This is a genomic window from Phycicoccus ginsengisoli, assembly GCF_054779295.1.
In genome coordinates this window covers 281,597-336,652 of the sequence record NZ_BAAGYN010000002.1, presented here as the reverse complement: position 1 = coordinate 336,652, position 55,056 = coordinate 281,597, and the positions used below count along the sequence as shown (strand labels likewise).

Below are 55,056 nucleotides of genomic sequence, written 5' to 3'. Positions count from 1 at the left end.
GTCATCGTCTTCATCCAGGCGCAGGCCGCCGTCGCGTTCTTGGCGCCCTTCGGGATCGCCCAGGTGGACCCGCCCAGCGTGCTGACCTGGTTGCCCGAGCGGTCGGTCACCGGGGTCGCGGCGAGCTTCAGCCCGGCTGGGATCGAGTCGCGCAGGACGTTGACGTACCAGTTCTCCATCGGGAACGCGGTGATGGTGCCCTTGGTGAGCGGGTTGGTGTCACCGAAGATGTCGAAGGAGTCGCGGAACGCCTTGAAGCTGGTCCAGCCGCCCTGCTCCTTGACCAGCTTGACGGCATAGTCGAGCGCCTCGACCGCCTTGGGGTCGTCGAGGTTCGGCGACCCGTCGTCCTTGACGAGCTGCGCGCCGTTGATGAGCGCCCACAGCGGGAACGAGTCCGGCAGCTTGGGGTCGTAGCCGACCCGCTGGATCTTGTTGCCGGAGTGCTGGTACAGCTTCGTGGCTGTCTTCTCCAGCGCACCCCAGTCCTTGGTCTGGATGGCCGAGGGGTCCACGCCGGCCTGCTGCAGCGACTTGGCGTCGATGAGGTTCACCGTGACGACGTAGAACTCCGGGATCCCGTACACCGTGTTCTTGAACGTGACCGAGCGCATGGCCGCAGGGCGGTACTGGCTGGTGTCGATCGACTGCTGCTTGACGCAGTCGGTGAGGGGCTGGACGACGCCCTTGGCGGCATACGTCCCGATGAGGTTGCGGTCCATGTAGACGAGGTCCGGGGGGTTGCCGCTCGACAGCGCGGTGAGGAACTGCTGGGCGTCGAAGTCGCCCTTGTTGTGCGTCACCGTCACGTCCGGGTAGGCCTGCTTGAAGGCCGCGATGCGCGCCTTGGCCACCTCGTCCTCACCGCCGAAACCCATGATGTTCAGGCTCCCGGACGGCTTGCCGCCGGCCGAGCCGCCCGAGCTGCCACCGGAGTCCGAGCCCTTCGAGCCCACCCCGGCGCACGCACCCGTGGCCAGGACCGATGCCAGCACCAGCGCGGTCGTCGTCCGTCGAACCGTCATGCGTCCACCTCCTCGGGCCACCCCGACGGCGGCACCCGAGAAGCGCTTACCCCGCTTCCCCGAGGAGAAACGCTTCTCCGGAGAAGCGTTCCCCCCGGTGCCCTCCGGGAGGTCGCTCACCCAGCCCAGGGCCCCCACATCCGCTCGAGCGCCGCGCCCGGCCGCCGTCCCTGCTGCCGCGCACGGCTGCCGCGCACGGATGGCGCCGGGACCGGGAGTCGTGTCGAATGGACGGTCGGGTCGCACCCACGGCTCCCCGCCGCCGCCCCGATGGAAGAAGCCCCATGTCCCTGTCCTTCCACCCGGAGACCACCCGGGCCCTTCGCGCCGTCGCCGAGCGGGTGTACCGCGGCGACGGGCCGCAGGACGTGCTCGGCGACATCGTGGAGCTGGTCGCCCGCGTCGTCCCCGGTGCCGACCACGTCAGCCTGTCGAGCCTGCAGCCCGACGACACCCTCCTGACCCGGGCCGCGAACGACGACGTCGCCCGGCACCTGGACCTGCTCGAGAGCCGCGCGAAGGAGGGCCCCTGCCTCGACAGCATCGAGGAGGACTCCGTCCAGCGGGCTCCGGACATCGCGCACGACTCACCGTGGCCACGCCTGACGGAGCTGGTCCTGGCCGAGACGCCGGTGCGGGGCATGCTCGGCTACCAGCTGCTGACGCCGGGCCGCAGCGCCCTGAACCTGTTCAGCGACACGGCCGGCGTCCTCACCGAGGACGTGGCCGACGAGGCAGCCCTGCTCGCGGGTTTCGCGGCGGTGGCCCTCACGGCGCTCGAGCGACGCGAGGACGCGCAGGCCCTGCGGCACCGGCTCGGGGAGGACCGCGAGCGGGGCAAGGCAGTCGGTCTCATCATGGCGACCCACCGCGTCGCAGAGCACGAGGCCGTCCGCCGGCTGGAGTCCGCGTCTCATCTGGCGAACGAGCGTCTCGGTCGGGACTGACCGCCGCCGGCCGCCGCACCTGCCACCAGCGACGACATGGTCCCAGCACCGGCCGAGCGGTGGGGACGAGCGCCGGACGGACGACTCCCCCGCGGCCGCCGACAGCCCGGAAAGGACTAGATTGGGCGGTGTTCCGCGGCCGCCGAGAACCAGCGGCGGACCCTTCGTGAGTGCGACCAGTGGACGGGTGGCGACATGACGAAGAGACATCTCGCGGCGACCGGGGACCTCGCCGCACAGCTCGTGGGGATCGGCGCCGCGCTGAGCTCGGCGCACGACCAGCGGGTCGATGCCGACCGGGTGGTCCGGTTCGCCGCGAGGGTGCTGCCGAGCAGTCGCCACTGCGGCGTCACCCTCATCCGCGGTGGCCACCGGCCGCGCACCATGGCCTCGAGTGACGCGCTGCCCGAGCAGGTCGACGTCCTGCAGTACGACATCGGCGAGGGGCCCTGCTTCGAAGCGGCCACCGACGGGGTGGAGCTGTCGGGCTGCCTCGCGACCGACCAGCGCTGGCCGGCGTTCGGGCCGCAGTGCGTCGAGCACACCGGTGTGCAGAGCATGCTGTCCGTACGTCTGTGCGTCACCGGCCGCGACTTCGCGGCGCTCAACTTCTACAGCCAGGAGCGGGGCGCCTTCGGCGAGGAGGACGTCGACGTCGCGACCCTGCTGGCGCCCTACGCCTCCCTGGCGGTCGAGCACGCCCTGCGCGTGCAGGACACGAGCAACTTCGAGGCGGCCCTGTCCAGCAGCCGCCAGATCGGCACGGCGATCGGCATCATCATGGCGCGGCGGCTGGTGACCTCGGAGGAGGCGTTCGAGCTGTTGCGCGGCGTCAGCCAGGACCTCAACCGCAAGCTGCGTGAGGTGGCCGCGCAGGTCGAGGAGACCGGCGAGCTGCCGGCCTCCGGCCGCGCGACACCCCTTTCCGTGGGCCACGCCCGGCTGTCGCGCGAGGGGTCCCAGCCGGTCGTGCGGTAGCCGCCGCAGCGATCACCGCGCCGGCGGACGCCGCGACAACACGTCAGGCAACCGCTTCCTCGCGCAGCATGGTGTCGCGGAGGCGACCCAGGATGGCGGCGAGCACGCGCGACACCTGCATCTGGCTGACCCCGATCCGGCGGCCGATCTCCGCCTGGGTGAGCTCGTCGACGAACCGCAGCCGCAGCACGTGCAGCTCGTCCTCCCCGAGACCGCTCAGCGCCCAGCGCAGGGCGAGCCGCTCCTCGAGCGACGCGTACGCGTCGGCCGGGTCCGGCACCTCCAGGCGGATGTCCTCCCCGGCGGCGTGGCCGTCGAGCGATGTGGTGCTGTACCCCCCGGTGGCGGCCATGACCTCGCGGACGGCGTCGAGGGTCACCCCGACACCGCTGGCCAGCTCGGCCGTGGTGGGCTCGCGCAGCAGCTCCTGGCGCAGGTGCTCCTCCTGCCGGGCCAGGGCCACGCGGCGCTCCTGGAGCTGACGGGGAGGCCGCACCGCCCAGCCACAGTCGCGGAAGTGCCGCTTGAGCTCCCCGGTGACGGTCGGCACGGCGTACGCGGGGAAGCAGACCGCCCGGCCGGGCCGGTAACGTCGGACTGCCTTGAGCAGAGCCAGGCGCGAGACCTGCTGCAGGTCGTCGTCGTCCACACCACGGCCGCGGTAGCGCCGGGCTGCCTGGTCGGCGAGGTCGCACGTGAGCTCGAAGATGTCCGCCTCGAGCCGGCGGCGGGTGGCGGCGCACCGTGTGCCCGCGTAGACCCGCAGGAGATCTTCGGCACGGTCGTGCGGCGGTCGCGGGTCGGCGGCCGGATCGAGGGTGACAGTGCGGGGATGCGGCGACGTGGGTTCCACGGCGCTCTCCTTCGGGCAGGGAATCCGGCGCCGTGGTTGGACCGATCTGCCACTTCCGACCCAAACACGAAGTTCGTCCTGCCACAACTCGAAGCAGGGCTCCGGGACGGGTCGGGGAGGGGTCGAAATGCCGTTTCACCTGCGGTCTTGACCGATTCCATACCGATTCCTGACCCTCCGCGGGGTTTGCCCGCCCCACGGAGCGGGCAATCATCCGAGGAAGACGGCGGCTCGGTGGGAGGCCGTCGCACCAGGGCGGGCAGGAGCACCAGATGACCACGCAGACGTACCCGAGCACGACGCGACCGACGGACCACGACGACCTCGCCGCAGCCCTGTCCCGGACCCTGGGGGTGGACTTCCTGCCGGCCCGCGGTGACCAGCTGCTCGCGGCCCTCGTGCGCCAGCACGCGCCGAACCAGGTCCTGTGGCTGCTGGCCGACCTGCCGACGAACCGCGAGTACGCCTCCTTCGCCGAGGTGGCCTCCGTCTGCGGCACGGGTGCCATGCCGGGCGAGTGCCCACGCTGGTACGCCTGACCGCGAGGACTCCCGTCGCCGCCTGAGGGTGCCGGGGTGTGGCCGGCGATCGGCCCCACCACACGTGACCACACCCGTGACCACACGGGTCCACCCCCCCGCGGCGACCCTGGTGGAGGCCACCGACGTGGATCGTGGTTGCGGTCCGCCCGAACGGGTATCGCCCTCACATGGAGTGTGCGCGCAGACCTGTCCGCCGGCGGTCCCTGCCTGCCGGGCCGGCCTGGTCCCACCGGAGGTGGGCCCCCTCGTGACCCCCGAGCGTGTGGCCTCACTGCTCGCAACGATGGTGCGGGAGGTGTCCGACCGGCAGGTGTCGATCGACCGCCCGCGGTGCCTGTGCCTGGCCGCCGCCGCCCTCGTGGAGGCCGACGGGGTCGCCATGACCATGGCGTACGCCTCCCCCGACCGGGTCACCCTGTGTGCCACCGACGACATCGCTGCCCGCCTGGAGGACCTCCAGGACGTGTTGTCGCAGGGCCGGGCCTGCTCGCCTCCGTCGACGGCGTGCACGTCCGGGCCCTGCTGGACCACGCCGAGGACCCCGGGTGGCCCGAGCTCGCCGGGGCCGTGCGCGACGAGCTCGGGCCGGTGCTGGTGGAGGCGTTCCCCATGCGCGCGGGAGGTGAGGTCGTCGGAGTGATCACGTACCACCTCGCCCCGGGCAGCGATCTGGCCCTGGACCCGACGGACGCCCAGCTCGTCGCCGACCTCGTGGGCACCGCGACGCTCGAGCACGACCCGGCCGACGCCCTCCAGATGATCGAGGGCGTCGGGCCGTGGTCACAGCGCTCGCGGGTCCACCAGGCCACGGGCATGGTGATGGAGCAGCTGCAGATCGGTGCCGACGACGCCGTGACGATGCTCAAGGCGCACGCGTTCGCCAGCGAGGAGCCGCTCGGGGTGACGGCCGGCCGAGTCATCGACCGCACGCTCGACCTGCGGACCCTCGACACCGGTCCGGAGTCCACTCCGGGGTCCACCGGGATCCGGTAGGGGCGGGGAAGCCGGGACCAGCCGGCTTAGGCTGCGCTGACACGGGGTACGCCAGTCCCATGGAGACAACGGCACGCGGCACGAGGGCCGCCGAGATCGGGGACCGCCTGACGGCCCAGCACCAGCACCTGCGCCACCTCGTCGAGGAGGTGCGGACCAGCGGCGGCGAGGAGCGGGCGGGCGCCTTCGTCGAGCTGCGCCGGTACCTGGCGGCCCACGAGGTGGTCGAGCAGAACAGCCTGCACCCCGTGCTCGGGCACGGCAGCACGGACAGCGGGGACATTGGAGCCCGCGTCGCCGAGGAACGCCGGGCGACCGACGACCTCGAGCGCCTGGAGCGGCTCGACCTCGACGGTCGCGAGTTCGCCGACGCGTTCGACGCGTGGTCCGAGGCCCTGATGGCGCACGCCGACGCGGAGGAACGCGACGAGGTGGGTGCGCGGCTGGACGAAGTCGGCGAGCACGAGTCCACGATGGTGCTGCGGATCCTCGAGCAGGTCGACGCGATCGCCGCCTCCGAGGCCATGCAGGAGGCGGCTGCCGCCGACGGCGGCTTCGCCGCCATGGTCGACGCGGCCCGTCTGGAGGTCAGCCGGCGCCTGGACTGACGTCGGCAGGGGGAGTTCGACGGCCCGGGCCGCCGGAACCGCCTGATCCTCTCGCGCGGGTTTGCTCGCACGGGTTTGACCGGCCACCGCAGGGGTACTCGACAGCCCTGGGCGCGCACCGTTGGCGCCGAGCACCACCACGACACCCACCCACAGAGAGGATCCGGCGATGAGTGAACCGCAGTCCCAGTCGTCGACGACCCAGGCCGCCCGCGACATCGGGGGCCAGGGCAAGGAGGCCGCGCAGGACGTCGCCTCCACCGCCACCGACCAGGCCACGCAGGTCGCCCGTGAGGCGCGCGACCAGGCACGCCAGCTGTGGTCGCAGTCCCGCGACGAGCTCAGCAACCAGGCCGGCCAGCAGCAGTCCCGGATCTCCCAGTCCCTCAGGGGAATCAGCGACGAGCTCCACTCCATGGCGGACGGCTCGCAGCAGGGCGGCATGGCCACCGGGCTGGTCCGTGAGGCCGCCGGCCACGCACGCACCGCCTCCCAGTGGCTCGAGGCGCGTGACCCGGCGAGCCTGGTCGAGGAGGTGCGTGGCTTCGCCCGCCGGCGCCCCGGCACGTTCCTGGCCGCAGCGGCCATCCTCGGCGTGGTCGGCGGCCGGCTCACCCGGGCCACCGTCGACGAGAAGCGTGACGACTCCTCCCCCGGCAGCGCCTCCGGCGCCACCCACTCCACGGGCCGCGCCACTGCCGGCGCGACCGGCGACGGCAACGGGTATGCCGGTGCCACCGGTTCGGGCGGCCTCGGCACCGCGGACGGCTTCCCCACCTCCGGGGTCGGTGCGCCGGCTGCAGGCGGAGCCGGTGCGGCCGCCGTCCCGAGCGGAGCCGGTGCGGCTTCGGTCGCAGGCGCCGGCAGCGCGTCGGCCACGGACGACATCACGGCCGACGACATCACTGCGGGCGACCCGCTCGGCGAACCCGTCTCCGAGGTGCAGCGCGTCGGGAGCCCGGCGCGGGTCACCGGCCCGGTGGGCGCGCCCCGCGACGACGAGGTGCTGCCGTGACGGAGCAGCAGCAGTCGACGCGCGAGGAGTCACTGCGCTCGCTCGGCGCGCTCGTGTCCGACATCAGCCAGGACCTGTCCACGCTGGTGCGGCAGGAGGTCGCGCTGGCCAAGGCGGAGGCCAAGGAGAGCGCGAGCCGCGCAGGCAAGGGCGCCGGCATGCTCGCCGGTGCAGGAGTCGCCGCGCAGCTGGCGCTCGTGTTCCTGTCCGTCGCCCTCTGGTGGGGCCTCGGCAACGCCATCGGCCGCGGCTGGTCCGGGCTCGTCGTCGCCGCCATCTGGGCGGTCATCGCCGGGGTGCTGGCTCTCGTCGGCCGTGGCCAGCTCAAGGCGGCGCCCGGCCTGCCGCGCACGACGGACACCGTCAAGGACATCCCCGACGCACTGAAAGGACGCCAGACGCGATGACACAGCCCTACGACACCACCCAGACCTACGAGTCCGAGGCGTACGGGTCCGTGGCCCCCGTCACGACCGGCACGCCCGCCACGACCACCGGCCCCGCCGGGACCGTGCCGCCCACCACGTCCAGCCAGGACCCGGACGCCATCCGCCGGGAGATCGACCGCACCCGCGGCCGCCTCGCGGCCGACGTCGACACCTTGGGCAACACCGTGAGCCCGTCACACGTGGCGCAGCGCACCGTCGGGCGCGCCAAGAGCCGCGTCGCCTCGCTGAAGGACAGCGTCATGGGGACCGCCCACGACGTCGCCGGCAGCGCGCAGGACCTGGGTGGCAACGGCGCCGACACGGCGCAGCACGCCGTGCAGGCGACGGCCGAGGTGCCCCACCGGGCCGCCCAGCGCACCCGCGGGAACCCGCTGGCCGCCGGCGCCGTCGCGCTCGGCATCGGCTGGATCGTCGGTTCCCTGCTGCCCGCCAGCCAGCGTGAGCAGGAGCTGGCCCACACGGCCCGCGAGCAGGCACAACCCCTCGTCGAGGAGGCGAAGTCGGTGGCGCAGGACGCCGGCCAGAACCTCAAGGAGCCCGCCACCCAGGCCGCCGACGCGGTGAAGCAGCAAGCTGCCGCGGGCGTCCAGGAGGTCCGGCAGGAAGGAGCCGACAAGGCCCACGAGGTCAAGGACTCCACCCACGACACCGTCAGGGGCGTGAGCTCCACGAGCCACACGGGCCCCTCGGACGGAGACCTCGGCTCCTGACCCTGAGGGACGCGATCGGCACGACGGGGCGCGGACCGAGAGGTCCGCGCCCCGTCGTGCGCGCGGCGTCACTGGCAGGCAGGGTTGCCGGCATGGAGGTGTACTCGCGGCTCGTCCAGACCCGCGCGCCCGCACGGCCGGAGGCGGTCACGCTGGTGCTCCACGGCGGTGCGAGCCGCCGGCAGGCGATGCGGGTGCGCCCGACCCAGCTGTCGGTGCTGCGCATGGTCCCGATCGCCGCACGGCTCGCCCACGCCGGACAGGACCGGCTCGCCGTCTTCCGGCTGCTCAACTCGGCGCGGGGGTGGGACGCCCACACCACGCCGCTGGACGACGTGCGGTGGGCCCTGGGCCAGGTGCGGGAACGGTACGGCGCCGACCTGCCGGTGGGCCTCGTCGGGCACAGCCTCGGAGGACGGGCTGCCCTCCTGGCGGCCGGCGCTGCGCAGGTCCGCTCGGTCGTCGCCCTCGCGACGTGGCTGCACCCCGACGAGCCGCTGCCGGTGGCTGCCGGCCGGGACGTGCTGTTCGTGCACGGGGACCACGACCGTGTGGCGAGGCCGGCGTACGCACGGGCCGCCGCCCGGCGCCTGTCGGCGAGCGCGCGCGTGGGCTTCGTCACCGTCCGGGACGGCAAGCACGCGATGCTGCGGCGACACCGCGTGTTCGACGGCCTGGCCGCTGACTGGGTCCGGGCGACGCTGCTCGGCGAGGCCGTGGGCGGGACCGTGGCACGAGTGCGCGCCGGGGAGCCGGCGGTCGACGTCTGAGTCGCCGTGCTGCTCGCGCGGTGACAGGGACGTGTCAGCCGGGCTATGGTCGGAAGCGGTCGAACCAAGGCCTTGCGAAGTCCGTCCGGAGGCACGCCCGTGAGCGTCGTCGACCCCGCGCCCGCCGCCTATCCCTACCGCTACGACCCCCGGCTCGACAGCTGGGAGGTCGGCGCTCCGTGGCTGTCGCTGCACGGCCTCCCCCCACGCCGTCCCTTCACCACCGAGGACCTGCTCCTGCGGGTGCACCCCGACGACCTGCGCGCCACGAGGGACTGGCTGCAGGAGCAGGTCGCGCGGCCGGGCACGTCCTCTCACACCTACCGGATGCGGACCGGACAGCGGTCGGGGCGACGGGTCCGCCTGGTGGCGCACGCGGTTCGTGACCGGGCGCAGCGGACGTCCCGGCTGGACGGCTTCCTCCTCGACATCACGGGGGACATCTCCCGCTGGCAGACCGAGGCGGTGACGGCCTCGGCGACGTACCGCGCCACGATCGAGCAGGCGAAGGGCGCCCTCATGCTCGCCTTCTGCGTCGACGAGGAGACCGCCTTCCGGATGCTCGTCGCGTACTCCCAGGGCCGCAACGCCAAACTGCGTGACGTCGCCGCCTTCATCACCGAGGCCATCAAGGACCCGCGGCTCGCGCACCCCGACCACCCGGTCGAGAGCCTTGTCGACGTCATCACCCTCCTCGCCGACGAGCACACCCGCCTCCAACCCGCGGCCGCGGGCGCGCCCGGTGCCAGCCCCTGGGTCACGGTCGACGGTCGCTCGCCGGCACGCCGGGGGTGAGGGCGGCACCCGGCAGTGCGCAAGGGCCCGTGCTCTCCGCGCGTTCTGCACCGACGCCGTCTGCCCGTCGGGCAGGATGCCCGGTATGACCCGCATGGTGCCCCTCTTCCGGCTCGGCCCGGTCTGCCTCCTCACCGGCCTCGCCCTCGTCGGATGCACCCAAGAAGGGCCCGCGATCCCGGACGCCCCCGCAGGCACCAGGAGCACCACGACGACCGCTCCCCCGAAGGCTGACTACCCCCTGAGCATCCAGCGCGTCGGCACGACAGCCGGCGACCGCGGTCAGCGGTTGAGCATCCAGGAGGACCGGACGGTCCTGTCCACCGGCGGGTCGCAGGGTCAGCAGGCCACCTGCTCGCTCGATGCACCCGCCTTCCGCACGTTGTCACAGGCTGCGCTGGACATCGCGCGCACCAGCGAGGGCCCGCCGACACCGGCCACGGAGAACCTGCTGTTCCAGGGGATCGACGCGAGCGACGACCGAGTGGCACCGGTACGGGCCCTGGTGGTCGACCTGCTGACGGACGTGGCCAGACCCGCCGGGAAGCGGACCCTCTGCCGCTGACCCTCCCCACGCCGCGACCCTCCCCGCACCGCCGACCCTCGGCGCGGCGGATGCCTCGCGCTCTCCGGGCTGCCGCCGGCCCCTCGACCGGCGGCAGCCGTCAGGGGCGACCCGACCCGTCGGCGGTGAGCCCGCGCCGGGTCACCTCGTCCTTGGCCGCTCCGAGCGTGGCGGCGAAACCACGGCTGCCGGCGAACCCTCCACCGCGCAGGGCCTCGGCAACCTCGCCCACGGCGTGCAGACCGGCCACCATGCGCCCGGCCGCCTCCTCGTCGACGCGCGGGAGCAGCATCGTGAGCTCCTGGTGCTCCTCGGCCTCGGCGTGCTGCGACACGGCCTGCGCCAGCTCGGCGAACGTCTCCTCGAACTGGGGGGTGTCGACCTCGAACTGCTCGAGCTGCTGGACGAGCGAGGTGGCCTGCCGCTCCTCGTCCACCCGGTCCTTGGCGACCGACGTGCCGTCGGCGACCGCCATCAGGGCGGGGTGCACCACGAGCTCCTCCATCGCCTCGTGGGCAGCGAGGTAGTCCTGGAAGGAGCGGTAGGCCTCGGCCCTCTCCTCCCCCCTGGTCTCCTGCACCGAGCGGACGAGGGTCCGCACCCGCCCGTGCTGCTCGCTGACGAGCGAGGTGACGGCGTCGTGGGGACCTGGCATGCGAGAACCTCCCGTTCTGGCGGCAGCCGTGGCGGCGTGCCTGGGTGTATGCCCGGGGCTACCCGGTCCCGGGCGCGGTGAAACGGGGCCCGCCTGCGCCCCACGGTGCTGGGCCTGCGCCTCACGGTGCTGGGCCTGCGCGAGGACCTCGGCGAGGTGGTGGGCGCGCCGACCGCCGGCCAGCTCAGCGACCTGGGTGCGGCAGCTGAACCCGTCCGCGAGGACGACCGCGTCCCGCGGCAGGCGGTCCAGGGCCGGGAGCAGTCCGTTCTCGGCGACTTTGCGGCTCGTCTCGAAGTGACCGCGCTCGAAGCCGAAGTTCCCGGCCAGGCCGCAGCAGCCCGAGTCCAGGGCGGGCACCTCGAGCCCCATGTCCGACAGGACCTGCGCGTCCGCGTCCCACCCGAGGACGGCGTGCTGGTGGCAGTGCACCTGGGCGGCACCGTCGACCGGTCTGTCGCCGGAGCCGGCCGGCGCGTCGCGGGTGCCGTCCTGCGGGTCCTGCGCAGCGTCGGTCCCGGGTCGCCACTGGGGCGCCCGCCAGCCGGGCGTGTGCTCCTCGAGCAGCTCGGCCAGGGTGACGGTGGCGTCCCGGAGCCGGGCCACCTCGCGGTCGTCCGGCATCAGCTCCGGGCCGTCGCTTCGGAAGACGCTGGTGCAGCTCGGCTCGAGCCCGACGACGAGGGCGCCGTCCCGGAGGTGCGGCCACAGGGCCGAGGCCGTCCTGCGCAGGGCGCGGCGGGCCGGGCCGAGCTGGCCGGTCGAGATCCAGGTCAGGCCACAGCACAGCGGCTCGGTGGGCACGACGACCTCCCAGCCCGCCGACTCGATCACCTCCACCGCCGCCCGCGCGATCCACGGGTGGAAGTGGTTGGTGAACGTGTCGGGCCAGAGGACGACCCGTCCACGACTGGCGCTCCCGTCGTTCCCTGCGCCCCGGGTCCGGCCGGCCCAGTCCGCCTGGAACGTCTGCTCGGCGAACCGGGGCACCTGACGCGGGTCGAGCCCGGCCAGCCGCTCCAGCAGTGGCGCCACCCGGGACCCGCCCACGGCGTTGCCGACGCGCGCGAGCCCGGCCCGGTGGACGCCATACGCCGCGAGCGGGAGCCAGCCCAGGGTGTAGTGGGACCGCGGGCGCAGGCGGTGCCGGTAGTGGTGCGAGAGGAACTCGGCCTTGTAGGTCGCCATGTCGACGTTGGCGGGGCAGTCGCTCTTGCACCCCTTGCACGACAGGCAGAGGTCGAGCGCGTCGCGCACCGCGGTCGAGCGCCACCCGTCGCGGATCGTGCCGTCACGGTGCCCGTCGAGCATCTCGAACAGCAGGCGCGCACGCCCCCGCGTGGAGTGCTCCTCCTCGCCGGTCGCCTGGTACGACGGGCACATGACGGAGCCGGCCTCGTGGCCGTGCTGCCGACACCTGCCGACGCCGACGCAGCGGTTCGCGGCGTCGACGAACGACCCGCCGTCGCTCGGGTACGCGAACTCCGGCCGGCCCATCGGACGGGGCACCCACTCGCCACCGAGCCGCAGGTCCTGGTCGAGCCGGCGCGCGCGGACCACCTTGCCGGGGTTCATCCGGTTCCGCGGGTCGAAGACGTCCTTGAGCTGCTCGAACAGGCGCACCACGTCGGAGCCGAACATGACCGGCAGCAGCTCGCCGCGGCTCTGCCCGTCCCCGTGCTCGCCCGACAGCGAGCCGCCGTAGTCGCTGACGAGCCGGGCCGCCCGCTCCATGAAGCGGCGGTAGTGCGCCACACCCTCGTCCGTGTAGAGCCCGAACGGGATCCGCGTGTGCAGGCACCCCTGGCCGAAGTGGCCGTAGAGGCTGGGCGCGGTCTCCCCCTCGTAGCCGAACTCCTCGAAGAGCTCCTTCAGGTCGTGGAGGTAGTCACCGAGCCGCTCGGGTGCGACCGCGGAGTCCTCCCAGCCCTCGAAGGTGTCCGGGTGGTGCGGGACGTGCGCGGTCGCGGCGAGACCGGACTCCCGCACGAGCCAGAGCTCGTGCTCCGCGTCGGGGTCGTCGAGGAACTTCACCTGCGGGTCGTGCTCGGTGTCGCCCAGGGCGTCGAGCATGGCCCGGGCCCGGTCGTCCGCCTCCTGCGTCGTGGCCCCGCCGAACTGCACCATCAGGTAGCCCGTGCCCTCGGGCAGCTCACGCATCGCTGTGGCGTTGAGGTGCTTGATCTCGTTGTCCACCAACAACTTGTGGTCCAGGCCCTCGAGGGCGATCGGTTCGTGCTCCACGATCGCGGGGACGGCCCGGGCCGCGGCGACGATGTCGCGGAACCCCAGCACCACGAGGGTCCTGTGCTCCACGACGGGCACGAGCCGCAGCTTGGCGCGCAGGACGGTGACGAGCGTCGACTCGCTGCCGACGAGTGCCTTGGCGAGGTCGAGGTGGTTCTCCGGCAGCAGGCTGTCGAGGTTGTAGCCCGACACGCGGCGGGGGATGTCGGGGAACCGCTCGCGGATGAGGTCGGCGTGATCGGCGGCGATGGCGCGGGCGCGCCGGTAGACGGAGGCCCGCAGGTCCCCGTGGCGCTCGATCTCGGCGTACTCCTCCTCGCTGGTCTCCCCGCACCAGAAACGCGTGCCGTCGTACAGCAGGACCTCCAGTGCCACGACGTTGTCGACGACCTTGCCGGTGCGCTGCGCGGTCGCACCGCACGAGTTGTTGCCGATCATCCCGCCGAGCGTGCAGTTCGGGTGGGTCGCGGGCTCCGGCCCGAACCGCATGTGGTGCTCGGCCAGGGCGGCGTTGAGGCTGTCGAGGACGATGCCGGGCTCGACCACACAGGTCCGTGCCTCCGGGTCGACTTCGAGGAGCCCTGTGCAGTACTTCGACCAGTCGATGACGACGGCCGTGTTGGTGCACTGGCCGGCCAGGCTGGTCCCGCCGCCGCGGGACAGCAGGGGCGCGTCGTGCCGCCGGCAGACCGCGACGGCCGCCGCCCCCGCCTCGACGCTCCGCGGCACGACGACGCCGATCGGCACCTGCCGGAAGTTCGAGGCGTCGGTGGAGTATGCCGCGCGGCTGCCCGCGTCGAACCGCACCTCCGCGTCCACCTCCCGCCGCAGGTCCCGTTCCAGCGCCTCGTGCGTGCTGTCGGTGCGCGCCCTCGTGGTTGCCGTGGCCATGGGAGCTCCTCTCCTGCAGCGCCATCGCTTCTCGGGGAGTACCCCGTCCGGCGCGCCGCAACCCTCAGGTGGCGCCCGCGTCCGCTGCTCACCCCGCTGGGCGCGCGGCGCACGGCACCATCATGGGCAACTAGTTGCGCACTCGCAATCATTGCTTTCAACTTGCGATCTGCGGGCCAGCGTCGTTGCATGGAAGACATGTCCTCACCGCAGACAGTCGTCGTCACCGGAGCAACGGCGGGCATCGGCCGCGCCACAGCCATCGCCTTCGCAGCGGAAGGCGCCCGGGTCGCCCTGCTCGCGCGCGGGGAGGAAGGACTCGACGGGGTGGCCAGGGAGGTTGCGGCCGCCGGAGGCCAACCGATGCCGATCCCGGTGGACGTGGCTGACGCGCGCGCCGTGGACGACGCGGCCGAGGCGGTCGAGGCGGCGCTGGGCCCGATCGACGTGTGGGTGAACGACGCCTTCACCTCGGTCTTCGCGCCCTTCCACGAGATAGAGGCCGACGAGTTCCGACGGGTGACCGAGGTGTCCTACCTCGGCTACGTCCACGGGACCATGTCCGCCCTGAAGCGCATGCGGCCCCGCGACGCGGGCACGATCGTCCAGGTGGGCTCGGCACTGGCGTACCGCGGCATCCCCCTCCAGAGCGCCTACTGCGGCGCCAAGCACGCGATCCAGGGATTCAACGAGTCGCTGCGGTGCGAGCTGCTGCACGAGCACAGCAACGTGCACGTGACGATGGTGCAGATGCCGGCGGTGAACACGCCACAGTTCAGCTGGGTGCTGTCCCGCTTGCCCCGGCACGCCCAGCCCGTGCCCCCGATCTACCAGCCGGAGGTGGCGGCCAAGGCCGTGGTCCACGCGGCGCACCACCCCCGGCGACGCGAGTACTGGGTCGGGGGCAGCACGGCGGCCACGCTGGCCGCGAACGCCATCGCCCCGGGCCTGCTCGACCGCTACCTCGGCCGCACCGGGTACGCCTCGCAGCAGACCGACGAGCCGCGTGACCCCGACCAGCCGGTCAACCTCTGGAAGGCGGCGGACGGCCGGGCCGGCAAGGACTTCGGCACGCACGGCGTCTTCGACAGCAGGTCCACGGACCGGTCGGCCCAGCTGTGGGCCTCCCAGCACCACGGGCTGCTCGGAGCGGTCGGCGCCGCCGTGGCCGCCGCCGGCATCGGCGCCTGGTGGCGCCGGAACGCCTGATGCCGACGCCCGCCGGCGTGCAGGTGGCGCTCAGGGACTCCTCGCCCGGGCTCGGGAACGCGCAGCGGCCGCCGGGCACCACTCTCCGGGTGCTGGGCGGGCTGGAGGTCGCGCAGGGCCTGGCCTACCTGGTGGTCCCGCACCGCCTGCTCGGACTCGTCACGGGCCGCCGGCCCGGCGCCCGGGAGGTGACCGTCACCCGGGTCCTCGGGGGCCGGCTCGTGCTCCAGGGGCTCGTGCTCGCCCTCGCGCCGACCGCCTCGCTCCCCCTCGTCGGCAGGAGTACCGCTGCCGTCGACGGGGTACATGGACTCTCGATGGTGGCCCTCGCCGCCACCGCACCGCGGCATCGCCGAGCCGCCCTGGCCAGCGCCGGCAGTGCACTGCTGTCCGCCCTGGCCACCTACACCCTCGTCCCCCGTCCCGACCCCAGGAGGCAGCCATGAGCCAGACCACCGCCGACTACGTCCTCGCCCGCCTGCGCGAGTGGGGCGTCGAGCACGTCTTCGGGTACGCCGGTGACGGCATCAACGGGCTGCTCGCCGCGTGGGGCAGGGCCGACGACGCGCCGGCCTTCATCCAGGCCAGGCACGAGGAGATGGCGGCCTTCGAGGCCGTCGGCTACGCCAAGTTCTCCGGCCGTCTCGGCGTGTGCGCCGCCACCTCGGGCCCCGGGGCCATCCACCTGCTCAACGGCCTCTACGACGCCAAGCTCGACCACGTGCCGGTCGTCGCCATCGTCGGCCAGACCGCCCGTTCCGCGATGGGCGGCTCGTACCAGCAGGAGGTCGACCTCGCCACGCTGTACAAGGACGTGGCCTCGGACTTCGTCGAGACCGTGAACGTCCCCGAGCAGCTGCCGAACGTGCTCGACCGGGCAATCCGCACGGCCCTGTCCGCCCACGCCCCCACCGCGGTCATCATCCCCTCGGACGTCCAGGAGCTCGAGTACACGCCCCCGGGTCACGAGTTCAAGATGGTGCCGTCGTCGCTGGGCGTGCGGTGGCCGACAGTGGCACCCGACGACGCGGCGCTGCACGAGGCGGCCGACATCCTCAACTCCGGCGAGAAGGTGGCGATGCTCGTCGGCCAGGGGGCGCGGGGCGCCCGGGCGGAGGTCACCCAGGTGGCCGAGCTGCTCCAGGCCGGCGTCGCCAAACCGTTGCTGGGCAAGGACGTCCTGTCGGACGAGCTGCCGTTCGTCACCGGCTCGATCGGCCTGCTCGGCACGCGGCCGAGCTATGACCTGATGCAGGACTGCGACACGCTGCTCATCGTGGGGTCGAGCTTCCCCTACACCCAGTTCCTGCCCGAGCTCGGCAAGGCACGGGCGGTGCAGATCGACGTCGACGCCGGCCGGATCGGCATGCGCTACCCCACCGAGCTCAACCTCGTGGGCGACGCAGCCACCACGCTGCGCGCCCTCGTCCCGCTGCTCAAGCCCCGCGAACGCGGGTCCTGGCGCGAGGACATCGAGCAGGGGGTCGCATCCTGGTGGGAGACCATGGCGCAGGAGGCCGAGGTCCCGGCCGACCCGGTGAACCCCATGAAGCTGTTCGCCGAGCTCTCCCCGCGCCTGCCCTCCAACGCCATCGTCACGGCCGACTCCGGCTCGTCCGCCAACTGGTACGCGCGCCAGCTGCGCTTCCGCGACGACATGCGTGGCTCGCTGTCCGGGAACCTGGCGACGATGGGGCCCGGCGTCCCCTACGGGATCGGGGCGAAGTTCGCCTGCCCCGACCGGCCGGTCGTCGTGTTCGCCGGCGACGGCGCCATGCAGATGAACGGCCTTGCCGAGCTCATCACCGTCAAGCGGTACTGGGAGCACTGGGCCGACCCGCGCCTGGTCGTCGCCGTCCTGCACAACAACGACCTCAACCAGGTCACCTGGGAGATGCGCGCCATGGGCGGCTCCCCCAAGTTCCCCGAGTCGCAGACCCTGCCCGACGTCGACTACGCCGCCTTCGCCGCGAGCCTGGGCCTCGCCGCCCGGACCATCACGTCCCCCGACGAGCTGGGCAGCGCGTGGGACGAGGCCCTGTCCGCGGACCGGCCCACGGTGCTGGACGTGCACACCGACCCGGACGTGCCCCCCATCCCGCCACACGCCACCTTCGAGCAGATGCGGAACTCCGCGTCCGCGCTGCTGCACGGCGACGAGGACAGGTGGGGGGTCCTGCGCGAGGGCATCCGCACCAAGGCCAAGGAGGTCCTTCCGGGGGGTCACTCGTGACCGCGAGCTCCCCCGACGCCCCGCACTTCCCGGACGGCGGCCCGCCCGTCGAGCAGCTGGAGGCAAGGGCATACCGGCTGCCCGTCGACGCGGACGAGGAGTCGGACGGGACCGCGACCTGGACCGCCACCACGATGGTGGTGGTCCGGGCCCGGGCCGCGGGGGTGACCGGCACCGGCTGGACGTACGGCCCCGCGGCCTGTGTCGGCCTCGTCGACGAGCTGCTGGCCCCCGTGGTCCGCGGCCGGCCCGCCTTCGGCGTGCCCGGGACGTGGCTCGCCATGGTGCGCGCGGCCCGCAACTCCACGAGGGCCGGTGCCGTCGGGTACGCCGTGTCGGCCGTCGACGTCGCCCTGTGGGACCTGCACGCCCGCCTGCTCGGGCTGCCGGCCCCTGACCTGCTCGGCCGGGTCCACGACGAGGTGGCGGTCTACGGCAGCGGCGGGTTCACCAGCTATGACGGCGAGCGGCTTGCCGCCCAACTGGACCACTGGGTGCACGGCCAGGGCATCCCGCGGGTCAAGATCAAGATCGGCCGTCCCGGCGGCACGGACCACGACCGGGATGTCGCCCGCATGCGGCTCGCCCGAAGGACCGTGGGCACCGACGCCGAGCTCTTCGTCGACGCCAACGGCGCGTACTCGGCGAAGCAGGCCGTGCGCACCCTGCACGCCGCCCAGGAGGCCGGCGCCGACGTCACGTGGTTCGAGGAGCCGGTGACCTCCGACGACCTGCCCGGTCTCGCCCTCGTCCGGGAACTGGTCGACGCGGACGTGACCGCCGGCGAGTACGGCACCGACATCGGCTACTTCGAGGCGATGTGCGCCGCCGGCGCGGTGGACTGCCTCCAGGTCGACGCCACCCGCTGCGGCGGCTGGACCGAGTGGCTGCGGGCGTCGGCCGTCGCCGCCGCCCACCACCTCGAGGTCTCGGCGCACTGCGCGCCCCACCTGCACGCGCCGGTAGCCGCGGCGACCCCGAACGTCCGCCACCTCGAGTGGTTCCACGACCACGTCCGGTTCGAGGACATGCTCTTCGAGGGGACGCTCGACCCCGCCGGCGGGACGGTGCGTCCGGCGCCCGACCGCCCGGGGCACGGGCTCACCCTCGACGAGGACGCCGCGGCGCGGCTGCGGGTCGCCTCATGAGCACACCCGAGGGGCCCCCGATCTGGGCGGAGTTCCCGCCGTACGCGCTGCGCGACTACGCGCTGCTCGCCGACGGGCACCGGGGCGCCCTGGTGGGCCCGCGGGGCGACGTCGTCTGGCTGTGCGCGCCACGCTGGGACAGCGACGCCGTCCTGTCCTCCCTCATCGGCGGCGAGGGAGGGTATGCCGTGACGCCGGTGGAGCCCTGCGTCTGGGGTGGCTACCACGAGCCCGGGACGCTGATCTGGCGCAGTCGCTGGGTCACCCCGAGCACCGAGATCGAGTGCCGCGAGGCGCTGGCCTACCCGGGCGACCCGGACACCGTGGTGCTCCTGCGGCGGGTGGACGCGGTCGCCGACCGGGCCGACGTCCGGGTGGTCCTGGACCTGCGGGCGGAGTTCGGCCAGGAGCCGTGGCGGGACCTGCACCGTGAGGACGACGGGACCTGGACGGCGACGGTGGGCAAGCACCGGGTGCGCTGGAGCGGTGCGCCCGACGCGGTCGTCGACGTCGACGGCCGGTTGCGGGCCCACCTGTCCGTCGCCCCGGGCGAGCACCACGACCTCGTGCTCGAGGTCGGCCGGCTCGACGCGGCGCACGCCACGCCGCCGGACCCGCAGCAGCTCTGGGACCGCACCGAGCGGACGTGGCACGACCGCGTGCCGGACGCCTTCGGACACACGGCGGCCCCCCGCGACGCACGGCACTCCTACGCGGTGCTGTGCGGCATGACCCACCCGGCGGGCGGGATGGTGGCCGCCGCGACGCTGGGGCTGCCCGAGAAGGCGGACGAGGGAAACTCCTACGACTACCGGTTCGTGTGGCTGCGCGACCAGGCGTACGTCGCCATGGGGGCGAGCGCCGTCGGGCAGACCGACCTGCTCGACAGCGCCGTGCGCTTCGCCACCGAGCGGGTGCTGGAGGGCGGGCCGCTGCGGCCGGCCTACCGCGTCGACGGCACCGGCCTGCCCCACGAGCACCGCCTCGACCTGTCCGGCTACCCCGGCGGCCGAGACGTCGTCGGCAACTGGGTGCGCGGGCAGACCCAGCTCGACGTGTTCGGCGAGCTGATGCTCATGTACGAAAGGGCGGCGGCCCTCGACCACCTCGACCGCGACGGCTGGCGGGCGGTCGAGGCCCTCGTCCGGCACGTCGAGAGCGCCTGGAACGAGCCCGACGCCGGGATCTGGGAGCTCGACAACCGCTGGTGGACCCACTCGCGCCTCGCGTGCGTGGCGGGGCTGCGGGCGGTCGCGCCGCATGCACCCCGCTCGCAGGCCGCGCGCTGGGAGGAGCTGGCGTCCCTGATCCTGCACCACACGACCCAGCGGTGCCTGGCCCCGGACGGGTCGTGGCAGCGAGCCGCGGACGTGGGGGGCCCCGACGCCTCGCTCCTGCTGCCCCCGGTGCGCGGCGCCCTGCCCGCCGACGACCCGCGCACGAGGTCGACCCTCGAGGTCGTCCGGCGCGACCTGGTCGAGGACGGCTACCTCTACCGGTTCGCCGACGGCGACGACCTGCAGCTGGGCGTGACCCAGGGTGCCTTCACCATGTGCGGCTTCATGATGGCGCTCGCCCTGCACCACCAGGGGGACGACGTCGAGGCCGTGCGCTGGTTCGAGCGCAACCGCGCGACCTGCGGGCCGCCCGGGCTCTACGCGGAGGAGTACGACGTCCAGCAGCGCCAGCTGCGCGGCAACCTGCCGCAGGCGTTCGTCCACGCCATGCTGCTGGAGACGGCGGGCGTCCTCAGCCACTGACGGGCCCTGCCGGAACCGTTTCGCGGTGGGGAGCCGCTCGCCCGTCGCGGAACGGGCCCCGCCGGAACCGTTTCGCGGCGGGGCGCCGCTCGCCGGTCGCGGAACGGGCCCCGCCGGAACCGTTTCGCGGCAGGGAGCCGGCGTCAGGCCTGCGTCGGTGCTCGCTGCTGCAGCAGGGGGTTCGCGACCTCGAGCTGGTCGTGCTCGACCTGCCACCGCACCGCCTCGAGCACCGCGTCCTCCGGCTCGTACCGGGGGTGGTACCCCAGCAGCCCCCGGGCCTTGTCGATGGCGAGGTACTGGCTGCGGTCCAGGTGGGCCCAGCTCACGTCCGCGTGCTCGGCCGGGGTCGAGGCGCGGAAGTCCTCCCACGTCTGCGGACGCAGGGTGACCTCCTGCCCGAACCATCCCGCGGCGATCTCGGCATAGCCGCGCACGGTGAGCGCGCTCGGGGCGACGACGCTGAAGGACTCCCCCGCCGCCGCGTCACGATGGGCGACGGCGAGCTCGAAGGCCTGCGCCACGTCGTCGGCGTGGACGTGGTGGAGCAGCTCGGCGCCGCTGCCCGGGACGGCCAGCGGCTCGCCGGCCGACAGGGTCCACCAGACGCGGGGGTCGAGGTTCCCGAGGGGCCCGATGGGCGACCAGCCCGGTCCGGTGATGTGGCCGGGGTGCAGGGACGTCGTCGTGAGGCCTCCCGTCCTGCTCTCCTCCTCGAGCATCCGGGCGATGGCGTCCTTGGCCCGGCCGTAGTCGTCGGTCGGCGGCCCGGCCGCGAACCCGTCCTCGCGGATCGGCAGCTTGCGGCTGGGGCCGTGGCGCCACACCGAACCGCAGTGCACGAGGTGCCCGGTCTCGCCGCGCAGCCGGTCCACGAGGGCGGACGCCGACTCCGGCGTGAAGCAGACGAGGTCGACGACGGCCTCGGCACCCAGGGCGGCGACGCGGTCGGGGAAGGTCCCGTCCCGGTCCTCCTGCTCGCGGTCGACCGCGACCCGCTGGACGTGCCCCCACTCCGGGGCGTCGGCGTACGGCTCCCGCGTCCCGCGGCTGAGGACGACCACCTCGTGACCGGCTCGGACGAGCCGCGGAACGAGGAACGTTCCGATGTGGCCCGTGCCACCGATGACGACGACCTTCATGCCGCGACCCTATGGCCGCGGGGGCGCCTCCGCTCGGCGTCGCGGTCGAGGTGGGTCACGACCGCAGCAGCAGGTCACCCCTTGCCCGACGGCCACCGGTGGCCCATGGTGGTGCCATGGGGATGGGGAGGAAGTGGGACGAGCTCAGCCCGGGGACCAGGCGGGTCGTCCTCGTGGTCGGGTCGGTCGAGGCGGCCCTCAAGGTCGCAGCGCTCGTGGACCTCGCGCGCCGGCCTGCCGAGGAGGTGCGGGGCCCGAAGTGGCGCTGGGCGCTGGCCATCACGGTCGTGAACTCGGTCGGCCTGATGCCGTTGGCGTACTTCAGGTTCGGCCGCCGCAGGGGGCGCTGACGGGCGTGCGCGCGAGAGTGCCGGGTGCAGTGGGCAGGCAGCCGGTGTGCCGTCGCGCCGGGGCGGGGCGCCAGCTGCCAGGTCAGGGCAGGTAGCGGCGCGCACCGGAGAACTGCGCGGCGTACGCGGGCGCCGAGACGGGGATCGTCTGGACGCTCTGCCCGGTGGCCGGCGACTGGACCATCCGGCCGGACCCGGCATACATCGACACGTGGTGGACGTAGCCGCTCGCGGTGGCGTAGAAGAGCAGGTCCCCGGGGGCGAGCGAGCCCGGCGACACCCGTCGGCCGGCGAGCGCCTGGGCGTCGGCGTCGCGCGGGACCCGCACACCGTGCACCCGGTAGACGAGCGAGGTCAGCCCCGAGCAGTCGAAGCCGAACCCGGACCGGCCGGCCCAGAGGTACGGCAGGCCGGTGAACGACTGTGCCGACCGCACGAGGGCGGCGCCGGTGGCCGGGAGGGCCGGACCCGAGGCACTCGCACGGACCACGGCTGCCGGGTCGACCCGACGCACCACGCCCCCGGGGAGGCCGACACGGACCAGGCCGCCGGCGCTCCCGAGGACCGGCAGGCGTGTCCCGAAGCTGACCTCGAGGACGCGGCTGGCCGCGGAGGAGTCGCTGCGCAGCCAGACGGTCCGCGCCACGACGGTGGCCGCCTGGTCCGTCGAGCGCGGCGCCTCAGCGCTCAGCTGGCGCACCGGCACCCAGCCGGGGTAGCCGCGCGCGTCCTTGGGCGTCGGCTGGTCGGGCGCGACGACCTTGGCCCAGGTGCCGCGCAGCGCCGTGACGAGCACCCGGTCGCCGAGCAGCGCCTGCGTCTCGGCGCGCCCCTGCAGCCCGCGGCGGTCCGTCAGCGTCATGGCCGCGAGCCACCCGCGGACGTCGGCCGGCGAGCGCAGGGCGGGGGCGTCGACCGCGCGCGGCGACGAGGGTACGAGCCACAGGGTCGCCACGGAGACCGCCACCCACGCCGGGTGCCCGGCACGGACGGGGTATGCCGTGGAGGGCCGCGGCGTGGTCGGCCGCGTGGTCGTCGCGCCCGGCCCGGACGAGGTGGGGGTGGACGTGCGGCCCGTGGCCGTCGACGTGGGCGGGACGGTCGTGACGGGGCCGGGTGTGCGGACGGGCCCCCCGGTCGCGGTGGCGGAGGCGCTGGACAGCGAGGTCGGACCGGTCGCGACCGGCGGCGTCGTGGCGCACCCGGACGCGGCCAGCAGCACGGTGCTCGCCGCCGCGACGACGAGCCTGCCGAGGATGCCCGTGCGAGGGCCCGGAGCCGGCTCCACCACCTCACCCTGCCGCCCGGCCCGCCGCGGTGGCAGTGCCGGAGGTCCCCGGTCCCGGCGCGGCGGCGGCACGAGCCGCGCCGGGGTGACAGGGCGGGCTGGAGGTGCCGCGGCGGGCTGGAGGTGCCGCGGCGCCTCGCGGGCCTCGACGGCGCCGCGGCGTCAGCCGGTGCCGTCCTCCTGGTAGGCGGGGAGGAGCTCCTGCCAGCGGGAGTGCCAGCCGGATGCCGCCTGCTCGGCCGACCAGCCGTCGGGATGGACGGGACCACCGCCCGCCAGGGAGCGCCCGAGGTCCTCGAGGTGCACCTGCCAGCCGGCGCCGTAGAAGTGCAGGGCGTCCACGGGCAGGCCCCGCTCCTCCACCACGAGCCTGGTCCGCGACCCCTCGCTGGTCAGCCACGCCTCGACCTGGGCCTCCTCGTCGGTCCCCGGCGCGGTGGTGAGCAGGAGGTGCTGCGGAGCCTCGCAGGCCTCGATGGTGGCCGGCCCGCTCCACGTGCTCGTGAAGACCAGGTGGACCGTGCCGCCCGGCCGCAGGTCCCCGGTCACCTCGGCGATCCAGCGGGCGAGCCGCTCGGGCTCGGTGCAGGCGGCCCAGAGGTCCTCGATGCCGGTGTCGTAGACGTCCTCGACCCGGACCGCCCCACGGGTCCGGTCGAGCGCCCTCATCGTGCCCAGGTTCGTCATCGGCGTGCCTTCTTTCCTCGTGCGATCTCGGTGTGCAGTGCGTCGAGCCGCTGCTGCCACAGGACGCGATAGCCCTCGAGCCACTCGTCCACCGGGGCGAGCGACTCGGGGCGCAGGCTGTAGATCCGCCGCTGGGCGTCCTGGCGCACCTCGACCAGGCCGGCCTCGCGCAGGACCCGCAGGTGCCGCGACACCCCGGGCCGCGCGATCGGCAGGGCGTCGGCGAGCTCGCCGGCAGTCGCCGGGTGGTCCCGGAGGATCTCCAGCACCGTGCGCCGGCTCGGGTCGGCCAGCGCCTGCAGAACTGCGTCCATGACGGCGACCGTACCGTGTCGGTTACGTAACCGCAAGGGTACTTAGGCGCGGGCGCCACCGGCACGAGGGCTCAGCGCACGACGAGCACGACCACGTCGACCAGGGCGATCCCGACGGCCGCGACGAACGGCCACCTCCCCCGGCCGCCGACCGTCGCCGCGGCGAGCACCACGCAGCAGGCCAGGCCGGCGACCGCCCAGCCCGGCACCGGCCCGGCCGGCCCGACCGTCGCCACGACCGACCCGGCCAGCAGCACGACCGCCGACAGCACGCGCACGCGCCGGGCGCCGAGCCGCTGCGGCAGGCCGTGCACCCCAGTCGCGGCGTCGTCGGCGAGGTCGGGCAGCGCGTTGAGCAGGTGCGCCCCCACCCCGAGCAGGGCGCCCGTGAGGACCATCCAGCCCGGGGGCCAATGCCCGGCCGGCCCCGCCAGCGAGACGACGGCGGGCAGCGCGCCGAAGGCCACGGCATACGGCGCGGCGGACCAGGGCGTGCGCTTGAGGCCGAGGTTGTACGCCCACCCCGAGGACACGCCCAAGCCCAGGTGGACCAGTGCCGACCGCCAGCCGCACGCGAACGAGAGCACGACGCAGGCGGCGGCCGCGACGCCGATCGCTGCCCGGACCACCGGCTCGGTCACCTCGCCGCGGGCCACCGGTTTGTCGGTGCGTCCGACCGACCGGTCACGCCCCGCGTCGATGACGTCGTTCGACCACCCGATGGTCAGTTGGCCGGCCAGGACCGCGCCGACGACGAGCACGGCGCTGGGACCGGGACGGCCGAGGGCGTCGGCGAGCAGCGCCGTGAGCACGGTGACGGCGGCGGTGGGCCCCGGGTGGCAGGCGCGCACCAGCCCGAGGACCGGTGCGGACGAGGCAGGGGCGGGCCGACCGGACACGCGTCCACCCTAGGTGTGACGAGTGCCGCCGCCCCTCATGAGGCGGTCGGGTGGCGGCTGTGCCTAGGCTCGTCCGGTGACCAGCATCGCCTCAGTCGCCGGGACCCTCCCCGACCACCGGTACGCCCAGCCGGAGGTCACCGCCGCCCTCGCCGAGATGCTCGGCGCCCGCGGCGTCGACCGGGCGCTCCTGGAGCGCCTCCACGCCAACGCCGGGGTGAGCCACCGCCACCTCGCCCTGCCCCTGGAGCGCTACGCGCGGCTGCGCGACTTCGGCGAGACGAACGACGCGTTCATCGAGGCCGCGGTCGACCTCGGCGCCCAGGCCGTCGTCGACGCGCTCAAGGACGCCGACCTCACGCCGGCCGACGTCGACCTCGTCCTGTCGACGACCGTCACCGGGCTGGCCGTGCCGTCGCTGGACGCGCGCATCGCCGCCCGGATCGGGCTGCGCCCGGACGTCAAGCGCGTGCCCGTGGTCGGGCTCGGCTGCGTCGCTGGCGCGGCGGGCGTGGCCCGGGTCCACGACCACCTCGTGGGACACCCCGACGACGTGGCCGTCCTGCTGTCGGTCGAGCTGTGCAGCCTCACCGTGCAGCGCGACGACACCTCCACCGCCAACCTCGTCGCCAGCGGGCTGTTCGGCGACGGCGCCGCAGCCGTGGTGCTGCTCGGCGCGCGGCGGGCCGAGGCCCGGGCGGAGACGCGGGCCGGCGACGGGATCGGGCCGACCGACCGGCCCGACGTGCGCGTGCTGGCGACGCGCAGCCGCCTCTACCCGGACAGCGAGCGCGCGATGGGCTGGGACGTGGGCGCGACCGGCCTGCGGATCGTCCTCGGCGTGGAGGTCCCGGAGCTCGTGCGGACCCACCTGCGGGCCGACGTCGACGGCTTCTTCGCCGACCACGGCCTGTCCCGTGCCGACATCGGCTTCTGGGTCACCCACCCCGGCGGTCCCAAGGTGCTGGAGGCGATGGAGGACGCCCTCGAGGTGCCGGACGACGCGCTGGGCGTGACCTGGCGCTCGCTCGACCGCATCGGCAACCTGTCCTCGGCCTCGGTCCTGCACGTCCTGGCCGACACCCTGCACGAGCGTCCCCCGGCACCCGGCTCGTACGGCATGCTCATGGCCATGGGACCGGGCTTCTGCCTCGAGATGGTGCTCCTGCGAGCCGTGGGCTGACCGCCCGGTGGACACCTCCCAGCTGCTCTACACCGGGCTCGTCGTCGCGGTGGCGCTGGAGCGCCTCGCCGAGCTGGTCGTCTCGCGCCGGCATGCCGCCTGGGCGTTCGCCCGGGGCGGGGTCGAGTCGGGGCGGGGGCACTTCCCCGCCATGGTCCTGCTGCACACGGGCCTGCTCGTGGGGGCGCTGGTGGAGGTGCTGGCGGCGGACCGGCCGTTCGTGCCGGTGCTCGGCCTGCCGATGCTGCTGCTCGTCGTGCTGTCCCAGGCGCTGCGGTGGTGGTGCATCGCCACCCTGGGTCCGCAGTGGAACACCCGCGTCATCGTGGTGCCGGGCCTGCCCCTGGTCAGCTCCGGCCCCTACCGCCTGCTGCGCCACCCCAACTACGTCGCGGTGGTCGTCGAGGGCCTCGCCCTGCCGCTCGTGCACACCGCCTGGATCACCGCGGTGGTGTTCACGGTGCTCGACGCAGTGCTGCTCGCCGTGCGGCTGCGCGTCGAGGAGCGGGCGCTGCAGCCCCAGCGGGTGCCGGCATGACCGGCGGCCACGTCGACGTCCTCGTCGTGGGCGGGGGGCCGGTCGGGCTCGGCTCCGCCCTGTATGCCGCGCGGCGCGGCCTGCGGGTGCAGGTCCTGGAGCCGCGCACCGGCCCCGTGGACAAGGCGTGCGGCGAGGGGCTCATGCCCGGTGGGGTGGCCGCGCTCGCCGACCTCGGCATCCACCCCGGCGGTCGGCCGTTCCGCGGCATCCGGTACCTCGGGCCGACCGCGAGCGCGGTCGCCGACTTCCGCGACGGCTGCGGTCTCGGCGTCCGGCGCACCGAGCTGCACGACCGCCTGTCCGCCGAGGTCGAGCGGGACGGCGTGGAGGTGCTCCCCCTGGCAGCCGACCGCCTCGACCAGGCGGGCGACCACGTCGAGGTCGGCACCCGTGGTCCACACGGCGTCACCGGGCCGGTCCTGACCGCTCGCCACGTCCTGGCCGCCGACGGCCTGCACTCGCCGGCGCGCCGCCTGCTCGGCCTCGACCACCCCGTCGGCGGCTCGCCCCGGTTCGGGCAGCGACAGCACTTCCGGGTCGCGCCGTGGTCCGGCCACGTGGACGTGCTCTGGGGCGCGAGGGCCGAGGCGTACGTCACGCCCGTCGCCCCGGACGTCGTGGGGGTGGCCGTGCTCAGCGACCGCCGGGCGACGTTCGCCGAGCACCTCACCGGCTTCCCGACCCTCTCCGAGCGGCTCGCGGGCGCCGAACCGGTCTCCCCCGTCGCCGGTGCGGGCCCGCTGCGCCAGCGCAGCCGCCGCCGGGTGGCCGGGCGGGTCCTGCTCGTGGGTGACGCCGCCGGCTATGTCGACGCGCTCACCGGCGAGGGCATCTCCCTCGGGCTCGCGCAGGCCCGCGCCGCCGTGGCGGCGGTCGCGGCGGGGCGGCCGCTGCAGTACGAGCGTGGCTGGCTCAGCGCGACCTGGCGCTGCTCGGCGCTCACCGGCGCGCTGCGGCAGGCGACCCGGCCGCCGCTCCTGCGCCGGGCGCTCGTGCCGGCCGCCGCCGCGGTGCCGTGGGTCTTCGCGGCGGCCGTCAACGAGCTGGGGCGGGCGGCATGAGCGAGCTGGTCGTCCTCCTCGACGCCGAGGGCAACGCGGTCGGGACGCTGCCGAAGCACGCCGCCCACCACGGCTCGACTCCCCGCCACCTGGCGTTCTCGGCATACCTCTTCGACCCGGAGGGGTCGCTGCTCGTCACCCGCCGCTCCCCCGGCAAGGTGGCATTCCCCGGGATGTGGACCAACTCGGTGTGCGGCCACCCGGCACCCGGGGAGCTGCTGCCCGAGGCGGTGCGGCGCCGGGCCCGGGACGAGCTCGGCGCCCGCCCCGCGCGCCTGCGGCTGGTGCTCCCGCGCTTCTCCTACACCGCCGAGATGGACGGCGTGGTGGAGGACGAGTGGTGCCCCGTGTATGCCGGCGAGCTCACCGACCGCTCGCTGGCGCCGCGGGCCGAGGAGGTCGCCGACACCGAGTGGGTGCCGTGGGCGGGGTTCGCCGGCGATGTCCTCGCCGGTCGCCGGGAGGTCTCGCCGTGGTGCGCGGAGCAGGTGCGCGAGCTCGTGCGGCTCGGCCCGGACCCCCGGGGCTGGCCGCGCGCCGACGACGCGCTGCTGCCGCCCGCCGCCCGTCCCCGGGCCGGGCTGGACGAACCCTTTCCTGATTAGTTCTGTCTGTGACAGACTGACCTCGTGGCGGCGGCATGGCGACGGGTGCGTCGGCGGATGGGCACCGAGGTGGCGCGTCCCGCCTGGGTGCGCGAGCACCCGAGGGCGGCGTGGGCGGCCGTCCTGGCGGTGTGCCTCGGCGCCTTCATGGGACAGCTCGACGCGAGCATCGTCGCCCTGGCGTTCCCCCGGATGGGCTCGGACTTCGGCGCCCCCCTCGCGCAGGTCCAGTGGGTGTCGCTGGCCTACCTCGGCGTCCTGGCCGTGGCCCTCGTGCCGGTCGGCCGGTGGTCCGACGCCCGCGGTCGCAAGCTCCTCTACGTCTACGGGTTCGGGCTGTTCACCCTCGCCTCCGCCGGCTGTGGACTCGCCCCCAGCCTGGGCTGGCTGGTGGCGGCCCGCGCGGTGCAGGGCCTGGCTGCCGCCCTGCTGCAGGCGAACAGCGTCGCCCTCGTGGTCCGCAGCGTCCGCCCCGGGCAGGTCCGGGCCGCCCTCAGCGTCCAGGCTGCGGCCCAGGCGCTGGGGCTGGCGGCGGGGCCCGCGCTCGGCGGCGTGCTCATCGAGGGCTTCGGCTGGCGCTCGGTCTTCTGGGTCAACGTGCCCATCGGCGCCGTCGCCATCGGCACCGGCCTGCTGCTCCTGCCGCGCAGCCGCGACCTGCGCCCGCAGGAGCGGGGTGACCTGACCGGCGCGGTCCTGCTCGGCGCGAGCACGCTGCTGGCACTGTGGGCCCTCGCCCAGCTCGCGGAGCCCGAGCCGCGGTGGCTGCTCGTGGTGGGGGCCGCCGTGGTGGCCGGCGCGGCCTCGGTCGCGTTCTGGCAGGTCGAGAAGCGGGCCGCCGCCCCGCTGGTCTCCCCCGCCCGCATCCGGGCCTCCGGGATCGGTGGTGGCCTGCTCGGCGCGCTCTTGGGCTACCTCGTCCTCTTCGCCCCGCTGGTGCTGTACCCGCAGGTCTTCCACGAGTGGGGCATGAGCGCGGGACGCGGCGGGCTCGTGCTGACCTGCCTGCCGGTGGGCTTCGCCCTGACGGCGCTGTTCGGGACGCGGCTCGGCAGGTCGGTGGGCAACCCGACCCGCGTGCGGGTCGGGGGCGCGGTTGCCGCGGTCGCCGCCGTGCTCCAGCTCTTCGCGTGGTCCTCGCCGGGGCTCGCGGCCGGGCTGCTGGTGCTCAGCGGGGCCAGCATGGGGGTGGTCCTGCCGGCCAACAACGCCATGGTCATGACCTCCATCCCACCCGAGGCCTCGGCCGTGACGGGCGGGATGATCAACGTCGCCCGGGCGCTCGGGACCTCCGTCGGCGTGGCCCTGGCTGCGCTGGGGTTCCGGGTCGCGGAGGCCGGCGGCTGGGCCGGTCCGCCCCTGGTCATGGGGGCCCTGGCCGTCGCGTGCCTGCTGCTGGCCCTCACGGCCGGGTCCCGTCCCGCGGGCGCGCCGGCTCCGCCGAGACCCGGCGTGGGAGCCTGAGCCCATGCGCGCCGACGGGCCCGACCTGACCACGACCTTCGCGGACCTCGTGGCCCGGCTGCGGCGTGCCATGCGCCGGTCGGCCCGGGCCAACCTGCCCGCCCTGCCGCTGAGCGTGGCGCAGCTCGAGCTGCTCAGCGTCATCGAGGAACGCCCCGGCTCGCGGCCGGGCGAGCTCGCCCACGCGCTGCGACTGGCGCCGAACTCCGTCAGCACCCTGGCCAACACCCTCGCGGCCGGCGGCATGCTGCAGCGCGGGGCGAGTGCCGCCGACAAACGTGCGGTCGAGTACTCGCTGACACCCGCCGGGGCCGCCCACGTCGCCTCCTGGCGGCAGGTCAACGGCGAGTCGCTGGCGACAGCCGTCGAGGCCCTCCCCGGGCCGGACCGCGAGGTGCTCCGGCAGGCCCTCCCGGTGCTGGACCGGCTCGTGCACCTGCTCGAGGAGCAGACCGACCGCCTCGACGCGGCGCCCGGCTCCTGAGGGCGGTCCTCGGCACGAGCTGCCGTGCGGCCAGGCGCGTGCGGCGATGCGCGCCCGATCAGTGGCGTGCGGTGAGGCGCGCCCGATCAGGTGTGCCGGATCAGGTATGCCGGATCAGGTGCGGCGACGCGCCTGCGGTCAGCCCGGGTGGTCAAGCCCGTGAGGGCGAGATCGATCGCGCGGGAGCCATGCGCAGCTGCGCCCAGACCCCCGACGCCGCGGTGAGCAGGGCGACGGCGAGGACCGCGGCTCGGATGCCCCAGAGGTCCGCCACCACGCCGGCCAGCAGGGCGCCGACCGCGAAGCCGCTGTCCCGCCACAGCCGGTAGACCCCGACGGACCGCGCCCGCCAGGACGGGTGGGCGACGTCGCCGATGGTGGCCAGCAGCGTGGGGTACACCATGGCCGTCCCCGCACCGAGCAGCGCCGTCGCGACGAGCCACCAGCCGAAACCGTGCCCGGTGGCGACGAGCGCGAGCGCCACGGCCTGCACGAGCATGCCCCCGACGATCAGGTGGCGTCGCCCCCACCGGTCCGACAGGGCGCCGGTGAGCACCTGGCCCAGGCCCCATACGGCGGGGTAAGTGGCGGTGAGCCAGCCGATCCGGCCGACCGACAGGCCCGCGCCGGCGAAGAGGACCGGGAACAGGCCCCAGGCCAGGCCGTCGTTGAGGTTGTTGACCAGCCCGGCCTGGCTGGCGGCGGACAGCGTCCGGTCGCGCCAGCTGGTCCGCACGAAGACCTCCCGGTCCGAGGGGACCAGGTGCTGCGGTGCGGGCCGTGCCGTGACGTGGCCGCCCGGCTCGGCGCCGCGACGGTCGTCGAGCGACCGGGCCTCGTGGCGCGCGTGGTGGTGCGTCTCCCGGACGGCCAGGGTCGACAGGCCCAGGCCCAGCGCCGAGAAGGCGATGCCGAGGAAGAACGGCTCGGGCCGCAGCCCGGAGTGGGCGGCGATGTAACCCGTGGCGAGCGCGGTCGCCGCCACCGCGCCGTAGCCGGCCGCCTCGTTCAGCCCCATGGCCAGCCCTCGCCGCGCGGGGCCGGCCAGGTCGATCTTCATGACGACGGTGGTGGACCAGGTGAGGCCCTGGCCGACGCCGAGCAGGACGTTGGCGACGACCACCCACCACCACGAGGGCGCCCAGATCAGCAGGAGCGGCACGGGGACCGCGACGAGCCACCCCGCCACGAGCACCGGCTTGCGCCCGTAGCGGTCCGACCATGCCCCCGCGGCGTAGTTGGCGGCCGCCTTCGACAGGCCGAAGGCCACGATGAAGGTCAGGGCTGCGCTGTGGGCGTGCAGGCCGAACACCTGCCCGGCGAGGAGCGGCAGCACCGTGCGCTCCTGCCCGAGCATGCCGCCCACGAGGGCGTTGACGGCGACCAGCAGCGCGAACTGGGCCGCGTTCGCCCGCAACCCCAGCCGAGGGGTGGGGGCGCTGCCCCGCGGGGTCCGGGCGGGAGCGGAGGACCTCACCAGGTCAGGCCAGGGTGAGGAAGAGCTTCTCCATCGTCGCCTGGTCCTCGGCGTTGATGCCGTCGGGCGACGTCAGGCACTCGCGCATGCCCGAGGAGACGATGGCGAAGCCGGCACGGTCCAGCGCGCGGTTGACCGCGGCGAGCTGGGTGACGACGTCCTTGCAGTCGCGGCCCTCCTCGATGAGGCGGATGACGCCACCGATCTGGCCCTGCGCGCGGCGCAGCCGGTTGATGACGGGCGTCATGTCGTCGCTGTTGAGCGTGACCATGGGGTTCTCCTGGGGTGGGTCAGTCGGTGAGGGAGGCCAGGGCGGCCGTGAGCCGCTGGCGGGCGTCGTCGGCGACACCCGCCAGCTCGGCGTTGTGGGTGAGCCCGACCATGATCTCGGGGTCCATCGCCTCGACGAGCGTGGTGGTGTCGTCGACCGCACGCACCACGACGTTGCACGGCAGGAGCAGCCCGATCGAGGGTTCCGCCGTGATCGCCGCGTGGGCGAGCGGCGGGCGGCACGCCCCGAGGATGACCTGCGGTGTGATGTCGACGTCGATCTTGGCCTTGAGGGTGGCCGCGAGGTCGATCTCGGTCAGCACGCCGAAACCCTGGTCGGCCAGGGCGGCGCGGGTGGCCTCGAGGGTCGTGGCGAAGGACTGCGCGACGGTCGCGCTCAGGGCGTAGCTCATGACGGGCTCCTTGTCGTCGTCGGCGGGGTGGTCAGGCGCTCTGCCGTGCGGCGACCTGCGCGCGGACGTCGTCCATGTCGAGGTCCCGCACGCCCTGGATCACCTGGTCGAGCGCGGAGGCCGGCAGCGCGCCGGGCTGGGCGAACACCAGGATGCCGTCGCGGAAGGCCATCAGGGTCGGGATCGACGTGATGCTGGCCGCGGCTGCGAGGGCCTGCTCGGCCTCGGTGTCGACCTTCCCGAAGACGATGTCCGGGTTCTCCTGCGAGGCCTTCTCGAAGACCGGGGCGAACTGGCGGCACGGGCCGCACCAGGCGGCCCAGAAGTCGACCAGCACGATGCCGTTCTCCGTGATGGTGGACTCGAAGTTGCCACCGGTGAGGGTCTGGGTGCTCATGCTCTTCTCTCCTGTGTACTGACATCCGGAAATACCGGCTGGGGTATGCAACCGCAGGCCCGAACCCTTTCTTCCCGGTGCGGATCCGTCGGCCCCGTGCGGGGGACGGGCCGCCACCGGAGGCGGTTGCTCGACTTGACTGGAATACCCCCGAGGGTACTACGGTTAGGCCCAGTCGGATACCCCGCCCGGTATCCTTCCCAAGTCAGAAGGAGCCCCCCGATGTCCGAGGTCACCCTCGAGGCCTTCGCCGCCGCCCATGCGGACGGCGCCCCCGTCATCGACGTCCGCGAGCCGGGCGAGTACGTCGGCGGCCACGTCCCCGGCGCCGTCCTCGTGCCCATGGGGCAGCTTCCGTCCCGCGCCTCCACGCTGGACCGGGTCAGGCCGCTCTACGTGATCTGCGCGAGCGGCAACCGCAGCGCAGCCATGACCGACTACCTGCGCCGCGCGGGCTTCGACGCCTGGTCAGTGGCGGGGGGCACCTCCGCCTGGGCGAGGTCGGGCCGTCCCGTGGTCACGGGCGCGCGGCCCCAGGTCGCCTGAGCACCCACCCAGCTCCCAGCTCCCAGCTCCCAGCTCCCAGCACCCAGCACCCACCCTCCCGCGAAGGAAACCCATGACCGCCGAGACGACCGTGAGCACCCCGGTCATCGTGCCCATCGACACCCCGACCCTCGGGGACCGCTCCTACCTCGCCCACGACGGCTCCGTCGCCGTCGTCGTGGACCCCCAGCGCGACCTCGACCGGGTCCTGGCCGTCGCCGCGGACGCCGGCGTGACCATCACCCACGTCTTCGAGACCCACATCCACAACGACTACGTGACGGGCGGCCTCGCCCTCGCGGCGGCGACCGGCGCGGCGTACCACGTCAACGCCGCCGATCAGGTCGCCTACGAGCGCACCCCGATCAGCGACGGCGACCTCGTGGAGGTCTCCCCGGTGCTGCGCGTGCGCGCCATCGCCACCCCGGGACACACCTACACCCACCTCTCGTACGCGCTGGAGTCCGCCCCCGCGCCCGGTGCGGACTTCGAGGCCGTGGGCGTCTTCACCGGTGGCTCGCTGCTCTTCGGCGCCACCGGTCGTCCCGACCTGCTCGGCCACGACCACACCGACGCGCTCGTGCACCACCAGTTCGCCTCGGCCCACCGACTCGCCGACGAGCTCCCCGAGCACGCCCACGTGCTGCCCACCCACGGCTTCGGGTCGTTCTGCTCGGCGGGCTCGACCGGGGACACGACCGCCTCGACCATCGGCGCCGAGAAGCGGCACAACCCGGCCCTCACCCAGGCGGAGGAGCAGTGGGTCGCGGACACGCTCGCCGGCCTCGACGCGTACCCCGCCTACTACGCCCACATGGGTCCGGCCAACAGCTCCGGCCCGGGTGCGCCCGACCTCACCCCTCCCGAGGCCGCGGACAAGGACACCCTCGCCTCGCGGATCTCGGCCGGCGAGTGGGTCGTCGACCTGCGCACCCGGACGGCCTTCGCGGCCGGGCACGTGACGGGCACGCTCAACTTCGGGCTGGACGGCCAGTTCGCCACCTACCTCGGCTGGCTCATCCCGTGGGGCACGCCCCTGACCCTCCTCGGCGAGACGCCGGAGCAGGTCGCCGAGGCCCAGCGCGAGCTGGTCCGCATCGGCATCGACCGGCTCGAGGGGGCCGCGACCGGCACCCCCGAGGACTGGACCGACGACGAGCTGGGCGGCTTCCCGCGGGCCGTCTTCGCCGACCTCGCCCAGGTGCGGCACCACCGCAACGTCGCCGTCCTCGACGTGCGCCGGGCGAAGGAGTTCGCCGAGGGCCACATCGACGGCGCCGTGAACATCCCCCTGCACCAGCTGCTGCAGCGCCTCGACGAGGTCCCTGCCGGCGAGGTCTGGGTGCACTGCGCCGGCGGGTACCGCGCCTCGATCGCCGCCTCCGTCCTCGCCGCCCGGAAGGTCGCGGTCGTGGCCGTGGACGACAGCTTCGGCGACAATGCCGCAGCCGCGGGCCTTCCCGTGGCCCCGGCCGCCTGATCCCCCTCCCCCGGAGAACCCCTCGCCAGCACCCCTGCCCAACACTCCTACCCCCACACCCCTACCCAGCACACCCCTCCACCCACCCCCTCCGAAGGAGAACCACCATGTGCCGTCCCGTGAACTGCAAGGTCTGCGGCAAGACCACCTGGGCCGGTTGCGGCCAGCACGTCGACCAGGTGATGGCCGGCGTCCCCCGAGCCGACCGCTGCACCGGTCACAGCGACGCCGAGAAGGCGGCCGCGTCCGGCGGCGGGTTCATGTCCCGCCTGTTCGGTCGCTGACCCGGCCCACTCCCTGACCCAGGCCGACCCTCGCCGCGCCGAGCCGGTCGGCGGTCCCGGACCCCGGGCGCTCGCACACCCCCCTCCTGCGACGCCCGGTGGCGCCCGCGCCGGATCCCCCACCGGCACCGCGGGCGCCGACGCCGGGGGCAGGGCACCTCGCCCTGCCCCCGGCACCTTCCCCAAGGAGACCCACCACCGTGTCACCACTCGTCCTGCCCGTCGGCCTGCTCATCGGGCTGTCGCTCGGCGCGCTCGGCGGCGGTGGCTCCATCCTCACGGTGCCCGCGCTCGTCTACCTGCTGGGCCAGGACCCACGCCAGGCGACGACCAGCTCCCTGCTCATCGTGGGGATCACCTCGCTCATCGCACTCGTGCCCCACGCGCGCCGTGGCAACGTCCGCTTCGGCCAGGGCCTGGTCTTCGGGGCCCTCGGCACCGCCGGATCGGTGGCGGGCTCGGCCCTGGCGGCCCACGTGCGACCGGCCGTCCTGCTCTCCGCCTTCGCCGCGCTCATGCTCCTGGTCGCGGTGCTCATGCTGCGCCGCTCGCTGGGCACCGGTGGCGCCGACGACAGCCCGCACACCTCCCGGGCAGAACCGATGCTCACGCTGCGGCCGCTCGCCTGCGCCTGTCCCCGGGTGGCGAAGGTCGTCGTGACGGCCACCGCGGTGGGGCTGCTCACCGGCTTCTTCGGCGTGGGTGGCGGGTTCGCCCTCGTCCCCGCGCTCGTGCTCGCGCTGTCCTTCCCGATGCCCGTCGCGGTGGGCACCTCCTTGCTCGTGATCGCCGTCAACAGCGCGACCGCCCTCGGCGCTCGGGTGACGAGCGGCACCTCCCTCGACTGGGGCGTCATCGCCGCGTTCACGGCTGCCGCGGTCGCCGGCAGCCTCGTCGGCGGGCGCGTCGCCGCCCGGGTGGCGCCGCGGCACCTGACCCGGGCCTTCGCGGTGCTGCTCGTCGTGGTTGCGACCTACACCGCCGTGCGGAACGTCCCCGCGCTGTTCTGACGGGCGCACGCAGGCGGCACGGCCCGCGGTGTCCGCACCGCGGGCCGTGCCGCGCGTTCCTCAGGCGACCGGCTTCGCGGCCTGGACGAAGTCGTTCGTGAACGTCTTGGACAGGTCGATGCTCTTGCCCTTCACCTTGGGGTTGAACTCACCCAGCACGGCCAGGCAGGTGGGCGGCCCGTCGGCGGGCATCAGGCCGGTGGGGTTGAAGATGCCCTTCTCGCTGTCGAGCGCCTTGACGTAGGCCGCCTTGCCGACGCCCTTGTAGTAGTCGGCCGGCATCTGGTCCGCGATCTCGGCGCCCGAGTGACCCTGGATCCAGGTGAGGGTGGAGACGTAGGCGTTGACGAGCTTCTGGACGGTGTCCTTGTGGGCGTCCACCCAGCTCGTCGGCATGTACAGCGACGTGGCCGGGTAGGTCCCGCCCAGCGCCGCCTTGGAGCCCTCGGCGGTGCGCATGTCGAGCAGGATGAACGCCGTGCCGTCACCGACCGCCTGCGAGACGGTCGGCTCGGTGGTCATCCCGCAGTCGATCGCCTTCTGCTTCATGGCCGCGATGAAGGTCTGGCCGGCGCCCACGCCACGGCGGGTCTCCTGGCTCGGGTCGACACCGTTCTTCTTGCTGAGGTACTGGGTCAGGAAGTCCGTCGACGACCCGGTGTCGGTGATGCCGAGCTGGCGACCCTTGAAGTCGGCAGGGCTCTTCACCTTGCCCTTGAGGTCGCTGCGACACAGCTCGACCTCGCCGGGGATCTGGAGCATCGAGACGACGGCCTCGGAGGACTTGCCCTGCGCCTGGAGGGCGATGTTGTGGTCATAGAAGCCACCCACGCCCTGCACCTGGCCGGCGAGCATGTTCTCGGTGGCGTCTCCGCCCGCCGGCTCGTCGACGAGGTTCACGTTGACGCCGGCCTTGTCGTAGTAGCCGAGCTGCTTGGCGAGCATGAACGGCAGGTAGATCTGCTTGCTCATGCCGCCGACCATGATCGTCACGGTGGGGGCGGAGGCGTTCCTCGTGGCGCCGGCCGAGCCGGCGGACCCGCCGGCACCCGCGGCGTTGTTGGCGCAGGCTGCCATCGAGGCGCTGGCGAGGGCCATGGCGGCGACGGCCGCAAGGCGCTTGGTGTTCAATGCACTCTCCTTTGAGTTGCGGTGGTTCCTGGTGGGTTCGGGTCGAGCGGTGCGGTGTGCCGGTCCTCCCGGCGGGGTGGTCACTCGATGGCCGCTCCCCCGTGGCTCTGCGGCGGGCGCCAGCGCAGCAGCCGGCGCTCGAGGACGGTGATGAGCCCCTCGGCTCCCAGCGCGATGACCGCCACCAGGACCATGCCGGCGAGCACGCCGTTCATGTCGAAGTTGTTCTGCGAGGACCGGATCAGCAGGCCGAGACCCTTGTTGGCGCCGAGGATCTCTCCCACGAGCGCGCCGATCAGGGCGAAGCCGAAGCTGATGTGCAGGCTGGCGAGGATCCAGGTGAAGGCGGACGGCAGGACCACGTCCTTCGCCACCTGCCACCGGGTCGCACCGAGGAGCCTGGCGTTGGCGATGAGGTTGCGGTCGACCTCGCGAGCGCCCTGGAAGGCGTTGAAGAAGACGCCGAAGAACACCAGGACGACGGCCAGGATCACCTTGGACTGCACCCCGAAGCCGAAGGCGACCGTGAAGATCGACCCGAGGATGATGCGCGGGATCGAGTTGGCTGCCTTGAGGAACGGCGCGAACAGCTCCGACAGCAGCTGCACGCGACCCAGGGCGATCCCGAGGACGATGCCGAGGATCGAGCCGATGACGAAGCCCAGGACCGCCTCCTCCAGCGTGGTGACGACTTGCTCGCCGAGCGACCCCTGGCTGGTCCCGACCGTCACCCAGTCGCGCAGGTCCGCCAAGACGCCGGACGGCTCTCCCCAGAAGAAGGGGTCGACGACCTTGGCGCCGACGAGCAGCTGCCAGGTGCCGAGCGCGACGACGACGATCGCGAGGCGTGCCCCGGCGAGCACCAGGCGTCGACGCCGGGCGGCTCGTCGCGGCGACGAGCCGGTGCGCAGGGCCTCGGGTGTCGTGGGCCGGGCCAAGTCCGCCTGGGCGGCCTGGGCCAAGGTGCTGCCGGCGTCCTCGTGGGCGGTGTCGATCACGACGCCACCTCCGCAACCCGCGTCGTGCGGGCGTACGCCTCTTCGACCTCGGCCCGCAGGGCCTCCCAGATCTGCCCGTAGAGACGCACGAACCGGGGGTCGAACCGGATCTCCTGCACCACCCGCGGCCGCGGCAGGTCGATCTCGAACTCCGCCTTGACGGTGCCCGGCCCCGCGGTGAGGACCACGACCTTGTCGGCGAGGGCGATCGCCTCCTCCAGGTCGTGCGTGACGAAGACGACGGCAGGCCGGGTCTGGTCCCAGAGCTGGAGCAGCTCGGTGGACATGATGGCGCGGGTCTGCACGTCCAGGGCCGAGAACGGCTCGTCCATCAGCAGGATCCGCGGCTGGTTGATGAGGGTCTGGGCGAGGGCGACGCGCTTGCGCATCCCGCCGGACAGCTGGTGGGGGTAGCGGTCCTCGAACCCGCTGAGGCCCACCCGGCGCAGCCAGTCGCGGGACTGGCGCAGCGCCTCCGACCGGGACTCGCCCCGGTAGACCGGCCCGGCGCTGACGTTGTCCAGCACCGTGCGCCAGGGAAACACCGCGTCCTGCTGGAAGACGAAGCCGGTCCCGACGCCGATGCCGCGGACCACCTCGTCGTGGACGACGGCCTCGCCACGGGACGGTCGCTCGAGTCCCGAGACCAGGGTCAGGGTGGTGGACTTGCCGCAGCCGGTCGGGCCGACGACGGCGCAGAACTGACCGTCCTCGACCGTCAGGGACAGGTCCTGCAGGGCGGTGTACGTCCCCCCGTCCGACGTCGCGAACTTCTTGGTGACGTTCCGCAGCTCGATGGCCGCCATGGGCACGGATCCCTTCTCCTCGTTGAGTTGCGTCACCGTAGGAAGTGACCGCGAGCAGGCGGAAGGCTTGTGCGCGTTGCGACCGATAGCCGCGATAGCGATGGTTTTGTGCAATCTGCTCAGTCATGCTGGTTCCGGCGCCGACGAGGGCGCCCCGGCGCCACCGAGGGCGCCCGCGTGAGCACGAGGAGACGTATGCCGCGACTGGGCCGGACGCTGGCGGCGCGCATCCTCGCCGCCGTGCTCGGCATCGTGGTCGTGACCCTGGCCGTGGGCTTCGCCCTCTTCTCCCGGCTCGCGAGCAGCCTGGCGGACACCCAGGCGCGCGAGCGGGCAGCCGGGATCGCGGTCGCCGTGGGGCGCTCGCCGGAGGTCGCCCGCGCCCTGTCCGACGGTGACCCGGGCAGGCGGCTCGCCGCCCTGGGCGAGCGGGTCCGGTCGAGCACGGGCGCGTCCTACGTCGTGGTGATCGACCGGTCCGGCATCCGCCACTCCCACCCCAACCCGGCCCTCGTCGGGCAGCGGGTGGAGGAGCCCGTGGCGGCGCTCGACGGCCGGGTGCACACCGGCATGAACGACGGCAGCCTCGGCCGCTCGGCGAACGCGAAGGCACCGGTGGTGGCCGCGGACGGCACCGTCGTGGGTGAGGTGTCCGTCGGCATCCTCGAGTCCCAGGTGAGCAGCCGGCTGCACACAGAGCTCGCCGACATCGCCCTGTACTGCGCCGTCGCCCTGGCCCTCGGCGTCGCGGCCTCGCTCCTGCTCGCGCGGGCGATCAAGCGCGTGACGTTCGGGCTCGAGCCCGCGGAGATCGTCGGCTTGGTCCAGGAGCGCGAGGCGATGCTGCACGGCATCCGCGAGGGGGTCCTCGGGATCGACGCGGCGGGGGCCATCAACGTCCTCAACGACGAGGCGCGGCGGTTGCTGGGGCTGCAGGGGGCCCGGCTCGGGCAGCGCGTCGAGGAGGTGCTGCCGGAGGGTCGGCTGCGGCGGGTCGTCACCGGCGAGGCGTCCGGCTCGGACCTGGTGGCCGTCACCGACGAACACCTGCTGGTGCTCAACCGGCGACCGGTCACCGTCGCCGGGCGGGACGCCGGCTCGGTCGTGACCATCCGCGACCGCACCGAGCTGGAGGCCCTGATGCGACAGCTCGACTCGATGGAGGGGCTGTCGACGGCGCTGCGGGCCCAGGAGCACGAGTTCTCCAACCGTCTGCACGTCCTGGCCGTGCTGCTGGAGCTCGGCGAGATCGAGGAGGCCACCCGCTACAGCAGCCGCCTCCAGGCGGAGACGACGTATGCCAGCGAGGAGGTGCGCACCCGCATCGGCTCACCGGTGGTGGCCGCGCTCATGCTCGCCAAGGCGACCGTCGCGGCCGAGCGCGACGTCGTGGTGCGGCTCGCCCCGCAGAGCCTCCTGCGCGCTGACGAGGTGGGCGACCTGCCGGTCGTGTCGGTGCTGGGCAACCTCATCGACAACGCTGTCGACGCGATCGCCGGGGACCCCGCCTCCGGTCACGCGACTCCTGCCGGGACCGTCACCGTCACCCTCACCACCGAGGGCGTGGGCGGTCAGCAGGGGCGGCTCCACCTCGTCGTGGAGGACACGGGGCCCGGCATACCGGAGCACCAGCTCCACGAGGTCTTCGTCGACGGCTTCACCACCAAGGAGCCCCGCGGCGCCATGCGGCGCGGGGTGGGCCTGGCCCTGGTCCACCGGCTCGTCACGCGTGCCGGCGGGACGATCGTCGCCAGCTCACCCGCGGGTGCGCGGTTCGACGTGGTGCTCCCCCTCCGCGTGCCCGAGGTCGCGTCGTGATCCGCGTGCTCGTCGTCGACGACGACTACCACGTGGCCCGGGCGCACGCGCTCAGCCTGGCCAAGGTGCCCGGGTTCGAGGTCGTCGGACAGGCGCACAGCGGCAGCGAGGCCGAGAGCCTCGTCGCGTCCACGAGGCCCGACCTGTTGCTGCTGGACATGTACCTGCCCGACTTCGACGGGCTCGACCTCGTGCGCCGGCTGGCCGCGACGGGTGCGCCGGTCCCGGACTTCCTGCTCGTGACGGCGGCGCGGGACATCGAGTCGGTGCGGACGGCGATGCAGCTCGGGGCCTTCTACTACCTGGTCAAGCCGTTCACCTTCGCGGCCCTGCGTGAGCAGCTCGAGGCGTACCGGTCGTGGGCCCAGCACGTGGGCGGCACGCCGGAGGCGGACCAGGAGACCATCGACGCCCTCTACCGCATGCGCTCGACGGCACCCCGGCGGCCTGCGGCGACCCAGTCGCTGCAGCCGACCATGGCCAAGGTGCTCGACATCGTCGTCTCCGCGGCCGAGCCCATCGGCGCGAGCGAGGTGGCGGCGATCCTCGGGGCCAGCCGGCCCACCGCCCAGCGGTACCTCGCGACCCTGGTCAGGAAGCGGTTCCTCGACCTCGACCTGGCGTACGGCAGCACCGGGCGGCCGGAGCACCGCTACGTCCGCCGCCGGGCCTGACGGGGGTGAGCTCGCCCGGGTCGCCCGCCTGCGACCCATGTCGCCGCCCTGGACGACCTGGACGACGCGGACGATCCGGGGCTCGAGGACGAGGCCGAGCGCGAGGAAGTAGCCGCCGAGGGCCGCTGCCGCGGCTCCCGTCGCCGGGTCCTCGACCACGCCGCCGACCGGGAACGGGTTGCGGGAGTGGACGGTTGCCTCGTCCTCACGCCACCGCCGCCTGACCCGGCACCTGCCACCCCGGGTTGGACAGTGGCGGACCCGGGACAGGATCATCTGAGCATGCGTTCAGATGAGAAGGTGGTGGCGCTCGAGGCGTGCGCCGACCGCTGCGTCCACCCGCCCACGTCCGCATGCTGCTGGACCTGACCCGCGAGCACGTGGACCACGAGCAGGCACCGACGTCGACGGCGCGGGCACGGCCGGGCTCGCGGCCGGGCCCGCGGTCGGGCCCGCGGCCGGGCTCGCGGTCGGGCCCGCGGTCGGGCTCGCGGTCGGGACCTGCCGACGAGGCACGCCGGTGAGCGGGCACTCGCACGGCCCCGGCGTGGGGCACGCCGGCGGGACGCACCGCTGGCGCCTGCAGCTCGCGTTCGCCCTCATCGCCGCCTTCTTCGTCGTCGAGCTGGTCACCGCCCTCACGTCCGGCTCCCTCGCCCTGCTCTCCGACGCCGGGCACATGGCCGCCGACGTCGTGGCCCTCGGCGCGGCCCTCGTCGCCACCCGCATCGCCACGCGCCCGGACACCACGGGCCGACGCACCTTCGGGTCCTACCGTGCCGAGGTCTTCGCCTCCGGCCTGGCCGTGCTGCTCATGCTCGGGGTCTCGGTGTACATCGCCGTCGAGGCCGTCGGCCGCATCGGCTCGGCCCCGCAGATCGCCTCCGGCGCCATGCTGCTCGTCGGCACCCTCGGGCTCGTGGTCAACGTCGCGGCCCTGCTCCTCCTGCGCGGAGGGGCGGGCGAGTCGCTCAACGTCAAGGGCGCCTACCTCGAGGTCGTCGCGGACACCGTCGGCTCGGTCGGTGTCGTCGTCGCCGGAACCCTGGTCCGCACGACGGGGAACCCCTGGTGGGACACCGGGATCGCCCTCGCCATCGCGGTCTTCGTCGCCGTCCGCGCCGTGATGCTCGGGCGCGAGGTGCTGCCGGTGCTGGGCCAGCACGCACCCTCCGACATGCGCCCCGACGCCGTCGCAGAGGCGCTGGCCGGCGTGCCCGGCGTCACCGACGTCCACGACCTGCACCTGTGGACCCTGACCTCGGGCATGAACGTCGCGACCGCCCACCTCATGACCGACGGCACCGCGGACCCGCACGCCGTCCTCGACGAGGCCAGCGCCCTGATGCGCACCCGTTTCGGTGTCGAGCACGCCACCCTCCAGGTCGAGCCCGACACGCACACCGGGTGCAAGGAGGTCGCCTGGTGAGTCCGCGCCGCGGCGCGCCGGTCGGCTCGTCGCGGAGCTTGCGCGCTCAGCGCAGGGTGGCGCAGTGGTCGGAGACGTACGTCGTCTGCTCCCGTGGCGGCCGCTCGTAGCCCTTGGGTGCGGGGCGCTCCGGCAACGTCAGCGACGGGGCCGGCACCTCGGCATACGGGATGGTCGACAGGAGGTGCGCCATCATGTTGAGCCGCGCGCGCTTCTTGGAGTCGGACTCCACGACGTACCACGGAGCCTCGGGGATGTCGGTGTGGACCATCATCTCGTCCTTGGCCCGCGAGTAGTCCTCCCAGCGGGTGATCGACTCGAGGTCCATGGGCGAGAGCTTCCACTGCCGCATCGGGTCGCTCAGGCGTGACCTGAACCGCCGCTGCTGCTCGGAGTCGCTCACCGAGAACCAGTACTTGCGCAGGAGGATGCCGTCCTCGACCAGCAGCCGCTCGAAGATCGGGCACTGGTGCAGGAACCGGCGGTGCTCGTGCGGGGTGCAGAACCCCATGACCCGCTCCACCCCGGCGCGGTTGTACCAGGACCGGTCGAAGAGCGTGATCTCCCCGGCAGCCGGCAGGTGCTCGACGTAGCGCTGGAAGTACCACTGCGTCCGCTCGCGCTCGGTGGGCGTGGGCAGCGCGACGATGCGGGCGTTGCGCGGGCTGAGGTACTCGGTGATGCGCTTGATGGTGCCGCCCTTGCCGGCCGCGTCACGCCCCTCGAACACCACCACGATGCGCTGCCCCTCGGCCTTCACCCACTCCTGGACCTTGACCAGCTCGGCCTGGAGCCGGAACAGCTCGGCCTCGTAGACCTCCGTGCGCAGCGCTCCCCCCGAGCCCGTGTCCTTGGCCATGCGTCATGGTAGGCACCCGGTGGGGCTACCCGCCCGCGGACGCGAACGCGGGCAGGGCGTCGCGCAGCGCGGCGGCCAGGCCACCGGGGTCGACCTCGCGCAGCTCGTACCGGGCCCGCACGAGCGGCACCGGCACGGACAGCACCCGGGTGAGGTCGATGGGGGTGCCGCTCACCACCGCGTCGCACGCGCCGGCGTCCACGGCTGCCCGGATCGTCGCCTCGAGGTCGCGGACCTGCTCCGTCCCGTACCCCATCGCGGGCAGGACACCAGCGGCGTTGGGGTACCGGGCGTAGGTCGCAGCGAGGGACCCGACGGCATACGGTCCCGGCGCCACCACCTCGGCGACGCCGGCGGCCCGGGCGCCCACCACACCCGCTCCGAACGTCATGGAGCCGTGGGTCAGGGTCGGGCCGTCCTCCACGACGAGCACCCGCCGGCCCCGGACGGCCTCCGCGTCGTCCACGGTCACCGGGCTCTCCGCCCGCAGGATCGTGGCGTGGGGGTTGAGCTCGCGCACCGAGTGCTCCACCGCCTCGACCTGGGCCACCTCCGCGGAGTCGCACTTGGCGATCACGACCACGTCGGCCATGCGGACGTTGGCCTCCCCGGGGTGGTATGCCGCCTCGTCACCGGCGCGGAGCGGGTCGGCGAGGACCAGGTGCAGGTCCGGGACGTAGAAGGGCAGGTCGTTGTTGCCACCGTCCCAGAGGATGACGTCGGCCTCCTGCTCCGCCCGGCGCAGGATCTGCTCGTAGTCGACGCCGGCGTACACGACACCGCCGGCGTCGAGGTGCGGCTCGTACTCCTCGCGCTCCTCGATCGTGCAGTGGTGGCTGTCCAGGTCGGCATACGAGGCGAAGCGCTGGCACGCCTGCGCCGCGAGGTCCCCGTAGGGCATCGGGTGGCGGACGGCGACGACGCGAAGCCCCCTGTCGCGCAACATCCGGGCGAGGTAGCGCGTCGTCTGGCTCTTGCCGACCCCCGTCCGGACGGCGGTGACCGCGACGACCGGCCGCGCACTGCGCAGCATCGTGCGGCGCGCGCCGTGGAGCCTGAAGTCCGCCCCCGCGGCGATGCACGCGGACGCCAGGTGCATGACCCGCTCGTGCCGGACGTCGGAGTAGGCGAACACCACCGCGTCCACCCCGCCGCTGCCGAGCAGGACCGGCAGCTCCGACTCGGCGAGGATCGGGATGCCCTGGGGGTACAGGGGTCCCGCGAGCTCCGGCGGGTAGCGGCGTCCCTCGATGTCCGGGATCTGCGTGGCCGTGAAGGCGACGACCTCGTGGGTCGGGTCGTCGCGGAAGACGACGTTGAAGTCGTGGAAGTCGCGTCCGGCCGCGCCCAGGACGACGACCCGGGTCCGCGTGGTGCTGGTGGTGCTCATGGCCCTCTCCCCTGGCCGGGTCACCGACGTGGCCGACCACCCACCGTGGGTGGTCCCGGGGGGAGGACCCGCCACCTCGAGTCTCCCACCGGCGTGCCCGGCCCGTCCGTGGGTCCGGGGGCGATCTTGGTCACGGGGGCTCCCCCGACCGGGTCGGCGGTGGGACGATCGAGGGGTGAGCGACACGGGCGCACGCAGCGGTCCCGGGTGCGTGGAGCAGCTGCCCCACGGTTCGACGACGCGCGAGCACATCTCCCTCGCTGAGCAGTGGGTGGCGAGGAACTACAACCCCCTGCCCGTCGTCATCGCCCACGCCGAAGGTGCCTGGGTGACCGACGTCGAGGGGCGCCGCTACCTCGACGCGTTGGCCGGGTACTCGGCCCTCAACTTCGGCCACCTCCACCCGACCCTCGTCGCGGCGGCGCGGGCGCAGCTCGAACGGCTGACGCTCAGCAGCCGGGCCTTCCACAGCGACCGGCTGGGCCCCTTCTGCCGCGACCTCGCCACGTTGGCCGGCAAGGACCTCGTGCTGCCGATGAACACCGGCGCCGAGGCCGTCGAGACGGCGATCAAGGTCGCCCGGCGCTGGGGGTACGAGGTCAAGGGCGTGCCGGGCGGCCGGGCCCGGGTGGTCGCCATGCACGGCAACTTCCACGGCCGCACGACGACGATCGTCAGCTTCTCCGACGACCAGCTCGCGCGGGAGCACTACGGGCCCTACACACCGGGGTTCGACCTCGTCCCCTTCGGTGACGTCGAGGCCCTCGAGGCCGCGATCACCGACGAGACCGTGGCCGTCCTGCTCGAGCCGATCCAGGGCGAGGGTGGGGTCATCCTCCCGCCCGACGGGTGGCTGCGCGCCGTGCGTGAGGTGACGTCGCGGCGGGGCGTCCTGATGGTGGCGGACGAGATCCAGTCCGGGCTCGGCCGCACCGGCACCACGTTCGCCTGCGACGTGGAGGGCGTCGTGCCCGACGTCTACGTCCTGGGCAAGGCCCTCGGCGGTGGCATCGTCCCGGTGTCCGCGGTGGTCGCGGACCGTGACGTCCTGGGGCTGTTCACACCGGGCAGCCACGGCTCGACCTTCGGCGGCAACCCGCTGGCCGCAGCGGTGGGCCAGGCCGTGGTGGGCCTGCTGGCGACCGGTGAGTTCCAGGAACGCGCCCGCCGGCTCGGCCTGCTCCTCGACGCGGGGTTGCGGGGGCTGCTCGGCCACGGCGTCGAGGCCGTCCGCTCACGGGGTCTGTGGGCGGGTGTCGACATCGACCCCCGGCTCATGACCGGCCGCGAGGCGTCGCAGCGGCTGCTCGAGCTCGGCGTCCTGGTCAAGGACACCCACGGGTCGACCGTGCGACTCGCGCCGCCGCTCGTCGTCGGCGAGGCCGAGGTCGAGATCCTGCTCGAGGCGCTGGCACGCACCGTCGGCGCCTGAGCCACCAGTCGGTTCGTCCGGGTCGCGTCTCCTGGGCCAGGACGCTCACAGCGCCAGCAGGCCCTTGACGACCGTGGCCAGGGCGCCCGCCATGGCCAGCAGCACCACGAGGCGGCGCGCCTGCTCAGCGGACACCCGGCGGGAGAGGAGCTCGCCCGCCGCCAGACCGGCCGCCAGCGCGACGAAGGACAGGACGATGGCGAAGGCGCCCAGGTGGGGGCGCCCCTTGGAGAGCAACGACGCCGTGTTCACCAGCGCCGAGTAGAACTGGAACGTGGCGACGAAGCGGCGGTGCTCCCATCGCGTGCTCACGGCATACAGGACGATGGCGGGTCCGCCCACACCGGCGGTGACGTTCATGAACCCGCTCGAGGCGCCGGCGACGACGGCCCCCGTCGTGCCGTGCAGGATGCGAGCCCGCGCGCTGAGCTGCACCAGGGCGAGGGCCACCAGCACGATCGAGCCGATCACCAGCAGCAGCACGGGGCCCGGCACGGTACGGGCGACATACGCCCCGAGGGGGATGGCGAGCAGCGCCGGGACCACGAGCAGGATCCCTCGGCCCCAGTCGACGTCGCGCCAGGTGCGGGCCAGCACCACCACGCACACGACCAGGCTGAGCAGGTTCGCCAGGATGACGCCGTCGAACGGACCCGCGACGAGCACCAGCAGCGGGGCCGCCACGAGGGCGAAGCCCACCCCGGTGACCCGCTGGGTCACCGCACCGAGGGCCACGCCCATCGGCAGGAAGAGCAGCTCGGTGCCCACCGGCGGGGCTCAGAGGCCGAGCGAGACGTAGCGGACGTCCTGGAACTCCTCCAGCCCGGCGGAGGCACCCTCGCGGCCCAGCCCGGACTGCTTGACACCCCCCATGGGCGCGAAGCAGACCGAGGGCAGGGCGTTGTTCGCACCGATGATGCCTGACTGGAGCCGCTCGGCCGTGCGCCAAACACGACCCACGTCCCGTGACCACAGGTAGCCGGCAAGGCCCATCTCGGTGGCGTTCGCGCGCGCGACCGCCTCCTGGTCGTCGCGGAACCGGAAGACCCCGGCGGCGGGCCCGAAGACCTCGCTGCACGACAGGTCGGCGTCGTCGGGGACGTCGGCGAGCAGCGCGGGCGCGACGAAGGTGCCCTGCGCGGGGAGCTCGAACTCGCGGGTCAGCCGCGTGGCTCCCGACGCCAGGGCCGCGTCGACCATGCCCTGCACCGCGTCGACCCGGCTCTGGTCGATGACCGGCCCGAGGTCGGGCAGCGGGTCGGCCAGGCCGTCCCCGACCGTCATCGCGTCGATCGCCTCGGTGAGCCGGCCGGTGAACTCGTCGTAGACGCTCTCGTGCACGATGAACCGGTTCGCGGCGATGCAGGACTGTCCGGTGTTCCTGAACTTGGCCAGCATCGCCCCCTCCACGGCCGCGTCGAGGTCCGCGTCCTCGAAGACGATGAAGGCGGCGTCGCCGCCGAGCTCGAGCAGCGGGCGCACGACCCGGCGGGCGGCGGAGGCCATGATCTCGCGGCCGACCGGCGTCGAGCCGGTGAAGCTGACGGCGCGCACGGCGTCGTGGTCGAGCAGCGCCTGCGTGATCTCCCGTGCCGGTCCGTGCACGAGGTTGACCACCCCGGCAGGGACGCCGGCGTCGACCAGGCACCGGACCAGCTCGGTCACGGCCAGCGGCGCCTTCTCCGAGACGCGGGCGACGACGGTGCAGCCGGCCGCGAGGGCGGGCGCGAGCTTGCGGGCCTGGATGGAGCACGGGAAGTTCCACGGGGTGAGCGAGGCGACGACCCCCACGGGCTGGCGCAGGGTCAGGTGCCGGCGGTCACGAGCCTCGTGCGGGATCACCGCGCCCTCGGGCCGGCGGGCCTCCTCGGCGAACCAGCGGAAGTACTCGGCGGAGAAGGCCACCTCGCCCACGGCCTCGGGCAGCCGCTTGCCCGCCTCGAGCGCGAGCAGGCGGCCGATGCCGTCGACGCGGGAGGCCATGAGGTCGGCGGAGTCGCGCAGGACGTCCGCGCGGCTGCGAGCAGGTCGCTCGGCCCAGTCCTGCAGGGCTGCTGCGGCGGCGTCGGCGGCCCGGACGGCGTCGGCGGCGCTGCCCCAGCTGACCTGCCCGACGACGCTGCCGTCGGCCGGGTTGGTCACCTGCGCCTGCTGGTCGTGGGCCTCCCACCGGCCGTCGACGAGGGACTGGGCAAGGTCTGTCACGGGGATCTCCTTGGTGCGATGGGACTTTCGGCGCGGAACGTCGGTCGTGCTGTCCGCCGACAGCGGTCAGCGGTCAGCGGTCAGCGGTCATTGGCGCAGGATGTCGGGCCGCGACCGGCCGCCGACCTGCAGCGTCGGCCACTTCGGGTCGTGGACGAGCGGCTCGGGCCCGCGCCCGGTGACGATCGCGGTGTCCTCGACCTTGACCCCCTCGGCACTGGGGTTCCAGGCGACGACCATCCCCTCGCCGAGCACCTGGTCGGACCCTTGGTGCGCGGGGAACTCCCGCGGCACGAACCCGGAGAGGCCGCCCTGGTGGTGGCGGTGCCACTCCAGCGGGTCGAACCCGTTGCGCCCGTACGCCGTGGTGCCCGCCTCGACGATGTCGCCCACCCGGGCGCCGGGCAGGCTCGCGTCGAGGAAGGCCTGCTCGACGTCGAGGAGCCGGCCGTACGCGTCCTCGAGGGTCCGTGGAAGCCGGTCGAACGACACGATCCGGGTGACACTGGCGACCACCCCGGAGCGCCGGGCGCAGCAGACCAGCATGGCGAGCGGTCCGAGCTCCCGTGCGGTGGGCAAGGGGTGCCGGTGTCGCGCGCCCCGGTCGCCACCCCCGACCATGAGGACGATCGGGTCCATCGCGTCGGCCATGAGCTCGGCTGCGAGGACGCCGGCTGCGGTGTACTCCCCCATGCCGGGCCGCAGCGCGAGGGCGGCGCGGGTCGCAGCCGCTGCGGCATCCCTGCCGACCTCGGCGAGCAGGCGCTGCTGTCGCGAGGAGAGGGTCAGGCGCAGCGCCCGGACGGCCTCCCCCACGTCGACCGTGCCGTCCGCCGGCCGGTCGCTGCCGGTGCCGGCACCCCGCGGCAGCCGGCCCTCGCGCGACTCCCACCACGGCACGACGGCCCACTCGACGGGGAGGTTCGCCAGCTCGGTCTCCTGCAGTCGTGGGGCCTCGATGGCGTTCGTGACCACGGTGAGGCGCGGCACGTCACCCGAGACGTCGACGACCGCGTCGAGGCAGGCCGTGTCGAGGGTGAGCGGCACGTGGACCCGCGCCTCGAGGAGCCAGGCCAGCGTGGCCGGCTCGCGCAGGACCAGCACGTCGACACCGGCGCGCGCGGCGACGTCCGCCAGGGCGTCCAGCCGCTCCCGCAGGTCGTCCCGGCGCTGGGCGGCGTCGTCCCCACCGGGCCCGGCCGCGGGGTCGGTGCGGACCTCCCCCGCGGCGGCGGCGTCCGTGACCCGGTCCACGAGCTCGTCGGCCGGCCGGTCACCCACGTCGAACGACCTGTTCGGCGACGGGCTGCGTGCCCGTGGCCGCGGCAGCGTCACCCGCGAGCTCGACCCGCGTGGTGGTGCCGTCGAAACCGACGAGGTCCAGCGCGGCCTCCTTCGCAGGTCCGTACGCGTGCAGGGTCCAGGGCCGGCCGACGAGGTCGTCGGTGTTGCGCACCGCCTCGTCCACCTCGACCCGTGCCAGCACGGCGCCGCTGCGCACGAGCACCGGCATGGCCTCGAGCGGGACCACGGCCTCGTGGAAGCCCGGCCCCCGGTAGGCCGTGCCCTCGACGAGGTCGTACCACTCCCCTTCGGGCACGTAGAACCGGCGGCGCACCGGGGCGGTGCCGTCGTCGAAGACCGGCACGACGAGCAGGTCGGACCCGAGCAGGAAGGCGTCGTCGACGGACTGGGCCACCGGGTCGTCGGGGAACTCCAGCCCGAGCGGCCGCATGACCGGCCACCCGTGCCGCGCGGACTCGTGCGCGACCTGCCACAGGGTCGGCAGCAGCTCGTACCGCAGCCGCACCCAGCGACGAGAGGCTTGCAGCGCCTCGTCACCGAAGGCCCACGGCTCGCGCGGCCGGAGCCCGTGCGCCCGCATCAGCGGGGACAGGGCACCCAGCTGGGTCCACCGCACGTAGAGGCCGGGGGTCAGCTCGGGGCCGAAGAAGCCGCCGATGTCGTGGCTCCAGAACCCTGGCGCGCTCACGGCATACGACAGACCGCCCCGCACCGTCGCCTGCATGCCCGCCACGGTGGACTCGGCGTCGCCGCCCCACTGCCCCGGGTAGCGCTGGGAGCCGGCCCACCCGCTGCGTCCCCAGACGAGCGGCGCCCGTCCCGTGTAGCGCGCGATCGCGTCGCTGACGGCGCCGTTGTAGCGCAACGGGTACGTGTTGTGGGCGTGAGCCGCAGGGGTGCCGTCGAACAGTGCCACGTCGTCGGGCAGTGCCTCGCCGAAGTCCGTCTTGAAGACGGCGACCCCGTCGTCGAGGAACGCCTCGTGCATGCCCTGCCACCAGGCGACCGCGTCGGGGTTGGTGAAGTCGACCAGGGCCCGCATGCGCCCGTCGGGCGTCGGGGTCTTGCGGATCCCGGCGAGGGTGCCGTCGGGGTGACGGACGAGGTAGCCCTTGTCCTTGGCCTCCTCGAAGCGCGGGCTGGCCGGGTCGAGGTACGGCAGCTCCCACACGGAGAGGCGGACCCCGCGCTCCCGCAACGCTTCCACGAACTCGCGACGGTTGCCAAACCGGCTCTCGTTCCAGATGAAGTCGCAGTTGAGCCGGTCGACGACGAGCCAGTCGGGATCGAGGTGCAGGACGTCGAGCGGGACGTGCTGCCCGCGCATCGTGTCGGCGACCTCGAGCATCTCCTCGCGGGAGTGGTAGCGGCAGCGCCCCATCCAGTAGCCGAAGGCCCACAGCGGCGGCACCGGCGGCAGGCCGGTGAGGGCGGTGTAGGCGGCGAGCCGCTCCTTGGGTCCGTCACCCGCCACGAGGTACAGGTCGAGGGCGTCGTCCGCGACGGTCAGGCCGAGGACCGAGGGGCGCTGGTGCCCGACGTCTGCGGTGACCACGGCACCGGTGTTGACGAACCCCGTGTAGCCGGCGGTGGAGTGCCACACGGGGACCGGCTTGTAGGCCATGCCCGTGCCGGTGCCGCACGCGTCCTCGCTGCGCAGGACGAGCCGCTGGCCGTTCTTGACGAGCCGGCCGAACTGCTCGCCGAAGCCGAGGACGTCCTCGTCGGGCGCGAGCTCGAGGTTCACCGACAAGCCGCCCTCGTCGGCCAGGGCGGTCGGCGCCATCATCAGGCCGGCCACCTGGCGCAGGCGGTGCGCGGACCGCAGGAGGGTCCGGCCGCTGTGCGGTTCCTCCAGCGCCAGGGTGAACGGCGCCCGTCCAACCCGGAGCCGGGCGCCGGCGGCGGTGACGACCACCGCGTCGTCGGTCTCCTCCACATCCAGGGCGACCGGCGCCGGCGCCGGGTCCTTGACGATGCCGAGCCACGTGCCGTCGTCGGTCAGGACCGCCGCGCCGGCCGGGGCCAGGGTCAGGCGCAGCACGTTCGGCGCAGGCGCCGACACGCGCAGCTCGTAGGGGGTGACGTCGGTCGGCGGGAGGTCCAGCTCCGGCAGGTTGGGCATCGTCGTCTCGACGCCCTGGGCCGCCGGCGGTTCCCCGGTCAGCCAGCCGGGCATGACCCCGAGCTGCACACCGGGCAGGGCGTCGACCGACAGCACCACCGACGTGTCGTCGCGGCGCACCTCGCCGACCCGTCGCAGCAGGAGTGGGTGGGTCACGGTTGCTATCCCTTCACGGAGCCGGCGGTGATCCCGGCCACGAAGTAGCGCTGGAGGAAGACGTAGGCGACGACGAGTGGAGCCGACGCGACGATGACGCCGGTGAACAGCAGGGGGTAGTTGGTCAGGAACTCGCCCTGGAAGTTCAGCAGGGCCAGGGGCAGGGTCGTCTTCGCCGGGTCGTGGATGAACAGCAGCGGGTACAGCAGGTCGTTCCACTGGATGACGAACAGGAAGATCGCCGTGGCCGCGAGCGAGGGCAGCGAGACCGGCAGGGCGATGGACCGGTAGGTCCGCCACGGCCCCGCGCCGTCGATCGAGCCCGCCTCGAACAGCTCCCGGGGCAGCGTCCGCATGAACCCGGTCATGATGAACACGGCGACCGGGAGGGTGGCCACGACCTCGATGAGGATGAGGCCGACCCGGCTGTCGAGCAGCCCGAGGCGCTGGAAGAGGACGTACTGCGGGATCATGTTCGACTGCGCCGGCACGGCCATCCCGAGCACCAGGAAGCCGTAGACGAGCCAGCCGCGCCAGCCCGGGATCCTGGCCAGCCCGTAGGCCGCGAGGCTGCCGACGGCGAGCGTGATGACGACGGCGGAGAGCGTCACCACCGTGCTGTTGACGAAGGCCGTGGCCATGCTGGCGTCGGTGAGGACCGCCTTGTAGTTCGACGGCGCCAGCGAGGACGGCGGCGCGAACGGCGAGTCGAAGAGCTGCTTGGTCGACTTGAACGAGCCGCTGAGCACCACGAACAGCGGGACGATGATGAGCAGCGAGTAGACGCCGAGGACGACTCGACGGCCGAGGGTTCCAGCCATGACGTGCTCCTCTCACACCCCGTGCTGGGTGAGCCGGACGGCCCGCCGCTGGAGGAAGCTGACCAGGGCGATGATGACCATGAACACCACGGACTCCGCTGCGGCGTAACCGAACTTGGAGTTGGTGAAGGTCGTGTAGATCCGCGTGGACAGGATGTCCAGGGACCCCTTGGGCGGGTTGCCGCCCAGGCCGAGGATGAGGTCGAACGCCTTGAACGACTGGATGGTCGTGTACGCGACCACGATGGCCGTCGCGGGCGCGATGAGCGGCCAGGTCACGTACCGGAACCGGCTCCAGGCGCCGGCACCGTCGAGCGCTGCGGACTCGTACAGCTCCTCGGGGATCTGCTGCAGCCCGGCGACGAAGATCACCATGAGCTGCCCGGCGTGCGCCCAGACCTGCGCCAGCGCCACCCAGTAGATGGCCTGCGACGCGTTCCCGAGGAACGCACTCTTGGCACCGTCGAGGCCGATCCCGCCGAGCACCTGGTTGATCAGCCCGAAGTTCGGGTCGTACATGAACTTCCAGACGAAGGCCACGGACACCGAGGACAGGATCGCCGGGAGGAAGAACAGGGCCCGCAGCGCCGTCGACGACCGTGAGTTCCGTTGCAGCAGGAGGGCGAGGAGCAGCGACAGGGCGGTCTGGGCGATCACGACCACGAGGAGGAACTTGATGTTGTTGCTCAGGGCCCCGCGGAACAGGTCGTCACCGGTGGCGATCCGGCTGAAGTTGCCACCGCCGACGTTGCTGAACTGCGAGCTGATGCCGTCCCAGTCCGTGACGGAGTACTGGAACGCCTGCAGCGTGGGGCCGGCGAAGAAGACGACGTACAGCACGACGGCCGGGAGGGGGAACAGCCACAGGGCCGGGTGGACCTTCGCGACGCGGCCGCCGTAGCGCCGGACCCCGGGGAGGCTGCGGCGCTGTCCCGAGTCCGGCGGCGAGGGCCTTGTCCTCTGCGAGACGGTCATGTCGGCTCCTAGCCCTTGCGCTGCTGGTCCACGACGCGCTGGGCGTCAGCAGCCGCCTGCTCCGGCTTCTTGCCGCCCACGACGGCGACACAGGCGCCCTCGACGGCGGACCGGATGTCGAGGTTGTTGAACTGGAACCGCGGCGCGAGGAGGGTCTTCTTCGTCAGCCACGGCGAGAGCGCCTTCAGGTCGGGGTTGGTGTACTCGACCCCGTTGACGGTGACGTGTTGGCTGGTGCCGTTGGCGTACTGCCCGGCGACCTCGGGCGTGGAGAGGTACTCCAGCCACGCGACCGCTGCGCCCTGGTGCTTGGACTTGCTGTTCACCCCGAGGATGAAGGTCGCGTTGTAGATGCCCTCGTACTTGGCCTTGTCCGCCGACGTCGTGATGGGTGACAACAGGTCCATGGCGAACTTGGCACCGAGGGCCCGGACCGCCGCGATGTGGTACGAGCCGGTGGCCAGCATGGCCGCCTTCCCCGTGGCGAAGATCTGCTGGCAGGGCTCGACCGCCGTACCAGTGCTGTTGGGCTGGAAGTAGGGCTTCAGCTGGACGTACTGCTTGAGCGTGGTGAGGAACCACTCGTCCGTGCACTTGAGCTCGCCGGACTCGATCCGGGCGCACATGTCGTCGCTCGGTGCGTT

At 73.6% G+C, this 55,056-nt stretch carries 55 protein-coding genes and 1 pseudogene (2 of these 56 only partly in view); 31 read left to right on the top strand and 25 right to left on the bottom strand.

All coding sequences use genetic code 11. The annotated features are described in order from the left end of the window. Positions 1-1,025 carry the 5' portion of an ABC transporter substrate-binding protein gene (locus ACYVDO_RS04225; RefSeq protein WP_460933046.1) on the bottom strand. It extends 346 nt beyond the left edge of the window, so 1,025 of the gene's 1,371 nt are visible here — the first part of the coding sequence; its start codon is at positions 1,023-1,025; the stop codon falls past the left edge of the window. A gap of 284 nt (positions 1,026-1,309) precedes the next feature. On the opposite strand from ACYVDO_RS04225, the gene ACYVDO_RS04220 reads away from it, so the two are divergent. Together ACYVDO_RS04220 and ACYVDO_RS04215 are read left to right on the top strand one after the other, a co-directional pair. Continuing rightward, complete coding sequence (locus ACYVDO_RS04220; protein WP_460933044.1) at positions 1,310-1,972, top strand: GAF and ANTAR domain-containing protein; 663 nt, start codon at positions 1,310-1,312, stop codon at positions 1,970-1,972. 195 nt (positions 1,973-2,167) lie between these two features. After that, entirely contained in the window at positions 2,168-2,950 is a 783-nt protein-coding gene (locus tag ACYVDO_RS04215; protein WP_460933042.1) for a GAF and ANTAR domain-containing protein, read from the top strand. Between the two features lie 43 nt (positions 2,951-2,993). Here the strand turns inward: ACYVDO_RS04215 and ACYVDO_RS04210 are convergent, their stop codons facing one another. Then, entirely contained in the window at positions 2,994-3,803 is an 810-nt protein-coding gene (locus tag ACYVDO_RS04210) for a sigma-70 family RNA polymerase sigma factor (protein ID WP_460933040.1), read from the bottom strand. Positions 3,804-4,075: 272 nt separating this feature from the next. Here ACYVDO_RS04210 and ACYVDO_RS04205 point away from each other — a divergent pair, with 272 nt between their 5' ends. The 9 genes from ACYVDO_RS04205 (at position 4,076) to ACYVDO_RS04165 (ending at position 10,250) form a co-directional block, all read left to right on the top strand. Beyond that, on the top strand, positions 4,076-4,342 hold the full coding sequence (locus tag ACYVDO_RS04205) for a DUF2795 domain-containing protein (RefSeq protein ID WP_460933038.1): 267 nt from the start codon (positions 4,076-4,078) through the stop codon (positions 4,340-4,342). Between the two features lie 507 nt (positions 4,343-4,849). Then, complete coding sequence (locus ACYVDO_RS04200; protein ID WP_460933036.1) at positions 4,850-5,338, top strand: ANTAR domain-containing protein; 489 nt, start codon at positions 4,850-4,852, stop codon at positions 5,336-5,338. 59 nt (positions 5,339-5,397) lie between these two features. Then, a complete protein-coding gene (locus ACYVDO_RS04195; protein ID WP_460933034.1) occupies positions 5,398-5,946 on the top strand; it encodes a hemerythrin domain-containing protein in 549 nt (182 codons plus the stop codon). Between the two features lie 169 nt (positions 5,947-6,115). Then, entirely contained in the window at positions 6,116-6,961 is an 846-nt protein-coding gene (locus ACYVDO_RS04190) for a hypothetical protein (protein ID WP_460933032.1), read from the top strand. After that, on the top strand, positions 6,958-7,368 hold the full coding sequence (locus tag ACYVDO_RS04185) for a phage holin family protein (RefSeq protein ID WP_460933030.1): 411 nt from the start codon (positions 6,958-6,960) through the stop codon (positions 7,366-7,368). Before ACYVDO_RS04190 ends, ACYVDO_RS04185 begins: the two co-directional genes overlap by 4 nt. Next, entirely contained in the window at positions 7,365-8,120 is a 756-nt protein-coding gene (locus ACYVDO_RS04180; RefSeq protein ID WP_460933028.1) for a DUF3618 domain-containing protein, read from the top strand. Before ACYVDO_RS04185 ends, ACYVDO_RS04180 begins: the two co-directional genes overlap by 4 nt. A gap of 92 nt (positions 8,121-8,212) precedes the next feature. Then, positions 8,213-8,890 carry an alpha/beta fold hydrolase gene (locus ACYVDO_RS04175; protein WP_460933026.1) on the top strand — a complete coding sequence of 226 codons (678 nt, stop codon included), beginning with the start codon at positions 8,213-8,215 and terminating at the stop codon, positions 8,888-8,890. Between the two features lie 99 nt (positions 8,891-8,989). Beyond that, positions 8,990-9,685 (top strand): ANTAR domain-containing protein, encoded by a 696-nt coding sequence (locus tag ACYVDO_RS04170; RefSeq protein WP_460933024.1) that lies wholly within the window; start codon positions 8,990-8,992, stop codon positions 9,683-9,685. An 85-nt stretch (positions 9,686-9,770) separates the two neighbouring features. After that, a complete protein-coding gene (locus tag ACYVDO_RS04165; protein ID WP_460933022.1) occupies positions 9,771-10,250 on the top strand; it encodes a hypothetical protein in 480 nt (159 codons plus the stop codon). 100 nt (positions 10,251-10,350) lie between these two features. Here ACYVDO_RS04165 and ACYVDO_RS04160 read toward each other — a convergent pair whose 3' ends face one another. Further along, the gene (locus tag ACYVDO_RS04160) at positions 10,351-14,043 is read right to left on the bottom strand and encodes an FAD-linked oxidase C-terminal domain-containing protein (RefSeq protein ID WP_460933020.1); all 3,693 of its coding nucleotides are present in this window, start codon (positions 14,041-14,043) and stop codon (positions 10,351-10,353) included. Positions 14,044-14,232: 189 nt separating this feature from the next. On the opposite strand from ACYVDO_RS04160, the gene ACYVDO_RS04155 reads away from it, so the two are divergent. From ACYVDO_RS04155 to ACYVDO_RS04135, 5 genes are read left to right on the top strand one after another with little or no spacing between them, the layout of a single operon-like run. Then, complete coding sequence (locus ACYVDO_RS04155; RefSeq protein WP_460933018.1) at positions 14,233-15,252, top strand: SDR family oxidoreductase; 1,020 nt, start codon at positions 14,233-14,235, stop codon at positions 15,250-15,252. Further along, positions 15,252-15,698 (top strand): hypothetical protein, encoded by a 447-nt coding sequence (locus ACYVDO_RS04150; RefSeq protein ID WP_460933016.1) that lies wholly within the window; start codon positions 15,252-15,254, stop codon positions 15,696-15,698. The genes ACYVDO_RS04155 and ACYVDO_RS04150 overlap by 1 nt, the downstream gene beginning before the upstream one ends. Beyond that, the gene (locus tag ACYVDO_RS04145; protein ID WP_460933014.1) at positions 15,695-17,485 is read left to right on the top strand and encodes a thiamine pyrophosphate-requiring protein; all 1,791 of its coding nucleotides are present in this window, start codon (positions 15,695-15,697) and stop codon (positions 17,483-17,485) included. The genes ACYVDO_RS04150 and ACYVDO_RS04145 overlap by 4 nt, the downstream gene beginning before the upstream one ends. Next, complete coding sequence (locus ACYVDO_RS04140) at positions 17,482-18,633, top strand: enolase C-terminal domain-like protein (RefSeq protein ID WP_460933012.1); 1,152 nt, start codon at positions 17,482-17,484, stop codon at positions 18,631-18,633. The genes ACYVDO_RS04145 and ACYVDO_RS04140 overlap by 4 nt, the downstream gene beginning before the upstream one ends. Then, the gene (locus ACYVDO_RS04135; protein ID WP_460933010.1) at positions 18,630-20,393 is read left to right on the top strand and encodes a glycoside hydrolase family 15 protein; all 1,764 of its coding nucleotides are present in this window, start codon (positions 18,630-18,632) and stop codon (positions 20,391-20,393) included. The genes ACYVDO_RS04140 and ACYVDO_RS04135 overlap by 4 nt, the downstream gene beginning before the upstream one ends. 143 nt (positions 20,394-20,536) lie before the next feature. Here the strand turns inward: ACYVDO_RS04135 and ACYVDO_RS04130 are convergent, their stop codons facing one another. Beyond that, positions 20,537-21,535 carry an NAD-dependent epimerase/dehydratase family protein gene (locus ACYVDO_RS04130; RefSeq protein WP_460933008.1) on the bottom strand — a complete coding sequence of 333 codons (999 nt, stop codon included), beginning with the start codon at positions 21,533-21,535 and terminating at the stop codon, positions 20,537-20,539. Between the two features lie 116 nt (positions 21,536-21,651). On the opposite strand from ACYVDO_RS04130, the gene ACYVDO_RS04125 reads away from it, so the two are divergent. Next, positions 21,652-21,885, top strand: a complete 234-nt coding sequence (locus ACYVDO_RS04125) for a hypothetical protein (RefSeq protein ID WP_460933006.1) — start codon at positions 21,652-21,654, stop codon at positions 21,883-21,885. A gap of 82 nt (positions 21,886-21,967) precedes the next feature. On the opposite strand, the gene ACYVDO_RS04120 is transcribed toward ACYVDO_RS04125, so the two are convergent. From ACYVDO_RS04120 to ACYVDO_RS04105, 4 genes are all read right to left on the bottom strand, one after another. Then, entirely contained in the window at positions 21,968-23,173 is a 1,206-nt protein-coding gene (locus ACYVDO_RS04120; protein WP_460933004.1) for a C40 family peptidase, read from the bottom strand. A 162-nt stretch (positions 23,174-23,335) separates the two neighbouring features. Continuing rightward, positions 23,336-23,860: an SRPBCC family protein gene (locus tag ACYVDO_RS04115; protein WP_460933002.1), complete on the bottom strand. Its 525-nt coding sequence runs from the start codon at positions 23,858-23,860 to the stop codon at positions 23,336-23,338. Further along, the gene (locus ACYVDO_RS04110; RefSeq protein WP_460933000.1) at positions 23,857-24,174 is read right to left on the bottom strand and encodes an ArsR/SmtB family transcription factor; all 318 of its coding nucleotides are present in this window, start codon (positions 24,172-24,174) and stop codon (positions 23,857-23,859) included. The genes ACYVDO_RS04115 and ACYVDO_RS04110 overlap by 4 nt, the downstream gene beginning before the upstream one ends. A 71-nt stretch (positions 24,175-24,245) precedes the next feature. Continuing rightward, positions 24,246-25,073: a UbiA family prenyltransferase gene (locus ACYVDO_RS04105; protein ID WP_460932998.1), complete on the bottom strand. Its 828-nt coding sequence runs from the start codon at positions 25,071-25,073 to the stop codon at positions 24,246-24,248. Positions 25,074-25,149: 76 nt separating this feature from the next. On the opposite strand from ACYVDO_RS04105, the gene ACYVDO_RS04100 reads away from it, so the two are divergent. Genes ACYVDO_RS04100 through ACYVDO_RS04075 form a run of 6 tightly spaced genes read left to right on the top strand, consistent with a single transcriptional unit; the run spans position 25,150 to position 30,411 of the window. Further along, positions 25,150-26,256 carry a type III polyketide synthase gene (locus ACYVDO_RS04100; protein ID WP_460932996.1) on the top strand — a complete coding sequence of 369 codons (1,107 nt, stop codon included), beginning with the start codon at positions 25,150-25,152 and terminating at the stop codon, positions 26,254-26,256. 7 nt (positions 26,257-26,263) lie between these two features. Next, positions 26,264-26,794 carry an isoprenylcysteine carboxyl methyltransferase family protein gene (locus ACYVDO_RS04095; protein ID WP_460932994.1) on the top strand — a complete coding sequence of 177 codons (531 nt, stop codon included), beginning with the start codon at positions 26,264-26,266 and terminating at the stop codon, positions 26,792-26,794. Beyond that, the gene (locus ACYVDO_RS04090; protein WP_460932992.1) at positions 26,791-27,858 is read left to right on the top strand and encodes an NAD(P)/FAD-dependent oxidoreductase; all 1,068 of its coding nucleotides are present in this window, start codon (positions 26,791-26,793) and stop codon (positions 27,856-27,858) included. The genes ACYVDO_RS04095 and ACYVDO_RS04090 overlap by 4 nt, the downstream gene beginning before the upstream one ends. Next, positions 27,855-28,463 (top strand): isopentenyl-diphosphate Delta-isomerase, encoded by a 609-nt coding sequence (gene idi / locus ACYVDO_RS04085; protein WP_460932990.1) that lies wholly within the window; start codon positions 27,855-27,857, stop codon positions 28,461-28,463. The genes ACYVDO_RS04090 and idi overlap by 4 nt, the downstream gene beginning before the upstream one ends. A 24-nt stretch (positions 28,464-28,487) precedes the next feature. Next, positions 28,488-29,927 carry an MFS transporter gene (locus ACYVDO_RS04080; RefSeq protein WP_460932988.1) on the top strand — a complete coding sequence of 480 codons (1,440 nt, stop codon included), beginning with the start codon at positions 28,488-28,490 and terminating at the stop codon, positions 29,925-29,927. Positions 29,928-29,931: 4 nt separating this feature from the next. Next, the gene (locus ACYVDO_RS04075; protein WP_460932986.1) at positions 29,932-30,411 is read left to right on the top strand and encodes a MarR family winged helix-turn-helix transcriptional regulator; all 480 of its coding nucleotides are present in this window, start codon (positions 29,932-29,934) and stop codon (positions 30,409-30,411) included. Between the two features lie 151 nt (positions 30,412-30,562). Here the strand turns inward: ACYVDO_RS04075 and ACYVDO_RS04070 are convergent, their stop codons facing one another. Genes ACYVDO_RS04070 through trxA form a run of 4 tightly spaced genes read right to left on the bottom strand, consistent with a single transcriptional unit; the run spans position 30,563 to position 32,968 of the window. After that, positions 30,563-31,891 (bottom strand): MFS transporter, encoded by a 1,329-nt coding sequence (locus tag ACYVDO_RS04070; protein ID WP_460933414.1) that lies wholly within the window; start codon positions 31,889-31,891, stop codon positions 30,563-30,565. 1 nt (position 31,892) lies between these two features. Next, complete coding sequence (locus ACYVDO_RS04065) at positions 31,893-32,159, bottom strand: metal-sensitive transcriptional regulator (protein ID WP_310156491.1); 267 nt, start codon at positions 32,157-32,159, stop codon at positions 31,893-31,895. Positions 32,160-32,178: 19 nt separating this feature from the next. Next, complete coding sequence (locus tag ACYVDO_RS04060) at positions 32,179-32,571, bottom strand: DUF302 domain-containing protein (protein WP_460932984.1); 393 nt, start codon at positions 32,569-32,571, stop codon at positions 32,179-32,181. A 31-nt stretch (positions 32,572-32,602) separates the two neighbouring features. Then, entirely contained in the window at positions 32,603-32,968 is a 366-nt protein-coding gene (gene trxA / locus ACYVDO_RS04055; protein WP_460932982.1) for a thioredoxin, read from the bottom strand. Between the two features lie 222 nt (positions 32,969-33,190). Between trxA and ACYVDO_RS04050 the strand changes: the two genes are divergently transcribed. From ACYVDO_RS04050 to ACYVDO_RS04035, 4 genes are all read left to right on the top strand, one after another. Further along, positions 33,191-33,514 carry a rhodanese-like domain-containing protein gene (locus tag ACYVDO_RS04050; protein ID WP_460932980.1) on the top strand — a complete coding sequence of 108 codons (324 nt, stop codon included), beginning with the start codon at positions 33,191-33,193 and terminating at the stop codon, positions 33,512-33,514. A gap of 73 nt (positions 33,515-33,587) precedes the next feature. Then, positions 33,588-34,994 carry a rhodanese-like domain-containing protein gene (locus ACYVDO_RS04045; RefSeq protein ID WP_460932978.1) on the top strand — a complete coding sequence of 469 codons (1,407 nt, stop codon included), beginning with the start codon at positions 33,588-33,590 and terminating at the stop codon, positions 34,992-34,994. A 107-nt stretch (positions 34,995-35,101) separates the two neighbouring features. Next, on the top strand, positions 35,102-35,278 hold the full coding sequence (locus ACYVDO_RS04040; protein WP_460932976.1) for a hypothetical protein: 177 nt from the start codon (positions 35,102-35,104) through the stop codon (positions 35,276-35,278). 200 nt (positions 35,279-35,478) lie between these two features. Then, on the top strand, positions 35,479-36,288 hold the full coding sequence (locus tag ACYVDO_RS04035) for a sulfite exporter TauE/SafE family protein (protein WP_460932974.1): 810 nt from the start codon (positions 35,479-35,481) through the stop codon (positions 36,286-36,288). 60 nt (positions 36,289-36,348) lie between these two features. On the opposite strand, the gene ACYVDO_RS04030 is transcribed toward ACYVDO_RS04035, so the two are convergent. The 3 genes from ACYVDO_RS04030 to ACYVDO_RS04020 form a co-directional block, all read right to left on the bottom strand. After that, positions 36,349-37,419 (bottom strand): ABC transporter substrate-binding protein, encoded by a 1,071-nt coding sequence (locus tag ACYVDO_RS04030; protein ID WP_460932972.1) that lies wholly within the window; start codon positions 37,417-37,419, stop codon positions 36,349-36,351. A gap of 80 nt (positions 37,420-37,499) precedes the next feature. Beyond that, on the bottom strand, positions 37,500-38,417 hold the full coding sequence (locus ACYVDO_RS04025) for an ABC transporter permease (protein WP_460932970.1): 918 nt from the start codon (positions 38,415-38,417) through the stop codon (positions 37,500-37,502). Next, positions 38,414-39,259 carry an ABC transporter ATP-binding protein gene (locus ACYVDO_RS04020; protein ID WP_460932968.1) on the bottom strand — a complete coding sequence of 282 codons (846 nt, stop codon included), beginning with the start codon at positions 39,257-39,259 and terminating at the stop codon, positions 38,414-38,416. The genes ACYVDO_RS04025 and ACYVDO_RS04020 overlap by 4 nt, the downstream gene beginning before the upstream one ends. 141 nt (positions 39,260-39,400) lie before the next feature. On the opposite strand from ACYVDO_RS04020, the gene ACYVDO_RS04015 reads away from it, so the two are divergent. Together ACYVDO_RS04015 and ACYVDO_RS04010 are read left to right on the top strand one after the other, a co-directional pair. Further along, positions 39,401-41,041: an ATP-binding protein gene (locus ACYVDO_RS04015; protein ID WP_460932966.1), complete on the top strand. Its 1,641-nt coding sequence runs from the start codon at positions 39,401-39,403 to the stop codon at positions 41,039-41,041. Beyond that, positions 41,038-41,715 carry a response regulator gene (locus ACYVDO_RS04010; RefSeq protein WP_460932964.1) on the top strand — a complete coding sequence of 226 codons (678 nt, stop codon included), beginning with the start codon at positions 41,038-41,040 and terminating at the stop codon, positions 41,713-41,715. Before ACYVDO_RS04015 ends, ACYVDO_RS04010 begins: the two co-directional genes overlap by 4 nt. A gap of 39 nt (positions 41,716-41,754) precedes the next feature. On the opposite strand, the pseudogene ACYVDO_RS04005 reads toward ACYVDO_RS04010, so the two are convergent. Beyond that, a pseudogene (locus tag ACYVDO_RS04005) lies at positions 41,755-41,991 on the bottom strand (PhzF family phenazine biosynthesis protein); the annotation flags it as partial. Positions 41,992-42,235: 244 nt separating this feature from the next. On the opposite strand from ACYVDO_RS04005, the gene ACYVDO_RS04000 reads away from it, so the two are divergent. Then, a complete protein-coding gene (locus tag ACYVDO_RS04000) occupies positions 42,236-43,144 on the top strand; it encodes a cation diffusion facilitator family transporter (RefSeq protein WP_460932962.1) in 909 nt (302 codons plus the stop codon). A 46-nt stretch (positions 43,145-43,190) separates the two neighbouring features. Here ACYVDO_RS04000 and ppk2 read toward each other — a convergent pair whose 3' ends face one another. Together ppk2 and ACYVDO_RS03990 are read right to left on the bottom strand one after the other, a co-directional pair. Further along, complete coding sequence (gene ppk2, locus ACYVDO_RS03995; protein WP_460932960.1) at positions 43,191-44,003, bottom strand: polyphosphate kinase 2; 813 nt, start codon at positions 44,001-44,003, stop codon at positions 43,191-43,193. 25 nt (positions 44,004-44,028) lie between these two features. Beyond that, positions 44,029-45,393: a cyclic 2,3-diphosphoglycerate synthase gene (locus ACYVDO_RS03990; RefSeq protein ID WP_460932958.1), complete on the bottom strand. Its 1,365-nt coding sequence runs from the start codon at positions 45,391-45,393 to the stop codon at positions 44,029-44,031. A gap of 175 nt (positions 45,394-45,568) precedes the next feature. Between ACYVDO_RS03990 and rocD the strand changes: the two genes are divergently transcribed. Further along, entirely contained in the window at positions 45,569-46,825 is a 1,257-nt protein-coding gene (gene rocD, locus ACYVDO_RS03985) for an ornithine--oxo-acid transaminase (RefSeq protein WP_460932956.1), read from the top strand. Between the two features lie 45 nt (positions 46,826-46,870). On the opposite strand, the gene ACYVDO_RS03980 is transcribed toward rocD, so the two are convergent. From ACYVDO_RS03980 to ACYVDO_RS03950, 7 genes are all read right to left on the bottom strand, one after another. Next, entirely contained in the window at positions 46,871-47,593 is a 723-nt protein-coding gene (locus ACYVDO_RS03980; protein ID WP_460932954.1) for a TSUP family transporter, read from the bottom strand. A 9-nt stretch (positions 47,594-47,602) separates the two neighbouring features. Further along, positions 47,603-49,030, bottom strand: coding sequence for an NAD-dependent succinate-semialdehyde dehydrogenase (locus tag ACYVDO_RS03975; RefSeq protein ID WP_460932952.1), 1,428 nt, complete (start codon positions 49,028-49,030; stop codon positions 47,603-47,605). 87 nt (positions 49,031-49,117) lie between these two features. Then, positions 49,118-50,311, bottom strand: coding sequence for a M24 family metallopeptidase (locus ACYVDO_RS03970; protein ID WP_460932950.1), 1,194 nt, complete (start codon positions 50,309-50,311; stop codon positions 49,118-49,120). Then, positions 50,304-52,616, bottom strand: coding sequence for a TIM-barrel domain-containing protein (locus ACYVDO_RS03965; RefSeq protein WP_460932948.1), 2,313 nt, complete (start codon positions 52,614-52,616; stop codon positions 50,304-50,306). The genes ACYVDO_RS03970 and ACYVDO_RS03965 overlap by 8 nt, the downstream gene beginning before the upstream one ends. 5 nt (positions 52,617-52,621) lie before the next feature. Continuing rightward, positions 52,622-53,437, bottom strand: coding sequence for a carbohydrate ABC transporter permease (locus tag ACYVDO_RS03960; protein WP_460932946.1), 816 nt, complete (start codon positions 53,435-53,437; stop codon positions 52,622-52,624). Positions 53,438-53,449: 12 nt separating this feature from the next. Next, positions 53,450-54,412: a carbohydrate ABC transporter permease gene (locus ACYVDO_RS03955; RefSeq protein WP_460932944.1), complete on the bottom strand. Its 963-nt coding sequence runs from the start codon at positions 54,410-54,412 to the stop codon at positions 53,450-53,452. A gap of 8 nt (positions 54,413-54,420) precedes the next feature. Then, positions 54,421-55,056, bottom strand: partial view of an ABC transporter substrate-binding protein gene (locus ACYVDO_RS03950; protein ID WP_460932942.1) — the 3' end only. It continues 675 nt past the right edge of the window; 636 of the gene's 1,311 nt are visible here — the last part of the coding sequence; its start codon lies beyond the right edge, outside the window; it ends in the stop codon at positions 54,421-54,423.

What these genes read in the sequence shown, in the direction of transcription:
- ACYVDO_RS04145 (WP_460933014.1), top strand. Translation starts at nt 15,695, where the DNA reads ATGAGCCAGACCACCGCCGACTACGTCCTCGCCCGCCTGCGCGAGTGG.
- ppk2 (WP_460932960.1), bottom strand. Translation starts at nt 44,003, where the DNA reads ATGGCCAAGGACACGGGCTCGGGGGGAGCGCTGCGCACGGAGGTCTAC.
- idi (WP_460932990.1), top strand. Translation starts at nt 27,855, where the DNA reads ATGAGCGAGCTGGTCGTCCTCCTCGACGCCGAGGGCAACGCGGTCGGG.
- ACYVDO_RS04190 (WP_460933032.1), top strand. Translation starts at nt 6,116, where the DNA reads ATGAGTGAACCGCAGTCCCAGTCGTCGACGACCCAGGCCGCCCGCGAC.
- ACYVDO_RS04195 (WP_460933034.1), top strand. Translation starts at nt 5,398, where the DNA reads ATGGAGACAACGGCACGCGGCACGAGGGCCGCCGAGATCGGGGACCGC.
- ACYVDO_RS04040 (WP_460932976.1), top strand. Translation starts at nt 35,102, where the DNA reads ATGTGCCGTCCCGTGAACTGCAAGGTCTGCGGCAAGACCACCTGGGCC.
- ACYVDO_RS04125 (WP_460933006.1), top strand. Translation starts at nt 21,652, where the DNA reads ATGGGGATGGGGAGGAAGTGGGACGAGCTCAGCCCGGGGACCAGGCGG.
- ACYVDO_RS04220 (WP_460933044.1), top strand. Translation starts at nt 1,310, where the DNA reads ATGTCCCTGTCCTTCCACCCGGAGACCACCCGGGCCCTTCGCGCCGTC.
- ACYVDO_RS04090 (WP_460932992.1), top strand. Translation starts at nt 26,791, where the DNA reads ATGACCGGCGGCCACGTCGACGTCCTCGTCGTGGGCGGGGGGCCGGTC.
- ACYVDO_RS04115 (WP_460933002.1), bottom strand. Translation starts at nt 23,860, where the DNA reads ATGACGAACCTGGGCACGATGAGGGCGCTCGACCGGACCCGTGGGGCG.
- ACYVDO_RS04150 (WP_460933016.1), top strand. Translation starts at nt 15,252, where the DNA reads ATGCCGACGCCCGCCGGCGTGCAGGTGGCGCTCAGGGACTCCTCGCCC.
- ACYVDO_RS04110 (WP_460933000.1), bottom strand. Translation starts at nt 24,174, where the DNA reads ATGGACGCAGTTCTGCAGGCGCTGGCCGACCCGAGCCGGCGCACGGTG.
- ACYVDO_RS03990 (WP_460932958.1), bottom strand. Translation starts at nt 45,393, where the DNA reads ATGAGCACCACCAGCACCACGCGGACCCGGGTCGTCGTCCTGGGCGCG.
- ACYVDO_RS03955 (WP_460932944.1), bottom strand. Translation starts at nt 54,412, where the DNA reads ATGACCGTCTCGCAGAGGACAAGGCCCTCGCCGCCGGACTCGGGACAG.
- ACYVDO_RS04180 (WP_460933028.1), top strand. Translation starts at nt 7,365, where the DNA reads ATGACACAGCCCTACGACACCACCCAGACCTACGAGTCCGAGGCGTAC.
- ACYVDO_RS04135 (WP_460933010.1), top strand. Translation starts at nt 18,630, where the DNA reads ATGAGCACACCCGAGGGGCCCCCGATCTGGGCGGAGTTCCCGCCGTAC.
- ACYVDO_RS04075 (WP_460932986.1), top strand. Translation starts at nt 29,932, where the DNA reads ATGCGCGCCGACGGGCCCGACCTGACCACGACCTTCGCGGACCTCGTG.
- ACYVDO_RS04155 (WP_460933018.1), top strand. Translation starts at nt 14,233, where the DNA reads ATGGAAGACATGTCCTCACCGCAGACAGTCGTCGTCACCGGAGCAACG.
- ACYVDO_RS04175 (WP_460933026.1), top strand. Translation starts at nt 8,213, where the DNA reads ATGGAGGTGTACTCGCGGCTCGTCCAGACCCGCGCGCCCGCACGGCCG.
- trxA (WP_460932982.1), bottom strand. Translation starts at nt 32,968, where the DNA reads ATGAGCACCCAGACCCTCACCGGTGGCAACTTCGAGTCCACCATCACG.
- ACYVDO_RS04160 (WP_460933020.1), bottom strand. Translation starts at nt 14,043, where the DNA reads ATGGCCACGGCAACCACGAGGGCGCGCACCGACAGCACGCACGAGGCG.
- ACYVDO_RS04215 (WP_460933042.1), top strand. Translation starts at nt 2,168, where the DNA reads ATGACGAAGAGACATCTCGCGGCGACCGGGGACCTCGCCGCACAGCTC.
- ACYVDO_RS04130 (WP_460933008.1), bottom strand. Translation starts at nt 21,535, where the DNA reads ATGAAGGTCGTCGTCATCGGTGGCACGGGCCACATCGGAACGTTCCTC.
- ACYVDO_RS04065 (WP_310156491.1), bottom strand. Translation starts at nt 32,159, where the DNA reads ATGGTCACGCTCAACAGCGACGACATGACGCCCGTCATCAACCGGCTG.
- ACYVDO_RS04045 (WP_460932978.1), top strand. Translation starts at nt 33,588, where the DNA reads ATGACCGCCGAGACGACCGTGAGCACCCCGGTCATCGTGCCCATCGAC.
- ACYVDO_RS03960 (WP_460932946.1), bottom strand. Translation starts at nt 53,437, where the DNA reads ATGGCTGGAACCCTCGGCCGTCGAGTCGTCCTCGGCGTCTACTCGCTG.
- ACYVDO_RS04205 (WP_460933038.1), top strand. Translation starts at nt 4,076, where the DNA reads ATGACCACGCAGACGTACCCGAGCACGACGCGACCGACGGACCACGAC.
- ACYVDO_RS04050 (WP_460932980.1), top strand. Translation starts at nt 33,191, where the DNA reads ATGTCCGAGGTCACCCTCGAGGCCTTCGCCGCCGCCCATGCGGACGGC.
- ACYVDO_RS04165 (WP_460933022.1), top strand. Translation starts at nt 9,771, where the DNA reads ATGACCCGCATGGTGCCCCTCTTCCGGCTCGGCCCGGTCTGCCTCCTC.
- ACYVDO_RS04060 (WP_460932984.1), bottom strand. Translation starts at nt 32,571, where the DNA reads ATGAGCTACGCCCTGAGCGCGACCGTCGCGCAGTCCTTCGCCACGACC.